General features: G+C 67.8%; 57 protein-coding genes, 1 tRNA gene and 1 riboswitch. Of the genes, 29 read left to right on the top strand and 29 right to left on the bottom strand.

Annotated elements, in window-relative coordinates; translation table 11 throughout:
• Positions 1 to 22: 22 nt before the first annotated feature.
• The 3 genes from DFP85_RS10205 to gloA all read left to right on the top strand — a co-directional run bounded on the left by DFP85_RS10205 (position 23) and on the right by gloA (position 2,839).
• Positions 23 to 592 (top strand): twin-arginine translocation signal domain-containing protein, encoded by a 570-nt coding sequence (locus tag DFP85_RS10205; protein WP_133636181.1) that lies wholly within the window; start codon positions 23 to 25, stop codon positions 590 to 592.
• Between the two features lie 54 nt (positions 593 to 646).
• Positions 647 to 2,230: a GMC family oxidoreductase gene (locus DFP85_RS10200; RefSeq protein ID WP_208108491.1), complete on the top strand. Its 1,584-nt coding sequence runs from the start codon at positions 647 to 649 to the stop codon at positions 2,228 to 2,230.
• Positions 2,231 to 2,305: 75 nt separating this feature from the next.
• On the top strand, positions 2,306 to 2,839 hold the full coding sequence (gene gloA, locus DFP85_RS10195) for a lactoylglutathione lyase (protein ID WP_133636180.1): 534 nt from the start codon (positions 2,306 to 2,308) through the stop codon (positions 2,837 to 2,839).
• 7 nt (positions 2,840 to 2,846) lie between these two features.
• Here gloA and DFP85_RS10190 read toward each other — a convergent pair whose 3' ends face one another.
• Positions 2,847 to 3,788, bottom strand: coding sequence for a 2-dehydropantoate 2-reductase (locus DFP85_RS10190; protein WP_133636179.1), 942 nt, complete (start codon positions 3,786 to 3,788; stop codon positions 2,847 to 2,849).
• A gap of 134 nt (positions 3,789 to 3,922) precedes the next feature.
• Here DFP85_RS10190 and DFP85_RS10185 point away from each other — a divergent pair, with 134 nt between their 5' ends.
• Entirely contained in the window at positions 3,923 to 4,264 is a 342-nt protein-coding gene (locus DFP85_RS10185; protein WP_133636178.1) for a zinc ribbon domain-containing protein YjdM, read from the top strand.
• A 3-nt stretch (positions 4,265 to 4,267) separates the two neighbouring features.
• Here the strand turns inward: DFP85_RS10185 and DFP85_RS10180 are convergent, their stop codons facing one another.
• The 10 genes from DFP85_RS10180 to DFP85_RS10145 form a co-directional block, all read right to left on the bottom strand.
• Complete coding sequence (locus DFP85_RS10180) at positions 4,268 to 5,170, bottom strand: complex I NDUFA9 subunit family protein (protein ID WP_133636177.1); 903 nt, start codon at positions 5,168 to 5,170, stop codon at positions 4,268 to 4,270.
• Between the two features lie 22 nt (positions 5,171 to 5,192).
• Positions 5,193 to 6,035 carry a nitrilase-related carbon-nitrogen hydrolase gene (locus DFP85_RS10175; protein WP_133636176.1) on the bottom strand — a complete coding sequence of 281 codons (843 nt, stop codon included), beginning with the start codon at positions 6,033 to 6,035 and terminating at the stop codon, positions 5,193 to 5,195.
• A gap of 26 nt (positions 6,036 to 6,061) precedes the next feature.
• Positions 6,062 to 6,190 carry a hypothetical protein gene (locus tag DFP85_RS19210; RefSeq protein WP_279512933.1) on the bottom strand — a complete coding sequence of 43 codons (129 nt, stop codon included), beginning with the start codon at positions 6,188 to 6,190 and terminating at the stop codon, positions 6,062 to 6,064.
• A gap of 76 nt (positions 6,191 to 6,266) precedes the next feature.
• A complete protein-coding gene (locus DFP85_RS19100; protein WP_243737266.1) occupies positions 6,267 to 6,896 on the bottom strand; it encodes an MmgE/PrpD family protein in 630 nt (209 codons plus the stop codon).
• A gap of 2 nt (positions 6,897 to 6,898) precedes the next feature.
• Entirely contained in the window at positions 6,899 to 7,579 is a 681-nt protein-coding gene (locus DFP85_RS19095) for an MmgE/PrpD family protein (protein ID WP_243737265.1), read from the bottom strand.
• 84 nt (positions 7,580 to 7,663) lie between these two features.
• Positions 7,664 to 8,524, bottom strand: a complete 861-nt coding sequence (locus DFP85_RS10165) for a glycine betaine ABC transporter substrate-binding protein (protein ID WP_243737264.1) — start codon at positions 8,522 to 8,524, stop codon at positions 7,664 to 7,666.
• Between the two features lie 94 nt (positions 8,525 to 8,618).
• Entirely contained in the window at positions 8,619 to 9,497 is an 879-nt protein-coding gene (locus tag DFP85_RS10160; protein WP_133636174.1) for a glycine betaine ABC transporter substrate-binding protein, read from the bottom strand.
• A gap of 49 nt (positions 9,498 to 9,546) precedes the next feature.
• Entirely contained in the window at positions 9,547 to 10,278 is a 732-nt protein-coding gene (locus tag DFP85_RS10155; RefSeq protein WP_133636173.1) for an ABC transporter permease, read from the bottom strand.
• A 4-nt stretch (positions 10,279 to 10,282) separates the two neighbouring features.
• Entirely contained in the window at positions 10,283 to 11,443 is a 1,161-nt protein-coding gene (locus DFP85_RS10150; RefSeq protein ID WP_133636172.1) for an ABC transporter ATP-binding protein, read from the bottom strand.
• Between the two features lie 39 nt (positions 11,444 to 11,482).
• Positions 11,483 to 12,148 (bottom strand): ABC transporter permease, encoded by a 666-nt coding sequence (locus DFP85_RS10145; RefSeq protein ID WP_133636171.1) that lies wholly within the window; start codon positions 12,146 to 12,148, stop codon positions 11,483 to 11,485.
• 392 nt (positions 12,149 to 12,540) lie between these two features.
• Between DFP85_RS10145 and DFP85_RS10140 the strand changes: the two genes are divergently transcribed.
• From DFP85_RS10140 to DFP85_RS10110, 7 genes are all read left to right on the top strand, one after another.
• Positions 12,541 to 13,002, top strand: coding sequence for an SUF system Fe-S cluster assembly regulator (locus DFP85_RS10140; protein ID WP_133636170.1), 462 nt, complete (start codon positions 12,541 to 12,543; stop codon positions 13,000 to 13,002).
• Positions 13,003 to 13,072: 70 nt separating this feature from the next.
• Positions 13,073 to 14,515, top strand: a complete 1,443-nt coding sequence (gene sufB / locus DFP85_RS10135) for a Fe-S cluster assembly protein SufB (RefSeq protein ID WP_133636169.1) — start codon at positions 13,073 to 13,075, stop codon at positions 14,513 to 14,515.
• Positions 14,516 to 14,709: 194 nt separating this feature from the next.
• Complete coding sequence (gene sufC / locus DFP85_RS10130) at positions 14,710 to 15,462, top strand: Fe-S cluster assembly ATPase SufC (RefSeq protein WP_133636168.1); 753 nt, start codon at positions 14,710 to 14,712, stop codon at positions 15,460 to 15,462.
• The gene (gene sufD / locus DFP85_RS10125; RefSeq protein WP_133636167.1) at positions 15,459 to 16,820 is read left to right on the top strand and encodes a Fe-S cluster assembly protein SufD; all 1,362 of its coding nucleotides are present in this window, start codon (positions 15,459 to 15,461) and stop codon (positions 16,818 to 16,820) included. The genes sufC and sufD overlap by 4 nt, the downstream gene beginning before the upstream one ends.
• A 3-nt stretch (positions 16,821 to 16,823) precedes the next feature.
• The gene (locus DFP85_RS10120) at positions 16,824 to 18,065 is read left to right on the top strand and encodes an aminotransferase class V-fold PLP-dependent enzyme (RefSeq protein WP_133636166.1); all 1,242 of its coding nucleotides are present in this window, start codon (positions 16,824 to 16,826) and stop codon (positions 18,063 to 18,065) included.
• 18 nt (positions 18,066 to 18,083) lie between these two features.
• Positions 18,084 to 18,656, top strand: a complete 573-nt coding sequence (gene sufT, locus DFP85_RS10115; protein ID WP_133636165.1) for a putative Fe-S cluster assembly protein SufT — start codon at positions 18,084 to 18,086, stop codon at positions 18,654 to 18,656.
• 20 nt (positions 18,657 to 18,676) lie between these two features.
• A complete protein-coding gene (locus DFP85_RS10110; protein ID WP_243737263.1) occupies positions 18,677 to 19,462 on the top strand; it encodes a SanA/YdcF family protein in 786 nt (261 codons plus the stop codon).
• Here the strand turns inward: DFP85_RS10110 and DFP85_RS10105 are convergent.
• The 4 genes from DFP85_RS10105 to DFP85_RS10090 form a co-directional block, all read right to left on the bottom strand.
• Positions 19,383 to 19,829 (bottom strand): hypothetical protein, encoded by a 447-nt coding sequence (locus DFP85_RS10105; RefSeq protein ID WP_133636164.1) that lies wholly within the window; start codon positions 19,827 to 19,829, stop codon positions 19,383 to 19,385. The genes DFP85_RS10110 and DFP85_RS10105 overlap by 80 nt on opposite strands.
• 108 nt (positions 19,830 to 19,937) lie before the next feature.
• Positions 19,938 to 20,846, bottom strand: coding sequence for a 30S ribosomal protein S6--L-glutamate ligase (gene rimK, locus DFP85_RS10100; protein WP_133636163.1), 909 nt, complete (start codon positions 20,844 to 20,846; stop codon positions 19,938 to 19,940).
• Between the two features lie 31 nt (positions 20,847 to 20,877).
• The gene (locus DFP85_RS10095; RefSeq protein WP_133636248.1) at positions 20,878 to 21,315 is read right to left on the bottom strand and encodes an ATP-dependent zinc protease family protein; all 438 of its coding nucleotides are present in this window, start codon (positions 21,313 to 21,315) and stop codon (positions 20,878 to 20,880) included.
• Positions 21,316 to 21,340: 25 nt separating this feature from the next.
• Positions 21,341 to 22,366, bottom strand: a complete 1,026-nt coding sequence (locus tag DFP85_RS10090) for a DUF3549 family protein (protein ID WP_133636162.1) — start codon at positions 22,364 to 22,366, stop codon at positions 21,341 to 21,343.
• A gap of 286 nt (positions 22,367 to 22,652) precedes the next feature.
• On the opposite strand from DFP85_RS10090, the gene DFP85_RS10085 reads away from it, so the two are divergent.
• A complete protein-coding gene (locus tag DFP85_RS10085) occupies positions 22,653 to 22,985 on the top strand; it encodes a YqcC family protein (RefSeq protein WP_133636161.1) in 333 nt (110 codons plus the stop codon).
• Between the two features lie 18 nt (positions 22,986 to 23,003).
• Positions 23,004 to 23,504 carry a gamma-glutamylcyclotransferase family protein gene (locus DFP85_RS10080; protein WP_133636160.1) on the top strand — a complete coding sequence of 167 codons (501 nt, stop codon included), beginning with the start codon at positions 23,004 to 23,006 and terminating at the stop codon, positions 23,502 to 23,504.
• 66 nt (positions 23,505 to 23,570) lie between these two features.
• Here the strand turns inward: DFP85_RS10080 and DFP85_RS10075 are convergent, their stop codons facing one another.
• The gene (locus DFP85_RS10075; protein WP_133636159.1) at positions 23,571 to 24,203 is read right to left on the bottom strand and encodes an OmpW/AlkL family protein; all 633 of its coding nucleotides are present in this window, start codon (positions 24,201 to 24,203) and stop codon (positions 23,571 to 23,573) included.
• A 184-nt stretch (positions 24,204 to 24,387) separates the two neighbouring features.
• Positions 24,388 to 24,999, bottom strand: a complete 612-nt coding sequence (locus tag DFP85_RS10070; protein WP_133636158.1) for an OmpW/AlkL family protein — start codon at positions 24,997 to 24,999, stop codon at positions 24,388 to 24,390.
• Positions 25,000 to 25,299: 300 nt separating this feature from the next.
• On the opposite strand from DFP85_RS10070, the gene DFP85_RS10065 reads away from it, so the two are divergent.
• Positions 25,300 to 25,593: a hypothetical protein gene (locus tag DFP85_RS10065; RefSeq protein ID WP_133636157.1), complete on the top strand. Its 294-nt coding sequence runs from the start codon at positions 25,300 to 25,302 to the stop codon at positions 25,591 to 25,593.
• Positions 25,594 to 25,777: 184 nt separating this feature from the next.
• Here DFP85_RS10065 and putP read toward each other — a convergent pair whose 3' ends face one another.
• From putP to DFP85_RS10035, 7 genes are all read right to left on the bottom strand, one after another.
• Positions 25,778 to 27,268 (bottom strand): sodium/proline symporter PutP, encoded by a 1,491-nt coding sequence (gene putP, locus DFP85_RS10060; protein ID WP_133636156.1) that lies wholly within the window; start codon positions 27,266 to 27,268, stop codon positions 25,778 to 25,780.
• 15 nt (positions 27,269 to 27,283) lie between these two features.
• Positions 27,284 to 27,406, bottom strand: a complete 123-nt coding sequence (locus tag DFP85_RS19205; RefSeq protein WP_279512932.1) for a hypothetical protein — start codon at positions 27,404 to 27,406, stop codon at positions 27,284 to 27,286.
• A 40-nt stretch (positions 27,407 to 27,446) separates the two neighbouring features.
• Positions 27,447 to 30,638, bottom strand: coding sequence for a bifunctional proline dehydrogenase/L-glutamate gamma-semialdehyde dehydrogenase PutA (gene putA, locus DFP85_RS10055; RefSeq protein ID WP_133636155.1), 3,192 nt, complete (start codon positions 30,636 to 30,638; stop codon positions 27,447 to 27,449).
• A gap of 187 nt (positions 30,639 to 30,825) precedes the next feature.
• Complete coding sequence (locus DFP85_RS10050) at positions 30,826 to 31,626, bottom strand: AraC family transcriptional regulator (protein WP_133636154.1); 801 nt, start codon at positions 31,624 to 31,626, stop codon at positions 30,826 to 30,828.
• A 70-nt stretch (positions 31,627 to 31,696) separates the two neighbouring features.
• Positions 31,697 to 32,062 (bottom strand): hypothetical protein, encoded by a 366-nt coding sequence (locus DFP85_RS10045; protein ID WP_133636153.1) that lies wholly within the window; start codon positions 32,060 to 32,062, stop codon positions 31,697 to 31,699.
• Between the two features lie 335 nt (positions 32,063 to 32,397).
• Positions 32,398 to 32,471, bottom strand: a tRNA-Gly gene (locus tag DFP85_RS10040).
• 356 nt (positions 32,472 to 32,827) lie between these two features.
• Complete coding sequence (locus DFP85_RS10035; RefSeq protein WP_133636152.1) at positions 32,828 to 33,235, bottom strand: CBS domain-containing protein; 408 nt, start codon at positions 33,233 to 33,235, stop codon at positions 32,828 to 32,830.
• Positions 33,236 to 33,506: 271 nt separating this feature from the next.
• Between DFP85_RS10035 and DFP85_RS10030 the strand changes: the two genes are divergently transcribed.
• The 8 genes from DFP85_RS10030 (at position 33,507) to DFP85_RS09995 (ending at position 40,157) form a co-directional block, all read left to right on the top strand.
• Complete coding sequence (locus DFP85_RS10030) at positions 33,507 to 34,034, top strand: YqaE/Pmp3 family membrane protein (protein WP_133636151.1); 528 nt, start codon at positions 33,507 to 33,509, stop codon at positions 34,032 to 34,034.
• Between the two features lie 84 nt (positions 34,035 to 34,118).
• Positions 34,119 to 34,988, top strand: coding sequence for an EamA family transporter (locus tag DFP85_RS10025; RefSeq protein WP_133636150.1), 870 nt, complete (start codon positions 34,119 to 34,121; stop codon positions 34,986 to 34,988).
• A gap of 63 nt (positions 34,989 to 35,051) precedes the next feature.
• Entirely contained in the window at positions 35,052 to 35,933 is an 882-nt protein-coding gene (locus tag DFP85_RS10020) for an NAD(+) kinase (protein ID WP_133636149.1), read from the top strand.
• Between the two features lie 19 nt (positions 35,934 to 35,952).
• Complete coding sequence (locus tag DFP85_RS10015) at positions 35,953 to 36,951, top strand: metallophosphoesterase (RefSeq protein WP_133636148.1); 999 nt, start codon at positions 35,953 to 35,955, stop codon at positions 36,949 to 36,951.
• A gap of 178 nt (positions 36,952 to 37,129) precedes the next feature.
• A complete protein-coding gene (locus DFP85_RS10010) occupies positions 37,130 to 37,981 on the top strand; it encodes a rhomboid family intramembrane serine protease (protein ID WP_133636147.1) in 852 nt (283 codons plus the stop codon).
• A gap of 11 nt (positions 37,982 to 37,992) precedes the next feature.
• The gene (locus DFP85_RS10005; protein ID WP_133636146.1) at positions 37,993 to 38,277 is read left to right on the top strand and encodes a YeaC family protein; all 285 of its coding nucleotides are present in this window, start codon (positions 37,993 to 37,995) and stop codon (positions 38,275 to 38,277) included.
• The gene (locus tag DFP85_RS10000; RefSeq protein ID WP_133636145.1) at positions 38,261 to 39,112 is read left to right on the top strand and encodes a DUF2797 domain-containing protein; all 852 of its coding nucleotides are present in this window, start codon (positions 38,261 to 38,263) and stop codon (positions 39,110 to 39,112) included. The genes DFP85_RS10005 and DFP85_RS10000 overlap by 17 nt, the downstream gene beginning before the upstream one ends.
• Positions 39,113 to 39,158: 46 nt before the next feature.
• The gene (locus DFP85_RS09995; RefSeq protein WP_243737262.1) at positions 39,159 to 40,157 is read left to right on the top strand and encodes a zinc-dependent alcohol dehydrogenase family protein; all 999 of its coding nucleotides are present in this window, start codon (positions 39,159 to 39,161) and stop codon (positions 40,155 to 40,157) included.
• A 228-nt stretch (positions 40,158 to 40,385) separates the two neighbouring features.
• Here DFP85_RS09995 and DFP85_RS09990 read toward each other — a convergent pair whose 3' ends face one another.
• The 4 genes from DFP85_RS09990 to DFP85_RS09975 all read right to left on the bottom strand — a co-directional run bounded on the left by DFP85_RS09990 (position 40,386) and on the right by DFP85_RS09975 (position 45,166).
• Entirely contained in the window at positions 40,386 to 41,996 is a 1,611-nt protein-coding gene (locus DFP85_RS09990) for an OpgD/OpgG family glucan biosynthesis protein (RefSeq protein WP_133636144.1), read from the bottom strand.
• Positions 41,997 to 42,202: 206 nt separating this feature from the next.
• The gene (locus DFP85_RS09985; RefSeq protein WP_208108489.1) at positions 42,203 to 42,583 is read right to left on the bottom strand and encodes a hypothetical protein; all 381 of its coding nucleotides are present in this window, start codon (positions 42,581 to 42,583) and stop codon (positions 42,203 to 42,205) included.
• A 9-nt stretch (positions 42,584 to 42,592) separates the two neighbouring features.
• Entirely contained in the window at positions 42,593 to 43,924 is a 1,332-nt protein-coding gene (locus DFP85_RS09980; RefSeq protein ID WP_208108488.1) for a sulfite oxidase, read from the bottom strand.
• Between the two features lie 153 nt (positions 43,925 to 44,077).
• Positions 44,078 to 45,166 carry a PA0069 family radical SAM protein gene (locus tag DFP85_RS09975; RefSeq protein ID WP_133636142.1) on the bottom strand — a complete coding sequence of 363 codons (1,089 nt, stop codon included), beginning with the start codon at positions 45,164 to 45,166 and terminating at the stop codon, positions 44,078 to 44,080.
• A 130-nt stretch (positions 45,167 to 45,296) separates the two neighbouring features.
• Positions 45,297 to 45,516: riboswitch (cobalamin riboswitch) on the top strand.
• Between the two features lie 131 nt (positions 45,517 to 45,647).
• Between DFP85_RS09975 and DFP85_RS09970 the strand changes: the two genes are divergently transcribed.
• The 5 genes from DFP85_RS09970 to DFP85_RS09950 all read left to right on the top strand — a co-directional run bounded on the left by DFP85_RS09970 (position 45,648) and on the right by DFP85_RS09950 (position 51,969).
• On the top strand, positions 45,648 to 47,519 hold the full coding sequence (locus tag DFP85_RS09970; protein WP_133636141.1) for a TonB-dependent receptor domain-containing protein: 1,872 nt from the start codon (positions 45,648 to 45,650) through the stop codon (positions 47,517 to 47,519).
• A gap of 10 nt (positions 47,520 to 47,529) precedes the next feature.
• Positions 47,530 to 48,429, top strand: coding sequence for a cobalamin-binding protein (locus DFP85_RS09965; RefSeq protein ID WP_243737261.1), 900 nt, complete (start codon positions 47,530 to 47,532; stop codon positions 48,427 to 48,429).
• A gap of 22 nt (positions 48,430 to 48,451) precedes the next feature.
• Complete coding sequence (locus DFP85_RS09960; RefSeq protein WP_424955089.1) at positions 48,452 to 49,426, top strand: FecCD family ABC transporter permease; 975 nt, start codon at positions 48,452 to 48,454, stop codon at positions 49,424 to 49,426.
• On the top strand, positions 49,426 to 50,193 hold the full coding sequence (locus DFP85_RS09955; RefSeq protein WP_133636139.1) for an ABC transporter ATP-binding protein: 768 nt from the start codon (positions 49,426 to 49,428) through the stop codon (positions 50,191 to 50,193). The genes DFP85_RS09960 and DFP85_RS09955 overlap by 1 nt, the downstream gene beginning before the upstream one ends.
• Positions 50,194 to 50,553: 360 nt before the next feature.
• The gene (locus DFP85_RS09950; RefSeq protein ID WP_133636138.1) at positions 50,554 to 51,969 is read left to right on the top strand and encodes a xanthine/uracil/vitamin C permease; all 1,416 of its coding nucleotides are present in this window, start codon (positions 50,554 to 50,556) and stop codon (positions 51,967 to 51,969) included.
• A 70-nt stretch (positions 51,970 to 52,039) separates the two neighbouring features.
• Here the strand turns inward: DFP85_RS09950 and DFP85_RS09945 are convergent, their stop codons facing one another.
• Positions 52,040 to 52,795 carry a glycerophosphodiester phosphodiesterase family protein gene (locus DFP85_RS09945; protein ID WP_133636137.1) on the bottom strand — a complete coding sequence of 252 codons (756 nt, stop codon included), beginning with the start codon at positions 52,793 to 52,795 and terminating at the stop codon, positions 52,040 to 52,042.
• A gap of 149 nt (positions 52,796 to 52,944) precedes the next feature.
• Here DFP85_RS09945 and DFP85_RS09940 point away from each other — a divergent pair, with 149 nt between their 5' ends.
• A complete protein-coding gene (locus tag DFP85_RS09940; protein ID WP_133636136.1) occupies positions 52,945 to 53,529 on the top strand; it encodes a hypothetical protein in 585 nt (194 codons plus the stop codon).
• Positions 53,530 to 53,610: 81 nt separating this feature from the next.
• A complete protein-coding gene (locus tag DFP85_RS09935) occupies positions 53,611 to 54,588 on the top strand; it encodes an NADPH:quinone reductase (RefSeq protein WP_133636135.1) in 978 nt (325 codons plus the stop codon).
• Positions 54,589 to 54,722: the final 134 nt, after the last annotated feature.

Here is a 54,722-nt window from a genome sequence, read left to right as displayed (position 1 = left end):
ATCCACCCCGGAGAGGTCAGCCATGAGTTCACCCACGATTTCCCGCCGCGTCTTTCTCAAGGCGAGTGGCGGCGTTCTGGCCGGCACCCTGGCCTTCGCCAGCGGCCCCATCGCGCTGCTGGCGCCCTCGCGTAGCTGGGCGATGCCGCTCGACAACCTGTCTTCCCGCCAGGGCGAGGCACTGCTTGCGGTCACCCGGCAGATCTTTCCCCATGCGGGCCTCGAGGATGCCGTCTACGCCCACGTGGTGAAGACCCTCGATCGCAAGGCCGTCGAGGGCGCGCTGCTCACCACCCTCGACGAAGGCATTGCCGAGCTCGACAGGTCCGCCGGCGGTGACTGGCTGGCGCTGGACGACGCCGCGCGGCTCGAGCACCTCGCTCCCATGGCCGGCACGCCCTTCTTCGAGGCCATCCGTGGCGATGCGGTGGTCTCGCTCTACGACAATCCCCTGGCCTATGCCCACTTCGGCTACGAGGGCGCGGAGGGCGACGGTGGCTACCTGAGCAAGGGCTTCAATGACCTCACCTGGCTGCCCGACCCGCCGCAGCCCGAGGGCGGCTACCTGCCCTTCGAGGAACCGACGGCCTGACGTGACCGCCGAGCGACCGTCGACCAGTACAACAACGCATGTGGAGACGCCAAGATGGCAATGACCGACAACCAGAAGACCTTTGCCCATGACGATGCCAGCGTCGTCGTGGTGATCGGGTCCGGCGCGGGGGGCGGTACCCTGGCCAACGAGCTGGCCCAGCAGGGCATCGATGTGGTGGTACTGGAGGCCGGCGCCCTGCACACCACCGCGGACTTCCTGGCCGACGAGTGGGCCTCCTTCGCCCAGCTCGCCTGGCTCGATACACGTACCACCTCGGGCAGCTTCCGCCTGGCCAGGGACTTTCCCAACCTCCCGGCATGGATCGTCAAGTCGGTGGGCGGCACCACCGTGCACTGGGCGGGGGCGAGCCTGCGCATCCAGCCCCACGAGTTCGCGGCGCTGACGAATTACGGGGAGATCGAGGGTGCCAACCTGCTCGACTGGCCGCTCACCTACGACGACCTGGCGCCCTACTACGACCGCGCCGAGCAGCGCATGGGAGTCACCCGCACCAACGACAACAAGGGGCTGCCCGGCAACAACAACTTCAAGGTGATGTACGCTGGCGCGAAGAATCTCGGCTATTCGTGCAATACCGGGCATATGGCCATCAACAGCGCGCCGCGCGACGGACGCGCCGCCTGCCAGCAGCGCGGCTTCTGCTTTCAGGGCTGCAAGACCGGCGCCAAGTGGTCGACCCTCTATACCGAGCTGCCCGAGGGCATTGCCACCGGCCACCTGGAGCTTCGCCCGGAGTCCCACGTGGCGCGCATCGAGCACGATGACAGCGGCAAGGTCACGGCGGTGGTCTACTTCGATGCGGAAGGCAACGAGCAGCGCCAGCAGGCGCGGCTGGTGGCGGTGGCCGGCAACTCCCTGGAGACGCCGCGCCTGCTGCTCAACTCGGCTAGCACGCTGTTCCCGGAGGGGCTCGCCAACGGTTCGGGCCAGGTGGGGCGCAACTACATGCGTCACATGACCGGCTCGGTCTACGCCACCTTCGACGAGCCCGTGCACATGTACCGCGGCACCACCATGGCCGGTATCGTCTCCGACGAGGCAGGCCATGACCCCACGCGGGGCTTCGTCGGCGGCTACGAGATGGAGACCCTGGCCCTGGGCCTGCCCTTCATGGCCGCCTTCCTCGACCCCGGTGCCTGGGGGCCTCGCTTCACCGGCGCGCTCGACCAGTACGAGAACATGGCCGGCATGTGGCTGGTGGGCGAGGACCTGCCCCAGGAGAGCAACCGCGTGACCCTCAACCCCGACGTCACCGACCGCTACGGGCTGCCGGTGGCCAACGTCCACTACGACGACCACCCCAACGACATCGCCATGCGCGAGCACGGCTACCGTCAGGGCGCCGAACTCTATCGCTCGGTGGGGGCCCGGGACATCTACGAGGTGCCGCCGTACCCATCGACCCATAACCTCGGCACCTGCCGGATGAGCGAGCGCCCCGAGGATGGCGTCTGCAACGCCTATGGCCAGGCCCACGAGATCCCCAACCTCTTCATCTCGGACGGCAGCCAGTTCACCACCTCTGCAGCAGAGAACCCCACCCTGACCATCGTGTCGCTGGCCATCCGCCAGGCCGAGCACATCGGTCAGCTGATGCGGCAGGGCGAGGTCTGACGCGCGTCCATGACGCGCCCGGCGTTGGCGGGCGCGTCACTGGTTCCTAGGTATCATCGATCAAGGAGTTGCGACATGAGCTTTGCAGGTGAGCAGTATCCCGGCGTCCAGGCGCCGCCCCCCGAGACCGAGTGCTTTCGCCTCAACCACACCATGCTCAGGGTCAAGGACCCCGAGGCATCCCTGGGCTTCTATACGCGGGTGTTCGGCATGCGGGTGCTGCGCCGGCTCGACTTCGAGGAGATGCAGTTCTCGCTCTACTTCCTGGCAAGGCCGGAAGCCGGCGAGACCGTCCCCGAGGTGACCGGCGAACGCACCGTCTGGACCTTCAGCCAGCGCGGCGTGCTGGAACTGACCCACAACTGGGGGACCGAGCGCCAGCAGGGGCGGATCTATCACGACGGCAATGCCGAGCCCCAGGGCTTCGGCCACATCTGCTTCTCGGTACCGGACCTGGAGGCGGCCGAGGCCTGGTTCGACGCCAACCAGGTGGAGTTCGTCAAGCGCTCGGACCAGGGCAAGATGAAGGACGTGGTCTTCGTCAAGGACGTCGACGGCTACTGGATCGAGGTCGTCCAGGCCGACCGGCTCTCCGCCCTGGGCGACTGAGCCCGCGCTACCTGGAGGCACCGTCTCCGCGTGCCGCCCGCTCCTGGGGCAGCAGGGCGGCATGGATCATGGCGTTGACCGGGGTGGGGACGCCGGCCTCGCGGCCCAACCGCACCACGGCACCGTTCTGGGCCTCCAGCTCGGAGGGGCGGCCCGCCATGATGTCGCGCTGCATGGAGGCGGTGCTTTCGGCCGGCAGCGCGTCGATGAACGTCATGGCCCGCGCCACCGCGTCCTCGGGCAGCGCCACCCCTCGGGCCCGGGCCACCGCCTCGATCTCGGCGAGCAGGCGCTCGGTCAGCGAGCGGGTCTCGGGGAGCGTGCGGGTTACTCCGATGGGCGCCCGGGTGACGGCCCCGATGCCGCTCATCGCGCAGATGAACAGGAACTTGCTCCATACCGCGGCCTGGATGTCGTCGGGCATCTCGGCGCTGACGCCCGGGGCGCAGTCCAGGGCGTCGCGCAGCTGCCGTGCCCGGTCATCCTGACCGGGGTGCCGGGTGCCCAGGCGCACGAAGGGCGAGACGCCCGCATGGCGGATGCGCCCCGGCCCCTCGCGCCAGGCGAGGATGCCGCACAGGCCGTCGAGCACCGGCGCCTCGCCGAGCACCTCGGCCAGGGTGTCGGCCGCCTCGACGCCGTTCTCCAGCGGCAGCACCAGGGTCCCGGGGCCGACCATCGGCCTGATCGCCTCGGCGGCCTCGCGGACCTGCCAGGCCTTCACCGCCACGATCACCGCGTCCACGATGCCTAACTCGGCCGGGTCGTCGGTGGCTCTGGCCGGGGCGAGGGTGACGTCGCCCTCGATGCTGGATACCGCGAGGCCGTGGTGGCGGATCGCCGCCAGGTGCTCGCCCCTGGCGATGAAGGTGACCTCCTCGCCGGCCTGTGCCAGGCGGGCGCCGAAGTAGCCCCCCACGCCGCCGCTGCCCATGATCGCGACCTTCATCCTCTCTCCTCGTTCTGTGGGTGATGGCTCCCTTGAGCATACCGCCATGGGCGCGTCGCGGCGATGGCGGAACTGGAGCGACGGGGCCGAGCGGTGTAGGCTTGCCGCCCTCTTTCACAGCACAGGACCCGATCATGAGCGACCTGCCCAACTGCCCCGAGTGCGGCTCCGCGTTCACCTACGACGATGGCATCCAGCTCGTCTGCCCGGAGTGCGGCCACGAGTGGTCGAGAGACGCCGGTGCCGAGCCGGCCGTGGAGGAGGCGATGGTCCGCGATGCCAACGGCAACCCCCTGGCCGACGGCGACACGGTCACGGTGATCAAGGACCTCAAGGTCAAGGGCAGCTCCTCGGTGGTGAAGGTCGGGACCCGGGTCAAGAACATCCGCCTGGTCGACGGCGACCATGACATCGACTGCCGGATCGAGGGCATCGGGGCCATGAAGCTCAAGTCCGAGTTCGTCAAGAAGGCCTGAGGGTCAGTTCCGTGGCAGGCAGGCGGGCAGGCTCTCGCGCAGCGAATGGGGCAGGATGCCCAGGTCCTGGAAGCCGCCGACGTCCTCGTTGGCGACGTTGTCCGCCTGCATCAGGATCACCTGGTCGCGGGTCAGCGGCGGGCCGGGCAGCCAGGTGGCCAGGGCCGCCAGCAGCCGCCAGGCGAGGAAGGGGAGCGGCACCAGCGGTCGCTCGCGCTGCAGGTGGGCGAGCAGCGTCTCGAGGACCTCGCGGTAGCTCAGCACCTCGGGGCCACCGAACTCGAAGAGGCGCCGCGCGGTGGCGGGGTGGCCGGTGAGCCGGGCGATGGCCCGCGCCACGTCCACCACGTGTACAGGCTGCAGCCGGGTCGTGCCGCGCCCGAACAGCGGGACCAGCGGAAGCCGGGTGAGGCCCTCCAGGCCGGTCAGGAAGGCGTCACCGGGGCCGAACAGCACGCTGGGCCGGACGATGATCGCCCGGGGCATCGCCTCCAGCACCGCATCCTCGCCCCGGGCACGGGCCCGCACGTAGGCCGAGGCGGAATCGTGGCGGGCGCCGATCCCCGAGACCAGTACCAGCCGCTCGATGCCTGCCGCGCGGGCCCGGCTGGCCAGCCGCCCGGCCCCCGTGACATGGATGGCCTCGAAGCTGGTATCGCGGGTCTCGACATAGAGGCTGACGGCGTTGACCACGGCGCTGGCGCCCGAGAGGGCCGCCTCGATGCTCGCCTCGTCGCGCAGGTCCGCGGTGGCGAGTTCCACCGGGTCGCCGTCCTCCCGCCAGGCGGGCAGCGCCGGGTGGCGAGCGGCGATACGCACTGCGCGGCCTGCCTCGACCAGCTCGCGGGCGATGGCGTCGCCGAGAAAGCCGGTGCCGCCGAAGACCGTGACCGGACCCTCGCGCATCATCGCCCTCCAGCCTGGCCGCTCACCGGAAGCCGGCCATCAGCTCGCGCACCAGCGGCGTGTCGGCATCGCGGTGGGTGGGCAGCTCGAAGCGGGCCCGGGCGATGGCGGTGCGTGACAGCTCGGCGGTGATCAGCGTCTCGCGCTCCTCGGCCTCGGCCAGCAGCTCGCCGCGCGGGCCGAGGATGCGCGACCCGCCCCAGAAGTGGCTCTGCCCCTCGGGGCCGAAGCGGTTGGCCATGATCACCGGCGTGCCGTAGGTCATGGCGTAGAAGCGCACGTTCAGGGCCCAGTTCTGCTCGTTGGAGAAGTCGTCGCTGACGATGCCCGAGGCCGAGTTGATCGGCGCGCAGAGCACCGTGGGGCGGCGCAGCAGGGCGGCGTGGACCAGTGCCGGGTTCCAGAGGTCGGCGCAGATCAGCTGGGTCGCCGACCAGCCGGGGCGCACCGGGGTATGGGTGAGCTCGCTGCCATGGGTGAACCACTTGCCCTCCTCGAGGCCGCCGTAGGTGGGTAGGTTCAGCTTGCGGTGCACCGCGGCGATCTCGCCGTCCTGGAGGATGGCCAGGGCGTTGTAGTACTCGCCCGGGCTCGCTTCCTCGACGAAGCCCACCACCGTCTGCATCTCGCGGCAGGCCAGGGCCAGCTCGCGCAGGCGGGGATCCTCCAGCGGCATGGCCACCTGCATCACCCGGCTGCCCAGCCCGTAGCCGGTCAGCGAGAGCTCGGGGAAGACCAGCAGCTCGACCCCTTGGTCGCAGGCCTCCTGGATGGTGTCGAGATGCTGGGTCAGGTTGGCATCCACCTCGCCGAGGGTGGCGTTGGCCTGGGCGGCGCCCACTCGCAGGCGGTCTTGATAGTGCATGATCGGAGCTCTTGGTGGAGGGGATATCAGTCCGTGGATCGGTCGTTGTCGGCGGAGCGAGCCATCGCCCGCTTGACCAGCCGGAACAGCAGCCAGTGCAGCACCGCCAGCACGGTCAGGGCTCCGCCCATCATCAGCAGGAAGGAAGTCGTCATCGCAGCGGTCTCCGGTGGTGTGGCGTCATGCTAGCGAGACGGTGGCCGGGCGTCGATGCCCCGCCACCGTCTCGGGTCATTCCCTGCCGGGCGGCCCGAGCAGGGTAAGCAGGTCACCGACCGGGCGATCCTCCAGGGACAGGATCACCTCCCGCAGGGGGCCGGCCCGCTCGCCGAGGACCGGGTCGGCCAGCGCATGAAACTTGGTGGTGAGCGCCTCGTCGGGCAGCGGGTTGTGCGGGTTGCCCAGGGCCTCGCACGGCGCGCTCTCCAGCACCCGGCCATCGCTCAGGTGGAGTCGCGCCAAGGCCCATCGCTCGGCGGGGAAGCGTGCATTGAAGGTCGCATCCTCGTGGATCTCGACCCTTGCGGCCAGTGTTCTGAGGTCCGGGGCGTCGAGAACGGTGACGGCCTCGGCGTCCAGGCTGCCGCGGGCGAGGGCGGCTGCTACCGACCAGGGCAGGCTGTACTGGGCCTGCTCGGTGGTGGCCGGGTGCACCACATGCAGGCGTTTGGCCTCGTGGAAGGTCGCGACCTCGATATGCGAGATGTCGGCCGGGTCCTGGATCTGCTCGCGCAGCGACAGCACTGCTTCCACCGCCGGCTGGGCCCAGCGGCAGACCGGATAGGCCTTGAAATACTGCTCATGCAGGTACCAGCGGCGCCCCAGGTCGGCCCAGGTCGCCTCGACCTCCGGGGTGGTCACGGTCAGCGCGGGGCGCCGGTGAAGCCGTCGCGCGCCAGCAGGGCGGCGGACAGTCCGGTCATGGCGCCCCAGCCGGAGCCGTCCTTGAGCATGGCGGGGTGGTCGATGCAGCGCATCATCTGGCATCGCGGCCCATAGAACTCGGCGATGCCCAGGGCATGATGCAGGCGGTTGGTGTCGAGACCCATCAGTCGCCCGGCCACGGCGGCCACGCCCAGGGCGTTCCAGGCCCCGGACGTGTGGTAGTCCGGGCTGGTGGCATGCAGGGCGATACCGGCCCGGGTGGCAACCTCGTAGCCGAGGGCCAGCAGGGCCAGGAAGTCGCGGCCCGACAGGGCCTCTACCTCGGGCAGGGCAAGCAGTCCCGGCAGCAGGGCGACCCCAGCATGTCCCTTGGTCAGCACCTGGCCGTCGTGGGCGTCCAGGGCATCGATCAACCAGGCGCCGTGCAGGGCCACTCCGGTGGGTGAGGACCGGCCGGCGGCGAGGAGCAGTGGCCGATCCCCGCCATGCTGGGTGACAACGAAGCGGCGCGCATGACCGGCAAGTTCGGTCCGGGTGGCCCCGGCGGCCACGCCGGCAAGGTCCAGCACGCAGCGCTTGGCCTGGGTGAGCAGGGCTCGGTCGAAGGCGGCAAGGTCGGTACCGTGGATCCAGTCCACGGGAGCATGGGTGGTGGGCATCGGAAGCTCAATGTCGCTCATGGGTCGGATACACGAAGGCCGCCCGGGGGCGGCCTCGATGCGTGTGCCGGCAGTGTCCGGGGGTTACAGCAGCTCGTTCTCTTCGAGGAAGGATTGGGCCACGTCCTCAACACTTTCTTTCTTGACATCGACTTTGGCATTAAGTCTTGCCATGGTCTCGTCGTCGAGTAGTGCCGATAGCGCATTCATCTGCTCTGCGAGGTCGGGATTTGCCTCCAGCGTCTCCTGGCGTACCACCGGGGTCAGGGCATAGTCAGGGAAGAACTCACGATCATCCTTCAGCACCGTCAAGTCCAGTGCCGGGATTCGGCCATTTGTTGCGGTGGTCATGGCTACGTCTACTTCTCCCTGGTCAAGTGCAGGAAGAGTGAGCCCTTGATCCATACGCTTGACATTGCGTCTGCCGAACTCGAATCCGTAGGTCTCCTGCATCGGGCGAAGTCCATCATCACGGGAATAGAATGTCGCATTCGAGGCTAGTACCAATTCATTTCCTGAATTGATGGTTTCGGCAAGGTCCGAAATAGAGGTGATGCTAAGCTCTTGCGCATGGTCCTCGCGCATGGCCAGCGCGTAGGTGTTGTTGGCCTCGGAAGGCTCCAGCCACACCAGGCCCTTTTCGGCATCGAGCTCCTTGACGCGCTGATATGCTTCTTCAGGTGTCAACTTCTCGGTCACCTTGTTGTAGCTGATCAGTGAGGTGCCGGTGTACTCCCAATAGAGGTCTACCTGTCCGCTTTCCTGCGCCTGGCGAAGCACAGAAGTCCCCATTCCCGAGCGCTCATCGACATCGTGGCCTTTGGCCTCAAGGTACTGGACCGTCATGTCGGCCAGGATCAGCTGTTCGGTGAAGTTCTTGCCGCCGACGGTAATTGTCTCGGCTTGCGCCATCACTGATGTAGCAGCCATCACGGTGCCGGTCATGACTGCTTTCAAGATGTGTTGCATAGAATTGCACTATCTCTTGTTGAAAAACGCCCGCCCCTCTGGAGCGGGCCTGTGGAGCGTATCGTCCTGATTACAGCAGCTCGTTCTCTTCGAGGAAGGACTGGGCCACGTCCTCGATGGTCTCGCGCTCGACGTCGACCCGGGCATTGAGCTCGGCCATGGTCTCGTCGTCGAGCAGGCTGGAGAGCGCGTTCATCTGCTCGGCCAGCTCGGGATTGGCCTCCAGGGTCTCCTGGCGCACCACCGGGGTCAGGGCATAGGCCGGGAAATAGCCCTTGTCGTCCTCGAGCACGCGGAAGTCGAAGGCCGGGATGCGGCCGTCGGTGGCGAAGACCAGCCCCACCTCGACGTCGCCGTCGCGCAGGGCCGGATAGACCAGGCCGGAATCCATGCGCTTGACGTCGTCGCGGCTGACGCGGAAGTCGTAGGCCTGCTGCAGCGGCCGCCAGCCATCCTCGCGGGCATAGAACTCCGCGTTCAGGGCGAAGGTCAGCTCCTCGCCGTCATTGACCGCCTGGGCCAGGTCGGAGAGGGAGGCGATGCCGCGCTCCTCGGCGTCCGCCTCGCGCATGGCCAGGGCGTAGGTGTTGTTGGCCGCGGAGGGCTCCAGCCACACCAGGCCCTTCTCGGCGTCGAGTTCCTTGACGCGCTCATAGGTCTCTTCGGGGCCGAGGCGTTCGGTGACGTCGTTGTAGTTGATCAGCGAAGTGCCGGTGTACTCCCAGTAGAGGTCGATCTGGCCGTTCTCCTGGGCCTGGCGCAGCACGGCGGAGCCCATGCCGGCGCGGTTCTCCACGTCGTAGCCGAGGCCCTCCAGGTACTGGCTGGTCATGTTGGAGAGGATCTGCTGCTCGGTGAAGTTCTTGCCGCCGACGGTGATCTCGGCAGCGGCGGTGGTCATGGCGCCGGCCAGGGCCAGGCCGGACAGGGCAGTCATCAGGCGTTTCATGAGTCTTTCTCCTCGTGTGGCTTCAGATGGTCTAGCACGGTTCGAACGATCAGGCGCGCGACGGGTTGACCCCGCGCGGCACCACCAGGAAGGCGACGGTGGCGATCAGGGCATCGACGACGATCGCCAGCAGGGCGGTGGGAATGGCGCCGGCCAGCATCATCACCGGATCGTACAGGTCGATGCCGGTGAAGATCAGCTCGCCCAGCCCCCCGGCGCCGATCAGGAAGGCCAGCGGCACGGTGCCCACGTTGATGGTCAGGGCGGTACGCATGCCCGCAAAGATCACGTAGAGGGCGTTGGGCAGCTCCACCCGCAGCAGGCGCTGGGTCGCCGACATGCCGATGCCGGCGGCGGCCTCCATCAGCGCCGGATCGACGCCCTTGAGCCCGGCATAGGTGTTGCGGGTGATCGGCAGCAGGGTGGCGACGAACAGGCCGAACACGGCCGGTACGGTGCCGATGCCCAGGAAGCTCATGGAGAGCGCCAGCACCGCGAGGGTCGGGATAGTGGTACCGACGTTGAGCACCTGCATCAGCGATTCCGCCCAGCGGGTCATGCTCGGGCGCGACAGCACGATGCCCAGCGGGATGGCCACCAGGATCGCCAGGCCGCCGGAGATCGCGGTCAGCCACAGGTGCTGGATGGCCAGGTACTGCACGTCGGGCAGGTACCACAGGAAGTCATCGATGACCCCGCTCGACTGGCTCCATACCCCGGCGAAGAAGATCGCCACCAGCAGGAGTGCACGCAGGGCCCCTTTCAGGCTCTGGATCGGCATCGGCTCACTCCTTGACGGCGCTGTCGGGATTCCGGCTGGCAGCCTCGCGGGCACGGAAGCGTGAACCGAGGTGGTGCGTCATGGCGCGCTGGGTGATCTGGCCACAGACGCGCCCCTCGTCATCCACGCAGGGCAGCCAGGTGGCGTCCTGGGCGAACATCAGCGAGGCGACCTTGCGCAGGTCGTCCTCCAGGGTCACCGTGGCCGGGACGTTCTCGAAGTGGTCGCGACAGTAGCCCTTGGTGGTGCGCGCCTTGGCCCGGGTGATCAGGCCCACCGGCTGGCGCTGGTCGTTCACCATCAGGATGGCGTTCTGATAGCCGTAGTCGTCGATGCGGGCCAGCGCCGTCTCCAGGGTGTCGCCGGGCTTCACCGTGGCGATCTCGTCGGAGACCACCTCGTCGACCTTGACCAGGTTGAGCCGCTTGAGCGCGCGGTCCTCGCCGAGGAAGGACTCGACGAAGGCGTTCTTCGGCGCGGCCAGCAGGTCGTCGGGCGAGGAGTACTGCACCAGCTTGCCCTCGCGGAACACTGCCACCCGGTCGCCCATCTTGATCGCCTCGTCGATGTCGTGGCTGACGAACATGATGGTCTTCTTGAGTTCCTGCTGCATCTTGAGGAACTCGTCCTGGATCACCGCCCGGTTGATGGGGTCGATGGCGCCAAAGGGCTCATCCATCAGCATCACCGGCGGGTCGGCGGCGAGCGCCCTGGCCACCCCGATGCGCTGCTGCTGGCCACCGGAGAGCTCGCTGGGGAAGCGCTTGAGGAAGGCATCGGGCTCCATGGCAATCATCGCCATCAGCTCCCGGGCACGCTCCTTGTAGCGGGCCTTGTTCCAGCCCAGCAGCTTGGGCACCACCGTGATGTTCTCCTCGATGGTCATGTTGGGGAAGAGCCCGATCTGCTGGATCACGTAGCCGATGTTGCGGCGCAGGTCCTGGGTGTTCAGGTCGGTGGTGTCCTCCCCGTTGATGAACACCTTGCCGGAGGTCGGCGTCACGATGCGGTTGATCATTTTCAGGGTGGTGGTCTTGCCACAGCCCGAGGGGCCGAGCAGGATGCAGATCTCGCCGCTGGGCACCTTCATGCTTATGTGGTCGGCGGCGACCACGGCGCCCTTGGGCGTGTCGAAGACCTTGGTCAGGTTATCGAGTTGGATCATTCGGGGGTCCTTGTCGTCTCGGTCGTCAGGGGCTCGCCGTCAGGCGGTGGAGGCGTCGAGCTCCATGCCGCGGGGCGTCAGGCGCTTCTGCACGTAGAGCAGGGTGTAGTCGACGATGATGGCCAGCAGGCTCACCGCCACGGCGCCGACGATCAGCTGTCGCGGGTCGGACTGGGAGATGCCGCGGCTGATGAAGGTGCCGAGGCCCCCGGCGCCGATGTAGGCGGCGATCGCCATCACGCCGATGTTGAGCACCACGGCCGTGCGCACACCGGCCATGATCACCGGCACCGCCAGGGGAATCTCCACCATGCGCAGGCGCTGGTTGGGGCTCATGCCGATCCCCCGGGCGGCCTCGCGCAGGGCCGGGTCGACGTTGTTGATCGCGGTATAGGTGTTGCGGATGATCGGCAGCTGCGAGTAGAGCAGCACCGCGATCACCGCGGGCAGGTAGCCGATGCCCTGGCCGATCAGCGAGAGCACCGGGATCATGATCCCGAACAGCGCGATCGAGGGGATGGTGACGATGATCGAGGCGGCATAGAGCACGGCCTGGGCCAGGCGCTCGTTCTTGGTGATGGCGATGCCGATCGGCACCCCGGTCAGGGTGGCGATGCCGACGGCGACCCCCACCAGCGAGATGTGCTCCAGGGTGCGCGTCGCCAAGAGGTCGATGTTGTCCAGTGCGTACTGAATCAGTTCCAAGTCGTTTCTCCTTGCGAGCCCTGTCCCCTGGCAAGCATAGCCACCGGGCGACGGCCCTGTGGTGCCGAGGCGTGACGATGTCGTGGGCAGGGGCGAGGGGGCGACGAAATGCCCCATGCGAGGCATCACAGCATAGCAGAGCACCCTATCTATTTGTTTTTCCGTGGATGAGGATGCGCAATGGCACGAATTGGCAGTGCTGATGCCTCCCGGGCAGATGGACTCCTTCCTATGGGTATTCAAATGCGATCGATTATCGTTATTGTCGGTAACGTCCTTGAACGTGCCGCGATCCACGCGATTGGACGCCCGGGGCTTCACATCAAAATGATACAGGACTAAAATGGTCCCCAATCGAACATGAGGGGGAGATGCCCCCGGGGAGTCAGGCCTTGCTCAAGCTTTCACGGCTGACCGACTACGCCGCCGTGGTGATGGCGCAGATTGCCCGTCACCCGGACCAGCCCCAGGCGGCCGCGGAGCTTGCCGAGGCGGTACAGCTGCCCCATCCCACGGTCAGCAAGACCCTGAAGATGCTGGTCAAGGCGGGGCTGCTCGAGTCGCGCCGCGGTGCCCTGGGAGGGTATTCCCTGGCACGCCCCGCCTCCCGCATCACCGCCAGCGACATCATCTCCGCGATCGAGGGGCCGGTGGCGATGACCGAGTGCAGCCAGGCCGGCGGCGACTGCGACCTGGCCGCCACCTGCGGCGTCGCGGACAACTGGCAGCGGGTCTCGCTGGCCATCCGCACCCTGCTCGACAGCGTGACCCTGGCCCACCTGGCCGACACCAGCCCGATCAAGCTGCCGGTGCAGCTGCCCATTCAGAGCGTGAGTCTGGCCGCCGAGGCCTGACGCAACCGAGCACTTCACTACCCGAGGCGAGCCGCGCTCGCCGACCCAACCGCCCGGGAGGGGATTCATCATGGCAAGTCAGGAAATGGAACAGCTTGTCCGTCGCGAGTACAAGGAAGGCTTCGTGACCGACATCGAGAGCGACACGGTACCGCCCGGCCTGGACGAGAGCACCATCGCCTTCATCTCGAACAAGAAGGGCGAGCCGGAGTGGATGCTGGAGTGGCGCCTCAAGGCCTACCACCAGTGGCTGAAGATGACGCCGCCCTCCTGGGCGCATCTGGACTATCCGCCCATCGACTACCAGGCGATCTCCTACTACAGCGCGCCCAAGCGTGACGAGGACAAGCCCCAGAGCCTCGACGAGGTGGACCCCAAGCTGCTCGAGACCTACGAGAAGCTGGGCATTCCCCTGCACGAGCGGGCGGCCCTGGCCGGCGTGGCGGTGGATGCCGTCTTCGACTCCGTGTCGGTGACCACCACCTTCAAGGAGAAGCTCCACGAGGCGGGCGTGATCTTCTGCTCCATCTCCGAGGCGATCCGCGACTACCCGGAACTGATCAAGCAGTACCTGGGCAGCGTGGTGCCCCAGGGCGACAACTACTTCGCGGCGCTGAACTCCGCGGTGTTCACTGACGGCTCCTTCGTCTTCGTCCCGGAGGGCGTGACCTGCCCCATGGAGCTCTCCACCTACTTCCGCATCAACGCCGAGAACACCGGGCAGTTCGAGCGCACCCTGATCATCTGCGAGAGCCGCGCCCAAGTGTCGTATCTGGAAGGTTGTACCGCGCCGATGCGCGACGAGAACCAGCTGCATGCGGCGGTGGTGGAGCTGGTGGCGCTCGAGGATGCCTACATCAAGTACTCCACCGTGCAGAACTGGTACCCCGGCGACGAGGACGGCAAGGGCGGCATCTACAACTTCGTCACCAAGCGTGGCGACTGCCGCGGCGACCGCTCGCGCATCAGCTGGACCCAGGTCGAGACCGGCTCGGCGATCACCTGGAAGTACCCCTCCTGCGTGCTGCGCGGCAAGGACAGCATCGGCGAGTTCTACTCCGTGGCGGTGACCAACGGCCGCCAGCAGGCCGATACCGGCACCAAGATGATCCACATCGGCGAGGGTACCCGCTCGAGCATCATCTCCAAGGGCATCTCCGCCGGCCGCAGCAACCAGTCCTACCGTGGCCTGGTGAAGGTGGGGCCGCGGGCCAAGGGCGCGCGCAACTTCACCCAGTGCGACTCACTGCTGATCGGCGACCAGTGTGGCGCCCATACCTTTCCCTATCAGGAGATCGGCAACAGCACGGCCACCGTCGAGCATGAGGCGACTACCTCCAAGATCGGCGAGGACCAGCTGTTCTACTGCCAGAGCCGCGGCATCTCCGAGGAGGATGCGGTGAGCATGATCGTCAACGGCTTTTGCAAGGACGTCTTCCAGGAGCTGCCCATGGAGTTCGCCGTGGAGGCCGAGGCGTTGCTGAACGTCACCCTCGAAGGCGCTGTTGGTTGAGAAAACGTCTGCGCGACGCCTGCACGGCGTTGGAAACAGGGTCGAGAATGCTCATTTACGTTCGTAAACTCCGCTTCTCTCACCTGCTTCCGCCTTGTTCAGGCGCCGCTCGCGCGTTTCTCCGGATTCGCGAGAAGGTCAAAACATTCAAGTAGTCGCGGTGGCGGCTCGCCAGAATCGAAAAGGTAGTCAACATGCTCGAAGTCAAGGATCTGCACGTCACGGTCGAGGGTTCCGAGATCCTCAAGGGCCTCACCCTGACCATCAACGCCGGTGAAGTTCACGCCATCATGGGCCCCAACGGGGCCGGCAAGTCGACCCTCTCGGCGGTGATCGCCGGCAAGGACGGCTACGAGGTGACGAAGGGCTCGATCACCTTCGAGGGCCAGGACGTGCTGGAGATGGAGATCGAGGAGCGGGCCCGCGCCGGCCTGCTGCTGGGCTTCCAGTACCCGGTGGAGATCCCGGGGGTGAAAAACATCTACCTGCTCAAGGCGGCGCTGAACGCCCAGCGTGAGGCGCAGGGCCTGGGCGAGATCCCGGCACCGGAGTTCATGAAGCTGATCAAGGAGAAGGTGGCCTCCATGAAGATGGACACCAGCTTCCTGCAGCGTGCCGTCAACGAGGGCTTCTCCGGTGGCGAGAAGAAGCGCAACGAGATCCTGCAGATGCTGGTGCTGCAGCCGAAGCTGGCGATGCTCGACGAGATCGACTCGGGCCTGGACATCGACGCCATGAAGGTGGTCGCCGACGGCGTCAACTCCCTGCGCGCCGAGGATCGGGCCATCCTGCTGGTGACCCACTACCAGCGCCTGCTCGACTACATCGTGCCGGATCGCGTGCACGTGCTGGTCGATGGCCGCATCGTCAAGAGCGGCGATGCCGAGCTGGCCCGTGAACTCGAGAGCCGCGGCTATGACTGGGTGCAGGAGGAGACCGCCGCATGAATGACGCAGTGCAGAGCGACGTGCAACGCTTCCTCGATCGGCTGAGCGAGCACCGCGCCGGTCGCGGCGCCGAGCCGACCTGGATCGCCGCGCGGCGCCAGGCCGGGGCCGCCCGCTTCGAGGCGCTGGGCTTTCCCCACCGTCGTGTCGAGGCGTGGAAGTACACCGATGTGCGGGCCATCGCCCGCGGCGACTTCGCCCTGGCCACGGAGGCCGAGTTCTCCCCGGCCACGGCGGCGCGACTGACCCTGCCGATGGAGGCCCACCGGCTGACCTTCGTCGATGGTGTCTTCGCCCCGGCCCTGTCGCGGCTCGATGACCTGCCCGCGGGCGCGCAGCTGGTGCCGCTCTCGGCGGCCCTGGCGGAAAACCACGAGGCGGTGGGCGGCCCGCTGGGCCGGCTCACCGGGGTCGAGTTCTCCTCCTTCGCGGCGCTCAATACCGCCTTCATGGAGGAGGGCGCAGTGCTGCGCCTGGCGCCGGGCACCGTGGTGGAGAAGCCGATCATCCTGCAGTTCCTCTCCCGGGCCGGTGAGCAGGCGGTGATGAGCCACCCGCGCATCCTGATCGAGGCGGGCGGCCGCAGCGAGGCCACCGTGATCGAGCATCACGTGGGCGAGGAGCAGGCCGCCAACTTCACAAACCTGGTGGAGGAGATCATCCTCGACCGTGGCGCGATCCTCACCCATTACAAGCTGCAGGAGGCGCCGCTGGCCGACCTGCACGTGGCCAGCATCCACATAGAGCAGGCCCGCGACAGCCGCTACACCTCCTTCAACCTGAACCTGGGCGGCGGCCTGGTGCGCAATGACCTGGTGGCCGAGCTCAACGGTCAGGGCGCCGAGGCCAACTTCAACGGCCTCTTCTATGGTCAGGGACGCCAGCACGTGGACAACCACACCCTGGTCAACCACAACGCGCCGCGGACCTTCTCCAACGAGAACTACAAGGGCATCCTCGACGACCGCGCCCACGGCGTGTTCAACGGCAAGGTGATCGTCAAGCGCGACAGCCAGCAGATCGAGGGCTTCCAGAGCAACGCCAACCTGCTGCTCTCCGACCGCGCCGAGATCGACACCAAGCCCGAGCTCGAGATCTACGCCGATGACGTCAAGTGCTCCCACGGCAGCACCACCGGTCAGCTCGACGAGGAGGCGGTGTTCGCCCTGCGCACCCGCGGCATCGACGAGCAGACGGCCCGCGGCCTGCTGACCCTGGCCTTCGCCGGCGAGGTGCTGGAGCAGGTCGACCTCGACGCCATCGCCGAGCGCGTCGAACTGGCCGTGGCGGGCAAGCTTCCCGAGCGCTTCAACCTCGCCGGCCTGGTGGAAACCGCCGCCGCCCTGAACGAGGAGTGAGCCATGGCTGACTTCAGCGACCTGACGCTGGACGTGGTGAAGGTGCGACGCGACTTCCCGATCCTCGACCGGGAAGTCCACGGCAAGCCGCTGGTCTACCTGGACAACGCCGCGACCAGCCAGACCCCGCGCCAGGTAATCGCGATGTTCGACGACTACTACGGTCGCTACAACGCCAACATCCATCGCGGGCTGCACACCCTGGCCGACGAGGCCACGGCGGCCTTCGAGGGCACCCGGGAGACGGTGCGTGCCTTCCTGAGCGCCGCCGAGACCCGTGAGATCGTCTTTACCCGCGGCACCACCGAGGCGATCAACCTGGTGGCCAACAGCTGGGGGCGCGCCAACCTCGGTCCCGGTGACGAGGTGCTGATCTCGCGCCTCGAGCACCACTCCAACATCGTGCCCTGGCAGCTGCTGGCCGGGGAGCTCGGGTTCACCATCAAGGTGATCCCGGTCGATGAGCGTGGCGTGCTGGACATGGCGGCCTACCGCGACCTGTTCACCGAACGCACCCGGCTGGTGGCGGTGAACCATATCTCCAACGCCTTCGGCACCGTGAACCCGGTGCGCGAGATGGCGCGGGTGGCCCACGAACACGGCGCGCGGATCCTGGTCGACGGCGCCCAGGCCGCGCCTCATCAGGCCATCGACGTGCGCGATATCGATGCCGACTTCTATGCCTTCTCCGGCCACAAGGTCTACGGCCCCACCGGGGTGGGCGTGCTCTACGGCAAGGCCGAGCTGCTCGAGGCGATGTCGCCCTGGCAGGGGGGCGGCGAGATGATCAAGACGGTCTCCTTCGAGGCGCCCACCACCTTCGCCGACATCCCCCACAAGTTCGAGGCCGGGACCCCGGCCATCGCCGAGGTGATCGCCCTGGGGCGCGCCCTGCAGTGGGTCCAGCAGATCGGCCTCGAGCTGATCGGCGCCTGGGAGGCCCGGCTGCTCGAGCATGCCACCGAGGGCGTTAGGGGCATCGAGGGGCTGCGCATCCTGGGGACCGCGCCGGACAAGGCGGGCGTGCTCTCGTTCGTGGTCGACGGCGCGCACTCCCAGGATATCGGGCTGCTGATCGACCAGCTCGGGGTGGCGATCCGCACCGGCCATCACTGCGCCCAGCCGCTGCTGGCACAGTTCGGGGTGGACGCCACCTGCCGGGCATCCTTCGCCGCCTACAACACGCCCGAGGAGATCGACGTCTTCGTCGAGGGGCTCGAGCGCGTCGTCGGCATGCTGCGCTGAAGGCTATCAAGGAGCGACATGAGCGATATCGAGCAGATTGCCACCCTCCACAAGGGCCAGGAGCTGCCCCTGCAGCGGGACGTGGAGGCGATCTCCATTCCCTTCGGCAAGACCGTGACCCTGCCGGAGGACAGCGTCGTCAGCGTGATGCAGGCCAAGGGCAGCACGGTCAGCGTGGGCTTCGAGGGGCGCCTCTACCTGGTCGAGGGGGCCAACCTGGATGCCCTGGGCCTCGAGGCGCTGCCGCGCCCGACCCTGCCCGAGGATGCCTCCGAGGACGAGATCGAGCAGTTCGTGTGGGACCAGCTGCGGACCTGCTTCGACCCCGAGATCCCGGTGAACATCGTCGATCTGGGGCTGGTCTATGGCTGTCGCATCGAGCGGCTGATCACCGGCGAGCGCATCGTCACCATCCGCATGACCCTGACCGCGCCGGGCTGCGGCATGGGCGACGTGATCGCCGCCGATGCCCGCAACAAGATCCTCGGTGCCCCGCAGATCAGCAAGGTGCATACCGAGATCGTCTTCGATCCCCCCTGGAGTCGTGAGATGATGAGCGACGAGGCCAAGCTGGAACTCGGGATGTTCTAGCGCCTGCTCCGGGGAGCGCGATGCACCGGCCATTCTGGAAGGTCTTCAAGGCGGTTCTGATGTCGCTGGGGGCGCTTGCTCTCCTGGCGGCATGTCTGTTCGCGCTGGCCAATTTCTTCGTGCTGGGGCGCACCCAGGGGAAGATCGAGGCCGAGCTCTCGCAGTGCGGCAGCGAGCCCGTGGGCATCGTCTTCGGCACCTCCCACTGGACGCGTAGCGGGGCACGCAATCCGCACTTCGAGGGGCGCATGGGCGCCGCGGCCCACCTGATCCATCTCGGGCGGGTCGACCACCTGCTGATCTCCGGCGACAACAGCACCCGCTACTACAACGAGCCGGTGACCATGTGGCGGGACCTGCGCGGCCGCGACGTTCGCGACGAGGACATGACGCTGGACTACGCCGGCTTCAGCACCTTCGACACCCTGGCCCGGGCACGGGACGTGTTCGGCGTGGAGCGGGCGCTGCTGATCACCCAGGACTGGCACCTGCCGCGGGCGCTGTTCATCGGCGAGGCGTTGGGGCTCGAGGTAAGCGGCTGTGCGGCGCCCGAGCGCGCCACGGACGGGCTCTGGCGGCTCAAGATGCGCGAGTGGGTGGCGCGGGTGGCCACCCTGGGGGATCTCTACCTGTGGGAGCGCGAGCCCCACTTCCTGGGGCCGCTCGAGCCCCTGCAGATCATGCCGCGGGAGCGTGACCGCCTGCTGCTGCTCCCGCCGGGTGTGCTCAACGCTTCGGACGCTGCTTCTGGAGGCGATACAGCTCGCGGATCAGCGCCCGACAGCCCTTCCAGCACTCCTCGATGACCGGTTCCATCGGCTCGGGCAGGGGGTGGGTGAACAGCGTCGAGAGGGCCTGCATCAGCACCCGTTCCTGCTCCAGCAGTTCGCCGATCACCACCTGGCTCTCGTTGCCGACGAAGCTCTTCAGCCGGCTCCATAGCCACATGTAGTCGTCGCGCTCGACATCGGCATCGCGCGGGAGGAGGTTGAGGTGCTTGCGCGACAGCTCCTGGAGCTCGTGCATCGACTTCGCCCGCGCCTCGTAGTGGGGCTTCAGGCTGTCGCGCAGCGAGGGACGCAGGCGCTCCAGGTTGTCCTGAAAGTAGTCGATGCTGTCGGCCATCGCCTCGAGGGCACTGTCCATCGCCACCTGGCGATTGTCGAGAAACATGAGCGGTCACCTCCTCCGGTGACGCAGATTGTGGGGCTGTCGCCGCCCATTTGCCACCCCCGGGGATCAATAATTTGCCGCTTCCCCGTTAGCCTTTGGGTGGAGGATTCAGCCCTTGGGGCGAGGCGGAACCTTGTGCCGCGGGGCGGCATTCTTCTCCAGGTGCTCGATGACCAGGCCGGCGATGTCCTTGCCGGTAGCCGTCTCGATGCCCTGCAGCCCCGGCGAGGAGTTGACCTCCATGATCACCGGGCCATGGTTGGAGCGCAGCAGGTCGACGCCCGCCACCCGCAGCCCCATGGCCTTGGCGGCACGGATCGCAGTGGAGCGCTCCTCCGGGGTGATGCGGATCACGCTGGCGCTGCCTCCGCGATGCAGGTTGGAACGGAACTCGCCCTCGGCGGCCTGGCGCTTCATCGAGGCCACCACCTTGTCGCCGATCACGAAGCAGCGGATGTCGGCGCCCTTCGCCTCCTTGATGTACTCCTGCACCATGATGTTGGCCTTCATGCCCATGAAGGCCTGGATCACGCTCTCGGCGGCCTGGTTGGTCTCGGCGAGCACCACGCCGATGCCCTGGGTGCCCTCCAGCAGCTTGATCACCAGCGGGGCGCCCCGGACCATGGTGATCAGGTCGGGAATGTCGTCGGGGGAGTGGGCGAAGCCGGTGATCGGCAGCCCCAGGCCCTTGCGTGACAGCAGCTGCAGCGAGCGCAGCTTGTCCCGGGAGCGGGTGATGGAGACGTTGTCGTTGAGCACGTAGGTGCCCATCATCTCGAACTGGCGCAGCACCGCACAGCCGTAGAAGGTGATCGAGGAGCCGATGCGCGGGATCACCGCGTCGAAGGGCTCGAGCTCCTCGCCCTTGTAGTGGATCGAGGGGTGGTGCGAGGCGATGCTCATGTAACAGCGCAGGGTGTCGACCACCCGCGCGGTATGGCCGCGCAGTTCGGCTGCCTCGATCAGGCGCCGCGTGGAGTAGAGGTTGCGGTTGCGGGACAGCAGCGCGATATGCATTCGGGGCTCCAGGGTCGATGGCCGGGGAGGGTCAGGGTTCGCCATGCAGGAAAGCCACGCCGGGCGCCACCAGCAGGCGGCGCAGGGCGCGGCGGCCCAGCAGCATGGGGTGGCGCATGTCGCGGCGGTCGGTCAGGCTCAGTTCCACCGGGAACTCCAGGCTGCCCAGCTGCATCGTCGTGCGGATCACATAGCGCCACTCGGCCTGGCCGTTGGAGCTGGTCACCCGCCGGCGGTCATGCAGGTGCATCCGGTGGACGTGGGCCGGCGTGCCGGGGCCGCCGCTGCGGGTCGTGAAGCTGACCCAGAGGTGGCCATCCTCTTCATAGGACTCGATGTCCTCGGCATGCAGGGCCGAGGTCCGCGCGCCGGTATCGGCCTTGGCGCAGAGCGTCAGGTGCAGTTCCGGCAGGGTGACCATCTCGCGGCGGCCGATCACCGCCTTGGGCGTGTAGGGCAGTTCTTTCATCATCTTCGCTCCCAGGTCTCTGCGCTCAGCGTGACAGGCCGGCCAGGCGGCGGCCGATGGCGGAGTCCGCCCCGGCTTCGCGCAGCGTCATCAGCAGCGGCAGGCGCAGTCGCGGGATCAGCGCCAGGTCGCGGGCCACGGCTGTGAAGTCGGCCCCGGGGGTCTCGGCCAGACGGGCGAGGAAGCGGGGCAGGCGCTCGGCATCCTCCAGGTGATGCCAGCCGCGCCCGGCGATGGCCGCCAGCAGGTCGGGACCGCAGGCGTCCGGGTCATCGAGCAGGGCGTCGAACCAGGCGCCGGCCAGCTCGGGCGAGGCGCCGCCCATGGCCCGCACGCAGGCGCAGAAGGTCTCGATGTCCCCGGCGCGGCCCGCGGCCTCCCCGCAAAGGCGCAGGGCACAGGCCAGCTCGTCGGCAATCGCCACATGCTCCAGACAGTAGCACAGCGAGGTCAGCACCTCGCCGGGCAGGGTGTCCAGGCGTGCGGCCAGCATCCGGCTCGATTCCGCATCCAGGCGCACCGCGAAGTCGGCCAGGCCCTGCAGGCCCAGGGCGCGCCAGTCGATCGCCTGCTGCCCGGTCAGGTAGGCCTCGACCGGCTCGAGGTGTTGGCTGGCGGGCAGGCCCGCATCCAGGCTGGCACGCGCATGCAGCACGGCCTGGAAGGGCAGCGCGGGGGTGAAGGCCAGGGGGTTGTCCTTCATCAGGTTGTCGATCCCGGCGCTCTCCGTGCGCCCCAGGCCCCGCACGCCGTGGCCCAGGGTCTCCAGCAGGCGTTGCACGAAGGCGTCCCGCGGCGCCGGGTCGAGGTGGCCCTGCTCGTCCAGCGGCAGGGCCAGGAACCAGATCAGCGGGTCCTCCAGGTCGCCCAGGCGGAACACCATCGCCAGGCGTGCCGTGCCCTGCCAGGGGGCCGGCCACGCCAGCTCGCCGGCCTCGAAGGCGGCCAGGGTGTCGAGCGAGCAGGGCTCGACCCGGCGTCCCAGGTGGTAGAGCCTCACCTCGGCACCGCTGCGCAGGAAGAAGTCGTGAAGGCTGTGGATCGGTTGCATGCTCTCTCCGGGTCAGGAACCGTGCACTCTACCGCGGTGTCGGGGTGCTGTCAGCCGCCGAGAGGGGCCTCGTCGCGATCCGCCGCTGGTCAGTTGTTGACCAGTCTGGCCCATGGCCCATGGGAAGCGGCCAGGGGAGACCTTTCCAGTGTTTATCCACAGGCCCGTTCAGGATATCTGTGCACTGTGCACAACAGGGCGGGTCAGGCCGTGGAAGGCCCCGCGGGGTGGCCAGCGGCGGGGCCGAACGGGGATAATGGACGCACATGCACCGAAGAGACTGCTCATGACCGTTCACGACGAACTCGGCAGCGCCCTGCGCGAGCTCGAGGCCACCATGAAGGCTGCCAGCCTGTGGCGCATGGAGCGACCCGGGCCGGACGCCTTTAGCAGCGACCAGCCGTTCTGCATCGACACCATGACGCTGCCCCAGTGGCTGCGCTTCGTGTTCATCGTGCGCCTGGAGGCCCTGGTCGAGTCGCGCTCGCCGATGCCTGAGACCTGCGACGTCGCCCCCGCGGTGGACGCCTGGCTGCAGCAGGAAGGGGCGCGGGCCAGCGACCGGCTGCTGATGGGCAAGGTGGTCGAGGAGATCGACCGCCTTGTCACCGAGAACTGATGCCGCCGGAATCCTGAGATGCCCTACTACTTTGCCTATGGCAGCAACATGAACCCCGCGCGGGTCGCGGCCCGCATCGGCGCCACCCGCCGGGTGCTCGCCGGCGTGCTGCATGACCATGCGCTGCGCTTCGACAAGGCCTCCCGGGTGGCGGGCATCGCCCACGCCAACGTGGTGCCCCGGCCGGGCGAGCGCGTGGAGGGGGCGCTGTTCGAGCTCGGGGATCCCGGGCAGATCCGGCGCATGGATCCCTTCGAGGGCTACCCGAACGAGTACGATCGTCACCGCCTGCCGGTGGCGACCCGCGAGGGGGCCATCGAGGCCTGGGTCTATATCGCCGCGCCGGGCACCACCGCCGAGGCACTACGCCCGGCGCGGGAGTATCTCGAGCACCTGCTGGCCGGGGAGCCCTTCCTCAGTGCGGCCTACCATGCGCGGCTCTCGGCGGTGGAGGCCGTCACCGGGCTCGACGAGGCGACCCTGGCGGCGCTGGGACTCTCACGCCACTCGCCCCGCTAGTCGCCTGTCGACGCAAAATGCGACGAGGCCCGCCGATTGGCGGGCCTCGTCGTGTCGGCGGGGCGATCAGAAGCGGAAGCTGAGGCCTGCCATCACCACCACCGGGTCGATCTCGACCGTGCCGATGTCGTCGCCGTTGAGGCTGGCATCGGTATCGATATCCAGGTACCAGGCGGCGGCGTTGAGCGCCCAGTTGTCATCGATCAGCAGGTCGACGCCCAGCTGGCCGGCCGCTCCCCAGGAGTCATCCAGCTCGAGGTCACCACCGCCCACGATCTCTTCATCGGAGAAGGTGGTGTAGTTTACGCCGATGCCGGCATAGGGCTGGACGCGGGCGTCGGTGCCGCCCAGCGGGTAGTACTGCAGGGTCAGGGTCGGCGGCAGATGGTCGGTGGAGCCAGTAAGAGCCCCGTCGGCGATGCTGAAGTCGTGGTCGAAGGGCTCGGCGGCCAGCAGCTCCACGCCCAGCTTGTCGGTGAAGCGATAGCCCAGGGTAAAGGCAAAGGCGCTATCGTCCTCGACGTCGATTTCCAGATTGTCAGCAGTGAGTTCACCGTTGTCGCTCTTGGGTTCGACCTTGGCCACGCCCACGCGGGTGAAGAAGTCGCCGGCGCCGTAGGCGAAGGCCTGGGTGCTGGCGGTGACGGCGGCCGCCGCGATGCCGGCGGCGAGCAGGGTGGGGAGGGCGGTCTTGCGCATGGGTCGACTCCTGGTCACGAGGGTGCGGCCTCTTGCCGCAATGGAACATGCAAGCATTCTACCGCGGGGGCGCCAGGGCATTATTGATCCAGCGCAAGGGTTGGGTGCCATTGCCATGAAGGGGCTGACAGCAGGACGCCGGGCACTGGGCCCGGCGTCCTGCTTGTGGCATCGGTCTCGTCGCTCAGAAGCGGTAGGTCACGCCGCCCCCGACGGTCACCGGGTCGACCTCGGCCTCGCCGATCTGCGCGCCCCTCGACTCGATGTCGGCGCTGACGTCGGCATAGTTGGCGAAGCCGTTCAGCATCAGGTTGCGGGTCACGGCGAGGTCGACGCCGAGCTGGCCGACGGCGCCATAGGTGCTCTCGACGTCGACGCCGCTGGGCTCACCGGAGAAGCGGGTGTAGTTGACGCCTACCCCGGCATAGGGCTGGACGGGGGAGTCGAGGCCGCCCAGCGGGTAGTAGTTGGCCATCAGGTTGACGGGCATGCGCTCGACGCTGAGGCCCGAGGACGCACCGTCCAGGGTCAGGCCATGCTCGAACGCCTCGCTGCCGTTGAGCTCGACGCCGAGCCTGTCGGTGAACAGGTAGCCGAACCCGTAGGTGAAGCCGCGCTCGCCCTCGATGGTCAGCTTGCTGCCGCCGAGGTTGCCGTTGTCGGAGCCCTCGGGCTCCGTCTTGGCGATGCCGCCGCGGACGACGATGTCGCCGGCGCCATAGGCGAGGGCGGCCTGGCTGGCGAAGCTGCAGCCGGCGGCGAGGGCGATGGCGGGGATCAGTCGTGTCGTGCGCATGGGATGAATCCTCCCTTTCCTGGTGTCCTGCGCCTGAAGTCCTGTAAGGAGCGCAGTGCCGGGTGGCCTGTTTCGAAGTTGATTATAGAAAACGGCTTTCATACAAGTCTTGTTAAAAATTGTCATGGTCTCGATAGCCGCTAAGATGAGACTTTTCCAGCATAATTCTGTCGCGTCTGGGCGACGCTGCCGTCTGCATCATGCAACACCTGTACAAGAAATTGTCGGCATGTCGTGCCTGGGGCTCGCGTCCTTGCCGTGAATCGTCTTGACTGGGGGCAGGCGACATGGAGAGCCGAGATGGAGACCAACACACGTCGACGCCTGCCCGGCGTGACCCTGGGGGCGATGCTGCTGGCGGCGGCGCTCGCGCTTTGGCTGCTGTGGCAGCCCGCCCTGATCAGCACGCTGCCGATGGGCGTGCGCCTGCCCCTGATCGGACTGGGCGTCTGGGCGCTGGGCGCGGCCTTCATGGCGGCCATGGGGCTGGAGGCGCGACGGCCCTGGCTGCGGCGGATGACCACGCCGCCCTGGAGCCTGGCGGCACTCGGCGCCTTCACCCTGGTGCTGCTGGTGCGGGCGGTCATCGCCTGACTCGTGCGGCCAGGTGCCGCCGGCAAGTTGGAGGACAGCCGGAAACGAGGAAAGCCGCCCTCGGGCGGCTTTCCTGCGTGTGCGCCAGCCAGTCGCGGACCGCGATGCCTGGTGCCTGACAGCAAGGGCTCCCGCGGGAGCCCTTTCACTGCCTTTCGGTAGGCGGGATTCGCCTTCGTCCCTGTCAGCGAGTGATGTGCTGGTACTCACCGGCGTCGGCGGTCACGCTGCTCACCACCAGGATGGCGATGAAGGAAGCGATGAAGCCAGGAATGATCTCGTACACGCCGGGCCCGCCCATGAACGAGCCGTTCCAGCCCAGCGTGATCCAGATCATGACGGTGGCGGCACCGATCACCATGCCCGCGATGGCGCCGGCTCCATTGGTGCGCGACCACATCAGCGACAGGATGATCAACGGACCGAATGCCGCACCGAAGCCGGCCCAGGCATTACTGACCAGCCCCAGAACCTGAGAGTTCGGGTCGGACGCAATGACGGCGGCGACCAGGCCAACCAGTACGACACAGATACGGCCGACAGCGACGGTTTCCTTGTCGGTAGCCTCCTTGCGCAGGAACAGGCGGTAGAAGTCCTCGGTCAGCGAGGAAGACGACACCAGAAGCTGGCTGGAAATGGTGCTCATGATCGCCGCCAGCAGGGCCGCGTAGAGGAAGCCGGTGATCAGCGGGTGGAACAGCAGGTTTGCCAGGATGATGAAGATCGTTTCCGGATCCTCGACATCCAGGCCGTTGCGGATCGCATAGGCCCGGCCAAAGATGCCAAGAGAGATCGCGCCGACCAGGGAGATGAGCATCCAGCTCATCCCGATGTTACGGGCTATGGGCACATCCTTCAGGGTACGGATGGCCATGAAGCGCACGATGATGTGCGGCTGCCCGAAATACCCCAGTCCCCAGGTGACCGCAGACAGCCAGCCGATGAAGGTCAGTCCCTCCGTCCAGGTCAGCAGTGTAGGATCGACCTCATTCAGGGTCTGTGAGGCCTGGGAGAAACCGCCGCCACCTTCACCAAAGAGCACCACTGCCGGCATGATCACCAGGGCCAGCATCATGATGCAGCCCTGCACGAAGTCCGTCAGGCTCACGGCCAGGAAGCCGCCGACGACGGTATAGGCAAGTACCACGCCCAGGGTGATGACGACGCCCGCCGCGTAGTCGCTCATGCCACCAATGTTGATGACGCCGGAAAACGCGCTTTCGAACAGCTTGCCGCCTGCCACCAGACCTGACGCGGTGTACACCGCGAAGAAGATCACGATGACGATGGCGGATACCGTTCTCAGCGACATGGCGCGGGTCGGGAAGCGGTTCGCCAGGAATTCAGGAATGGTGATCGCATTGCCATAGTGAACCGTCTGTTCGCGCAGGCGTGGTGCAACCAGCACCCAGTTGAAGAACGCCCCCACGAGCAGGCCGATGCCGATCCAGGCCTGACCCAAGCCAGACACAAATAGCGCACCGGGCAAGCCCAGCAGCAGCCAGCCGCTCATGTCCGACGCACCGGCCGACAGGGCCGCCACCTGCGGGCTGAGCTGTCGGCCACCCAGCATGTAGTCTTCAGACGAAGACGTTGCTCTTTGCATTGCATAAAAGCCGATGGCGATCATGAGCGCAAAGTAAGCGAAGAGGCTGATCCATACACCAATAGCCATAAAAGCATCTCCCGTTTATTGGGCCGGATGTAGCTCCGGCATCTTGTTGGTAGGCAGGCCGGCCAGAACCCTGGTGGCGAGCACCACGACCGGGTCGGGCACTAGCGTGAGGCCGTTGGTGGCATTGTTTTCCATCATGAGGGGGTTCCTTCAGTTTCTTGTTGATGATGAGTGAGGTTCACTCGTCTCCCAGCGCAAGCAGTGACGCATTGCCACCCAGGGCGGCGGTATTGATGGTCACTGTCTTCTCGGTGGCGAATCGCAGCAGGTAGTGCGGCCCGCCGGCCTTGGGTCCGGTGCCGGAGAGCCCCTGGCCGCCGAATGGCTGAACGCCGACCACGGCACCGATGATATTGCGGTTGACGTAGACATTGCCAACACGAACCTTCCGGGCGATCTCCTCGGCGAAGGATTCGTTGCGGCTGTGCACGCCGAAGGTCAGGCCATAGCCTCGCCCGTTGATGGCGTCGACCACCCGGTCGATCTCGCTGGCCTTGTAACGCACGATGTGCAGTACAGGGCCGAATTGCTCGCGCTCCAGCGCCTCGATGCCGTCGATCTCGAAGGCCACCGGCGCGACGAAGGTGCCGTCGGCGGTCCGTGCCGGATCGAGCCGTGTCTCGGCCACCAGGCGACCCTCGCCCTTGAGCTTTTCGATATGGGCGGTGAGTCCCTGGCGGGCGTCCTCGTCGATCACCGGGCCCACGTCCGTCCCCAGGTCGCGGGGATCGCCGACCTGCAACTCGTCCATGGCGCCCTTGAGGATCTCGATGACCCGATCGGCCACGTCCTCCTGGAGGTAGAGCACCCGCAGGGCCGAGCAGCGCTGGCCGGCACTCTGGAAGGCCGAACGGACTGCGTCCACCACTACCTGCTCGGGCAGGGCGGTGGAATCGACGATCATGGCGTTCATGCCACCGGTCTCGGCGACCAGCGTGGGCAGCGGGGCATTGTCGCGCGCGGCCAGGGCGCGGTTGATGATCTGGGCGGTGTCGGTACCACCGGTGAACACGACCCCGGTGATGCGCGGGTCGCTGGTCAGCACGCTGCCCACGGTGGGGCCGTCGCCGGGCAGCAACTGCACCACGTCGCGGGGCATGCCGGCCTCGTACAGCAGCTCGATCACCCGATGGGCGATCAGCGAGGTCTGTTCGGCGGGCTTGGCGAGCACGGTGTTGCCGGCCACGGCGGCGGCGACCACCTGGCCGCAGAAGATCGCCACCGGGAAGTTCCAGGGGCTGATGGCGGCGAACACGCCCTTGCCGCCCATCATCAGGTCGTTGGATTCGCCGGTTGGCCCGGGCAGGCGGGTCGGCTCGGCGAAGAGCTCCTCGGCCTTCATGGCGTAGTAGCGACAGAAGTCCACCGCCTCGCGCACCTCGTCGATGCCGTCGGTGAGCAGCTTGCCGCCTTCCCGGGAGCAGAGCGTCATCAGCTCGGCCATGTGCGTTTCCATCAGGTCGCCGAGGCGACGCACGATGGCGGCGCGCTCGGCCGCCGGCGTGGCCTCCCAGCGCGGGAAGGCGGCCCAGGCGGCGTCGAGTGCCTTGCCGGCCTGCTCCCGGGTGGTCCACTGGATGGTACCGACCTGGCGACGACGGTCGTAGGGGCAGGTGACCTCATGGGTATTGGTCGGGTCGGCCTTCACCTCGAAGGCCAGCAGGGGGCCGGCCTGCCAGGTCTTGTCCATGGTCTTCGCCATGGCATCCATCAGCGGCTGGTACTGGCTGCGGATGTTGAGGTCGAAGCCCCGGGAGTTGCGACGCCCGGGGCCATAGATGTTGGCCGGCAGGGGAATCTGCGGGTTCGCGTAGCTGCCGTACTGGCGCAGGGTGTCCACCGGATGCACGCAGAGCGACTCCACCGGCACCTTGGGATCCACCAGCTGGTGCACGAAGGAGGAGTTGGCGCCGTTCTCCAGCAGGCGGCGCACCAGGTAGGGCAGCAGGTCCTTGTGAGCCCCCACCGGCGCATAGATGCGGCAGTAGGTGCCCTCGGGGGCGCGCTTGAGGGCGGCATCATAGAGCGCCTCGCCCATGCCGTGCAGGCGCTGGAACTCGAACGCCCGGATGGCCTCGTTGGCCTGCTCGAGGATGGTGCTGATGGTATGGGCGTTGTGGGTGGCGAACTGCGGGAAGATGCGCCCGCGGGTCGCGTCGGAGAGCAGGAAGCGGGCGCAGACCAGGTAGGCGACGTCGGTGGAGGCCTTGCGGGTGAAGACCGGGTAGCCGTCGACGCCGAGCTGCTGGGATTCCTTGATCTCGGTGTCCCAGTAAGCGCCCTTGACCAGGCGCAGCGGGATTTCGTCGCCTTGGGACTCGGCCAGGCGGTTGAGGTAGTGCAGCACCGGCAGGGCTCGCTTGGAGTACGCCTGGACCACCAGGCCGAAGTGGCCCCAGCCCTTGCAGGTCTCGCTCTCGTAGACGGCGCGGAACACTTCCAGGGAGATCTCCAGGCGGTCGACCTCCTCGGCATCGATGGTCACCGCGACGTCACGCTCGCGGGCCATGGCGGCGAGCTCGCGCACGCTGCCGACCAGCTCGCGCAGCACCTGCTCGCGGCGGCCGAACTCGTAGCGCGGGTGCAGGGCCGAGAGCTTGATGGAGATCGAGGGCGAAGGCGTCTTCGACGACAGCGCCCTGCTGGTCTTGCCGACCTGCTCGATGGCGCGGGCATAGTCGTCGAAATATCGCCTGGCATCGGCCCGGGTGCGGGCGGCCTCGCCCAGCATGTCGTAGGAGTAGGTGTAGCCCTTGTCGAACAGCGGCTTCGAGCGCTTCAGCGCCTCGTCGATATCACGGCCGAGCACGAACTGCTTGCCCATGATCTTCATGGCCTCAACCATGGCGCGGCGGATGACCGGCTCGCCCATGCGGTTGACCATCCTGTTGATGAAGGTCGATGGCCTGCCCTCGCGGGGCTTGTCCAGGGTCACCACGCGGCCGGTCATCAGCAGCCCCCAGGTGGAGGCGTTGACCATCCAGGACTCGCTCTTGCCGACGTGGGCCTTCCAGTCGGCCGGGCCCAGCTTGTCCTCGATCAGGGCATCGGCGGTGGCCTTGTCGGGAATGCGCAACATGGCCTCGGCCAGGCACATCAGCATCAGCCCCTCATGGGTGTCCAGGCTGTACTGCTGAAGCAGCTCGTCGATGGTGTCGACGGCGGTATCCATCTCGCGGACCTCGCGCACCAGCTCCGCGGTCTTGCCGGCGATGCGCCGGAAGTCCTCGCTGTTGGCATCGAGGACCTTGACCAGTTCGCCGACGAAGGCATTCTCGTCGACCACGTAGTGGTCACTGATGCGTGCGAAGAGCGTGTCGAGTTCCTGGCGCCAGGTGCTGGCGTCGAGCATGGTGTGGGCGTTGAGCATCTAGGTCCCCCGGTTATCACCCGTCGTCAGAGGGCAGGGCCCGGCCGCTGCGGCGAAGGGTCGCAGGCGGTCGCGGGGCATTCCCTGAGGGTAGGGCCGCGCGCGGCGTCCTGCTTGTCGATTTCCCGGCCAGATTTCACGTTTCCACGGGTTTTGGCCGTTTGAGGGTTGAAATTTCGACCTTCGTCTAACGGCATGGGGCCTGCGAGGCGAGCCGTTGGCCCCGGGCGCGTCGCAGCTGGCTGGGGGGATGGCCGAAGGCCTGTCGGCAGGCCCGGGAGAGGGCGCTCTGGCTGGTGAACCCCGTCAGGGCGGCGATCTCGGAGAGCGGCAGCTGGCTCTGCTGCAGCATCTGGCGGGCGCACTCGAGCCGGCGGCGCATGACGTACTGCCAGGGGGAGAGCCCCGTGCGTTGACGGAAGCGCTCCCTGAAGTGTGCCTCGCTCAGGCAGGCCTCGGCCGCCAGGTCGGCCACGCGCAGTCGGCTGCCCAGGTGGCGGTCGATGAAGCGGTCGAGGGCGGCGAGGTCGAGGGGGCGGCCCGGTGCCGGCGGGTCGCTGGCCAGCCGGGCATGCAGGGAGCCCAGCAGGGTGCCGGCCAGGCGCTCGTGGTGGACGGGGTCGATGGGCGCCCGGCGCGAGAGCAGGCTGAGCTCATGGAGCAGGAAGTCCAGGTAGTGGCGCAGCGAGGTGTCGAGCGCGAAGAAGCGCGGGGCATCGAACAGGCGCACCAGTTCGTGGTGATGCCCGGTGACCGCAAAGGCATCGCAGGGCAGGTCGAGGATCAGCTGGCGGTTGTCGCCGGTGCCGGCGTAGTAGTGCATGTGGTTGGCCGGCACGATGCATCCCGAGAAGGCCGAGATGGAACCCCCCAGGCCCTCGATCTCGAACTCCGCCTCGCCGCGCAGGCCGATCACGATCTGGTGGAAATCGTGGGCATGATGGTGGATCGCCGTGTCGAGGGGGATCTGGCGGATGGCACTGGTCATGGACGGCCTCCGGCTGGGCATGTCAGGGACATGACACCACATTCTGTCGGATGGCTCTTCAACGCTGGGCTCAGTCCTGGCGGCGCTGCAGCGAGGTATGTGCCGCCAGATGGTCGCGCAGCGCCGCGAGCTCCTCCTGGCCGGTGGCGTCGAGCAGCGCCTTGCCGCGGGTCACGCGGCCATGGCGCCCGTGCTCGTCCATCAGGCGCTGGGCGCGGCGACGAATCCCGTCAAGATAGTCGTCATGGCGGATCGGATAGCCGATGATGGCGTTCCATTCGGTCTCGCCGACGCGACTCTCCAGGGCCTTGTCGAAGAGCTCCAGCAGGTGCTCGGGCTCGGTGCGATAGCGCGGGGTGCCGGACAGCATCAGCAGGGCGATCATGCCGCCGAAGATGGCCAGGCAGACGACGAGGACCAGCAGGAACAGGGCCATGGATCGCGACTCCGGATGGCCGGGCCCGATCGCCGCGAGGCCCGGTGGTGCAGGATATGTCAGAGCCCAGGGCTGATGGAGGGGTGGCGGCCATCGGCGCCAACAGACCTGAGATGCTCTCGGCTAATGGACGATAGCAAGACGACGGCGGCGCTCGATGGAGATTCGCTGCATCTCCGGGAGAAGGCCGAGTCGTGGTCGAAACATACAGGATGCCATACACGAATCCCAGCCATGCACGATGACGTGTCTTGACGCTGTGCGACAGGCTTTTGAAGTGAATCAGGTGCTTGCGGAGGAGGGCGGTCGTTCGTTGACGCTTGATGAGGCCGCGCTGGAGCGGGTGAAGGGAATCGAACCCTCGTCTTAAGCTTGGGAAGCTTCTGCTCTACCATTGAGCTACACCCGCGAGGCGAATTCGATAGTAAAACCAACCGGTTAGCCTTTGCAAGCCGTCCCGGGACTTTTTTGCTCCCCTCATGCTAAGTCCCTGTTTTTCTCTGCCTTGCCGAAAGGTGTAAGACGCTGTCGTGCCCACAGTGCCTCCCGGCAGCGATATTTTTTTACCACCCGACGAACTTTTCTGCGTGGCGCTGTCTGAATGGGCGTAGGCAGCAACGCGATAGCAGTCGCTAACACTGTTGCCTCGGCTTGCACTTTCGATCTTGCCGCCCCATGCCTCATGGGGCGGCTTTTCTTTTTCGTCTCCCGGAAACAACGTCACCCGGCGCCGGGCCGGGTGTCCAGGAAGCGGGGGTGGGCGGTTCAGGCGTGGCGCATGCGCAGTAGCGCGCTGAGCACGTCGCGGCGCGTGACGATGCCCACCAGCCGGCCCTGCTCGACCACCGGATAGACCTTGGGCTTGGCGCCGAGCATCTCCTGGGCCAGGTCGGTGATGCTCTTGTTGGGCGGCACCGAGAGCACCTCGTTGCGCATCAGTTCCCGTACCAGCGGGGGTTCATCGTTGAGGTAGGAGCTTTCCAGCACCTTGCCCATCACGTCCTGCTCGGAGATGAAGCCGATCAGGTGGTCTCGCTCGTCGACCACGGGCACCCCGGGCAGCCGATGCAGCGCCAGGCCCTCGGCCAGGGTGGAGACCGAGGTCTTGCCGGTGACCCGGTAGCAGTCGCGGGACATGATCTCGCGCACGGTGGTGGGGGCCTTGTTGGGCATGGCGTGTCTCCTTGTGCCGGACAGTAATGGCCTGGGCTGCAGCCAGCGTCAACGATGCCAGGCACGGGCCGCAGCCGTGTCTCGTCTCCAGCATAGCCGACTCGCGGGACTCGCCGGTACGCGTGCCGCCAACGTTTCTCCACGCTGGACGCTGGCCAGGAGTCTCGGCCCGCGCTCAGGAACCCGACCCCGGTTCCCGGCTCCAATATGGCACACTCTGGAACACCGGCTGGCCGCGGCGCCAGCGTGCCACCATCAAGGGAGTTGCCTCATGGATGCTCGAGAGTACATGGCCAAGAAGGGGCTGGACGGTGAGCGAGACCAGGAGCGTCCCAATACCCTGGAGGAGAAGGCCTGGTCGCGGGCACGGGAAGCCGGAGAACACCGTCCCCGCGCAGGAACGCCCTTCGACTGGGAGGAGTGGGAGCGCTACCACGAGACCCTGGCCGAAGGGGCCGAGTCGCTCGACCAGAAGATCGACCACGAGGCCCACCGCCGGGCGCTGGAGCACGACTCCAATGAGGCCGTTCAGCACTTCACCCCGGCGGCGGGTGACCGGGCCCGGGTCGACCGGACACCGGCATCGTCCGAGCAGGACGCAGGCCAGGGGCAGAGCCTGGCGATGCCTGCCGAGCCACGGCTTGCCCTGCATGCCCTGGCGGTGCTGCTGCCGCCGCTGGCGGTCGGCCTCTCGCGGGGCGGCGGGGGCCGGGTAGCGGCCAACCTGGCGCTGACCCTGCTGGGCTGGCTGCCCGGGGCCGTCCATGCGCTCTGGTGGCTGCGCCACGCCTCGCGCTGAGGGTTGCACCACGCCGGCGGGCTTTGCTCGGCGCGCACGAGGGGTATAATCGGCGTCAACCCTCTCTGCCATCAGGAGTTGACCTTGGGCCTTCTCGTCGGTGTCACCGTCCTCTGGGCGTTCTCGTTCTCGCTGATCGGCGTCTACCTGGCCGGTCAGGTGGACAGCTACTTCGCGGTCCTGATGCGGATCGGACTGGCGGTGCTGGTCTTCCTGCCCTTCCTGCGCCCCTCACTGCTGCGCGGTCGGCAGCGACTCGCGCTGATGGGGCTGGGGGCGGTCCAGCTGGGGGTGATGTACATCTTCTTCTACCAGTCCTTCCTGCTGCTCTCGGTGCCGGAGGTACTGCTGTTCACCATCTTCACGCCGATCTACATCGCCCTGCTCGACGATGCCCTCTTCGGGCGCTTCACGCCCTTCTATCTGGTGACCGCGTCGCTGGCGGTGCTGGGCGCGGCCGTGATCCGCTACCAGGGCCTCGACAGCGGTTTCTGGACGGGTTTCCTGGTGGTCCAGGGGGCCAACCTCTGCTTTGCCCTGGGGCAGGTGGGCTATCGGCGCCTGTCGGCTGGCCTGCCCGCCTCGCTGCCCCGTCACAGCGTGTTCGGCTGGTTCTACCTCGGCGCCCTGGCGGTGGCCGTGCCTGCCTTCGGGCTGCTGGGCAATGCCGCCGGCCTGCCCACTACCGGGGTCCAGTGGGGCGTGCTGCTGTGGCTGGGGCTGGTGGCCTCGGGGCTGGGATACTTCCTGTGGAACCTGGGGGCCACACGGGTCGATGCCGGTGCCCTGGCGATCATGAACAATGCCCTGATCCCGGCGGGCCTGCTGGTCAACCTGGTGATCTGGAACCGCGATGCCGACCTCGTGCGCCTCGGGCTGGGCGGTGCCATCATCGTCGGCTCGCTGCTGCTCAACGAGTGGTGGCTGAAGCGCCGCCGCCTCGCGGCGGCCTGACCGCGTTTGCCCGCCTCGTGGCCAGTCGCCATAATGACCGGCCGCGAAGCGAGAGGCCTGCGCATGCCAACCTTCAAGAACATCGGTCTGATCGGTCGCCTGGGCAGCGCCAAGGTGGTCGACACCCTCAAGCGCCTGATCCGCTTCCTCGACGATGGTGGCTACCATGTCATCATCGAGGACAGGACCGCCACCGTGCTGCTCGACCATGGCCATCCCGAGGCCAGTCGACGCCTGCTCGGCGAACTCTGCGACCTGGTGATCGTGGTGGGCGGCGATGGCAGCCTGCTCGGCGCCGCCCGTACCCTCTGCCACAGCGGCACACTGGTGCTGGGCGTCAATCGCGGGCGCCTGGGCTTTCTCACCGACATCTCTCCCGACGAGATCGAGGCGCGGGTCGGCGAGGTGCTCGAGGGCCGCTTTGAGCTCGAGGAGCGCTTCCTGCTGGATGCCGAGCTCTACCGGGGCGACGTCCAGGTCGGCAACGGCGATGCCCTGAACGAGGTCGTGCTGCATCCCGGCAAGGCGGTGCGCATGATCGAGTTCGAGCTCTTCATCGACGGCCAGTTCGTCTACAGCCAGCGCAGCGACGGCCTGATCATCGCCACGCCTACCGGCTCCACCGCCTATGCGCTCTCCGGCGGCGGGCCGATCATGCATCCCAAGCTCGACGTGATCACCCTGGTACCGATGTTCCCGCACACCCTGTCGAGCCGCCCCATCGCCATCGATGCCGCCAGCGAGATCCGCATCCATATCGGCGAGACCAACCAGACCTATCCGCATATCAGCTGCGACGGCCAGACCCGTGCGGTGGCCAAGCCCGACGATGTGCTGGTGATCCGCCGCAAGCCCCGGCGGGTGCAGCTGGTCCATCCGCTGGGCCACAACTTCTACGAGGTCCTGCGCAGCAAGCTGGGCTGGAGCAATCGCCTGGGGGACTGAAGTGAGGAGCAACCTGAGCATGCAAGGCGGCCTCGAGGGCTACGACCTGATCGGCGATGTCCACGGCTGCGGGGCGACCCTGGGCTCACTGCTCGAGCGTCTCGGCTACCACCGGCGTGGCGGCGTCTATCGCCATCCGCGCCGCAAGGTGATCTTCCTCGGCGACCTGATCGACCGGGGGCCGCGCATCCGCCTGGCGGTCAGCATCGCCCGGCGGATGGTGGAGGAGGGCGAGGCCCACATCGTCATGGGCAACCACGAGTACAATGCCCTGGCCTACTGCCATCGCGCCCCCGGCGGCCTGGGTCGCGAGTGGCTGCGCGAGCACACGCCGCGCCACAATCGCATCATCAAGGAGACCCTGGAGCAGTACCGCGACTATCCCCAGGAGTGGGAGGAGGCGCTGGCCTGGTTCCTGGAGATCCCGCTCTGCCTGGAGCTCGATGGCCTGCGGGTGGTGCATGCCTGCTGGGACCAGCCGCTCGTGGAGGCGCTGCGCCGCGAGCATCCCGACGGCCGCATCGATGAAGCCTTCCTGGCCGCCTCTGTCGTGCCGGGAACCCTGGAATTCCGCATCCTCGACCGCCTGACGCGGGGCACCCACCTGCCCCTGCCGGAGGGCGTGGAGATCCAGTCGGGTGACGGCTTCACGCGGCGCAGCTTCCGTGCCCACTTCTGGGCCCGGCAGCCGCAGACCTGGGGCGACGTCATCTTCCAGCCGGACAACCTGCCCGATGACCTGGAGCGTCGCGAGCTCTCCGCCGAGGAGCGCGCCCGATTGAGCTACTATGGGCCCGAGCAGCCCCCGCTGTTCATCGGCCATTACTGGTGCGAGGGGATCCCGGCGTTGCCCGCCGCCAACGTCGCCTGCCTGGACTACAGCGCGGTCAAGTTCGGCCGCCTGGTGGCCTACCGCTGGAGCGGAGAGCCGAGACTCGATGCCAACCACTTCGTGTGGATCCGCGTGCCTCGCGAGGAAGAGGCCCGACCGCAGCCCTGGGAGATCGATTTCGATTGATACAATTCGTTACAAGAAAGTCGTGTCATCGCGCTGAACTCTCGCCCACGCACGCCATCAGAGTAGGTGTTCCCTTGAATGATCCCTTGCTCTTGTCCGGCGGCCCCCTCCGCCGGACTTTTTCTTTGCGTGGCCTGCACGCGCCGTCATGCCGGGCTCGTCACCTGCTGGAGAGGCCATGTACCGGGTAATCCTGCTGCCCCACGATGTCGATACCCGCGAGCTGCGGCGCGCCCTGTGGGCCCATCGCATCGGCCACCGCGTCACCGAGGAGAGCGAGGGGCAGGTGCTGTGGCTGGTCGACCCCGAGCAGCATGACGCCATGCTCGGGCTGCTCGAGCGCTGGCGGCAGGGGGAGCCGCTGATGCCCGAGCGGGCGCCGGCCGCGAGGCGCTCGACCGGCGAGCTGCTCGGCCCCTTTCGTCAGGTGCCGGTGACCTCCCTCGCGTTGGCGCTGTGCCTGGGGGTCTTCGCCGCCATGGGGGTGCTCGGCGACCGGGTGGTCGCGGCGCTGACCATCGTGCCGGTGGTCGTGGCCAATGGCGGCCTGGCCTTCGGCAACCTCGGCGAGGCGCTCGCCTCGGGCCAGGTGTGGCGGCTGCTGTCGCCGGCCTTCCTGCACTTCGGCTGGATGCACCTGATCTTCAACATGCTGTGGCTCTGGTACTTCGGCCGCCAGGTGGAGGCGCTGCAGGGCAGCACCCGGATGCTGACGCTGCTGCTCGTCGCCGCCATCGGCGCCAATCTGGCCCAGTACGCCGCCGGCACCGTGCTGTTCGGCGGCATGTCCGGCGTCGACTTCGCGCTGCTGGCCTATGTCTGGCTGATGTCCCGGCGTGCACCGCACAGCGGCTTCTTCGTGCCCCAGATGCTGGTGGTCTTCATGCTCGGCTGGCTGGTCTTCGCGATGACCGACATGGCCGCCATGGTGGGGTTCGGCAACGTGGCCAACGAGGCGCACCTGGGCGGGCTGGTCGTGGGCCTGGCGCTGGGCTGGTATCATTCCGGCCGTGCCCGCCGTCAATCCTGAGAGAACCCGTCATGAGCGAGATGTCCTTCGATCGCATGATCCAGCAGATGACCCCATCCATCTACGAGAGCCTCAAGCGCGCCGTGTCACTGCGCAAGTGGCCGGATGGCCGGATGCTGACGGCCGAGCAGACCGAGCTGTGCCTCGAGGCGGTGATGCGCTACGAGGTGGAGAACCAGGTGCCCGAGGAGCAGCGGGTCGGTTACCTGCAGCGACGCACCTGCGGCAGCGCCAGCAGCGGCACCGATGTGCCCCCCGAGCGGGCCGGCCTGGCCCGGGATGCCAGCCGTGACTGAGTCGATCGAGGCCGCCACGGCGATGCAGGGTTGCCTGAGCAAGATGGCCGTCGAGCCGGGCTCGCCGGCCCGCTACGTGCTGCGGGCCGGCGAGGCCCGTCTCGACCTCAACGCCCGCCTGGGCAAGCCCTTCCGGCTGGAGTGGACCGGCGCCATCGCCTGCACCCACTGTGGCCGGGCCACCCGGAAGAGCTTCGCCCAGGGCCACTGCTACCCGTGCTTCAAGCGGCTCGCCCAGTGCGATACCTGCATCATGAAGCCTGAGCTCTGCCACTTCTTCGAAGGGACCTGCCGCGAGCCCGACTGGGCCGAACGCCACTGCTTCCAGCCCCACGTGGTCTACCTGGCCAATGCTTCCGGCCTCAAGGTGGGCATCACCCGCTCAAGCCAGATGCCGACCCGCTGGCTCGATCAGGGCGCCGTGCAGGCCCTGCCGATCCTGGAGGTGGATACCCGCCAGCAGTCGGGCTTCGTGGAGGTGCTGTTCAAGGAGGAGGTCTCCGACCGCACCAACTGGCGCGCCATGCTCAAGGGCGGCACCCCGGCCCTTGACCTGATGGCCGAGCGGGACCGCCTGCTGGCGCGCCTGGAGGGTGGCCTGGCCAACCTGCGCGAGCGCTTCGGGGCCGACGCCATCCGCCTCCTCGACGAGGCGCCGCTGAGCTTCGACTATCCGGTGCTGGAGTTTCCCGCCAAGGTGGTCTCCCACAACCTCGACAAGCATCCTCTGGTGGCCGGCACCCTGCTCGGCATCAAGGGCCAGTACCTGATCCTCGACAGCGGCGTGATCAACCTGCGCAAGTTCACCGGCTACGAGGTCAAGGTCGCCGCCTGAGCTATCCTGCTGGCAGTGAATACGTGCACCCGCAGGAGGGAAGCCGATGAGCGAGTCGATGCGCGCCATGCGCCTGCATGCCCCGGGCAGGCCACTCGAACTGGAGCGAATCCCGCGCCCCACGCCCGGGCCCGGTGAGGTCCAGGTGCGCGTGCTGGCCTGCGGGGTCTGCCGGACCGACCTTCACGTGCTCGATGGCGAGCTCACCGACCCCCACCTGCCGCTGATCCCGGGGCACGAGATCGTCGGCGAGGTGACGGCGCTGGGGGCGGGTGTCCAGGCGCCGGCCCCGGGCACGCGGGTCGGGGTGCCCTGGCTGGGCTGGACCTGCGGCGAGTGCGAGCCCTGCCGGGCCGGCCGCGAGAACTTCTGCGAAAGGGCCGAGTTCACCGGCTACACCCGCGACGGCGGCTACGCGGAGTACTGCGTGGCCGATGCCCGCTATTGCTTTCCGCTGGATGTCGAGGATGCCCAGGCCGCCGCCCCGCTGCTGTGTGCCGGCCTGATCGGCTATCGCACCTGGCGGCTGGCCGGTGGCGAGACGAACCGGCGGCTCGGCATCTATGGCTTCGGTGCCGCGGCGCATATCCTGGTCCAGTTGGCGGTGGCTCGCGGCCAGCGGGTCTTTGCCTTTACCCGCCCCGGCGACGACGAGGCCCAGGCGTTCGCCCGTCGCCTCGGCGCCGTCTGGGCCGGCGGCAGCGACGAGGCCCCGCCCGAGCGCCTGGACGCCGCGCTGCTCTTCGCCCCGGTGGGCGAGCTCATCCCCACCGCGCTTGCCGCGGTGCGCCCCGGCGGGGCGGTGGTCTCCGGGGGCATCCACATGTCCGACATCCCCTCCTTTCCCTATCGCCTGTTGTGGGAGGAGCGAAGCCTGAGCTCGGTGGCCAACCTCACCCGCCGCGACGGCGAGGAGTTCCTGGCCCTCGCGCCCGGGGTGCCGATCCGCACCGAGACCCGGGCCTATCCGCTGGAGCAGGCCAACCAGGCGCTGGAGGACCTGCGTGAGGGGCGTCTCTCCGGGGCCGCGGTGCTGGTTCCCTGACGGCGCCTGCCTGGTCGAAGAGATCGGCCCGACGACGCGACGGCTGGCAGGCTGTGGTATCCAGCGCGGTATCGCCGGGGGAGTCGAGCCGCCGTTAGACCTGGCGACAGGGCTGTTCGAGCCGCTTGGCGCCCCCCGCCTTGGCCGCGCCTGCAGTGGCCCACGCGTCCCTCATGGGCCTGACCGCCGCGGCACCGGCGGATCAGGCCCATGACCCTGGCCGCTCGCTCAGAGATGGCTGGGGTTGTGAAGCTCCCGCTCCTCGGCAGGCGGCGGCGTCCACTGGTAGATCCAGGTCTCGGTCAGCGGCTGGCCGTCACCCTCCAGATAGAGGCGCAGGTTGATCGGTTCCGTGCCGTCGTCCTGGGGGACGACATCGAACATCGCCCGATAGCCCTGGATCGCCTCCAGGGGACGGGCAGAGGTGAGCTCGATGCGGCCCGCAGATGTCTCGATGACCGGCTTGACCTCGAGGTCTGCCTGATCATCGAGGGGGAAGGGGCCGCCCTGGAAGTCGACCGCGAAGCGCCAGCTGAAGTACTCCCGAGGCTGGCCGACGACCCCGCCCAGACCGGTACGGGTGGCGACGCAGCGTGCCCTGGGCGGCTGGTTTGGCGGGTACGCGTGCCAGTACAGGCGGTAGCCGAACAGCATTTCCTGGCCGAGTTCGACGGCGGCGTCGGGATGCCAGAAGGCGACGATGTTGTCGAAGGTCTCGTCGAGGGCCGGGATCTCGGTCAGCTGCACCGCGCCGGCGCCCCAGTCGCCCTTGGGTTCGACCCACACGCTGGGCCGGCGGTCGTAGAAGACGCCGTCGTCCTGGTAGTGGTCGAAGTCGTGATCACGCTGGACCAGGCCGAAGCCGCGGGGGTTGGTATCGGCGTAGCTGTTGAAGCGCAATCGGGGGGGATTGGCGAGCGGGCGCCACAGCCATTCGCCATCGCCGGTATGCATCGCGAGGCCATCGGAGTCATGGATCTCGGGGCGCCAGTCCCAGCCGGCGTCCCGGTCGTTCTCGCCGACCAGGTACATGCTGGTCAACGGGGCGACACCCAGGCGCTCGATGCCTTGGCGCGGGTAGAGGGCGGCGTCCACGTCCATGACCACGCCGGCGTCCGGGTTGCTGATCCGGAATCGATAGGCGCCGGTGATGCTGGTCGACTCGAGCAAGGCATAGACATGTACGGCCTCAACGTCGTCGTTCGGCTGCTCCAGCCAGAAGCGGGTAAAGTCGGGAAATTCCTCAGGGTGGTTCATGGCGGTGTCGATGGCCAGGCCGCGCGCCGACATGCCGTATTGCAGGGAGTCGCTGACTGCGCGGAAGTAACTGGCACCGAGGAAGGCGGCGATATCCCGTTGCCAGTCGTCCCTGTGGTGAAGCCGGAAGCCGGCGAATCCCAGATGCTCGGAGAGTGCATCGCCTTCGACGCCGGAGGTGCCGAAATCGAACATCGCCGGATCGTAGGCGATCTCCTGGGCCTGGCCGTCGTGCAGGGTGTAGATTCTCACCGGCCGCGTGAAGTTACGGCCCAGGTGGAAGAGCTGGGCCCGAAAGGGGACCTCCTCGTGCTGGGCCCAGAGGGCATGATCGGGACGAAAGCCGATGGCCTGATACTGGTCCCAGCTCAGGTCCTTTAGCGTTGCCGGCAACTCGGGCTGGGCCTCGCGTGGGGGCTGCTCGGCGAGGTTGCGGGCCAGGCCCTTTAGCCAGGCGTAATCGAAAGGCTCGCGGGGACCCGTGGTCGGGATTCGCTGTGCAGTGGCGGCGAGCAGGGGAGAAAGGGGCAGGAAGGTGCCACCGAGGACGGTGGTCGCCTTCAGGAAGTCGCGTCGGTTCATCGTTGTCGTCCCTGGAGTCGTGATTCCATGGCGGCCAACCGACGACGTTCCGGCACTGCTCTCGATGAGAATGCACTCGAGAGCGATGCACGCCGGCTGACCGGGTCAGTGACAGTCTAGGAGCGGGAGAGGTTCCGGAGTGGTCGTACAAGAGCGCCACCGGCCGGGCGGCCGGTGGCGAGGGGATCGTGACGGGAGGCGGGGGGTCAGTCGGAGTCGGCCACCGTCGGATAGGGGTTATCCGGCATCAGCGTGCGCGGCAGCGCCGGGCGTCGGGTATCCTCCTTGGGTCCGTAGTACTCGGCCAGATAGTCGAGGATGGTCGCCTCTGTCTCGGCCTGGAACTCCCAGAGCCCCTGGGTATCCTGCATCCAGCGGATCAGGTACTGCCAGTGGTTGCGGGAGCCGCTGTTCTGGGTGACCAGCTTGGCCGAATGGCAGGCGGTGCAGTTGTTGCGCACTGTCTCCCAGCCCTCGGCCTTGATCAGGCCGGTGTCCGGGTCCGTCTCCTGGGCCCCCGCCGCCAGGGGAAGGCACAGCAGGGCCACTCCCAGTGTCGGCATGGCGAATGCGTGTAAAGGCTTCATGGTGACCTCCTAGGCCACCTGGACCGCGATGCGGTGGCAGGCGTTGTTGAGGTAACCCTTGGGGTTCCAGCCCGGCACGACCATGGGTTGAGCGCGGCCCTCCTCGTCGGTGGCCTTGGCCCACACCTCGTAGTAGCCGGGCTCGGGGAACTCCACCGTGGTGGTCCAGCGCTGCCAGGCCAGGCGGTTGGGCGGGTCCTTCAGCTCGGCCTTCTGCCAGGTGGCACCGAAGTCGATGGAGACGTGCATCTCCTTCACGGCCAGGTCGCCGGCCCAGGCGTGGCCGCGAACCTCCATGGCCTCGCCGAGGGCATGGTCGATGCCGGACTTCGGGAAGGTGACCAGCGACTTCACCGGCATCGACTCGATGGTCTCGAAGTCCTCGTTGGGCACGTTGCTGCCCGGTGCCACCGGGTGCTTGGGCACGCTGTAGGAGGGGGCGCCCATCTTGGCGCCGTCATGCTTTTCGTTGCGGATCACGATGCGCTTGAGCCACTTGCCGGACACCGACCCCGGCCATCCCCCACACACCACGCGCAGGGGGTAGCCGTTGAGATAGGGGATGTCCTCGCCGTTCATCGCCCAGGCGATCAGCGACTCGTCCTCCAGCGCCTTCTCCATGGGCACGCCACGCGAGATGGCCTCCTTGTTGGGGTCGCCGCTGGCATGGGCATCGGCCCCGTAATAGCCGATGTAGACGGCGTCGTCCTTGATCCCGCAGGCCTCCAGCACGTCGCGCAGTCGCACACCGGTGAAGGTCGGGCAGGCCACCGCGCCGGTGGTCCATTGGTTGCCACTGGCCGAGGGCACGTACTCGCTGCGGCCGTTGCCGCCGCACTCCACCTGCAGTTGCAGGGTGTGGTGCTCGAACTTTTCCTTGAGGTCGGCGATCGAGAAGCTCTGCGGGTTCTCGCAGGATTCGCCGCTGATCTCCAGTTCCCAGGTATCGGCGTCGATGCTTTCCACCTCGGGGGGAATGCCGTTGTTGCGCACGAACATGTGCTTCGCCGGGGTGATGTCGTCGTCCAGCAGGTGGGCCGGGGTCTCGGCATTGATGGGCCTGTCGTTGAGGACGGTCAGGCCCTCCTTGCCCTCCAAGGTGAAGGGCTCGTCGCTCTGGGCCAGGGCGGCTGGGATCAGCCCGCCCGGCATGCGGTCGGCGAAGGGAATGGAGCCCCCCACGGCGGCGGCCATGGCAAGCAGACTGGAGCGTTTCAGGAAGCCGCGTCGGGTGACGGGGTCGACCTCACGGTCCCAGAGCTTGCGATCCGCGGCCTCGGGATCTTCGGCATAGAGTTCATGGATGCCGCGTGCCCTGGTATCGGGGGGTAGTCGTGTCATGGCGGGACTCCTGGCGGGCTCTGGCATGCGGGGTGCGGGGCGTCCTGTGCGCATGCCGGGCCGTTGTTGTGGTTGTCGTGCCGGTGTGTTCCATCACTTCAGGCCTTACGATATTCCAGCATAGCAGGGAATCGCGGCGTGCAAGCTCGGCCCTCACTCAAAGAGGTCCCCCTGGGCGCGGGGCGGCCGGAAGGCCGAGGTGTCCAGCGCCTGGCCTGCCTTGGCTGCCGGATCGTTCAACCCCAGGCGGCGGCAGGCCTTGTGGAAGCGCTGCTCCAGCAGCTCCGCGAAGACCCCCTCGCCCCGCATGCGCTTGCCGAAACGCGGGTCGTAGTCCGCACCGCCCCGACACTGGCGGATGAGGCTCATCACCTTGCCGGCCCGTTGGGGGTAGTGCTCCGATAGCCAGGCCTCGAACAGCGGGGCGACCTCCCGGGGCAGGCGCAGCAGCATCCAGCCGGCGGTGGTGGCCCCGGCGTTGGCGGCGGCCTCGAGCAGGCGCTCGAGCTCATGGTCGGTGAGCCCGGGGATCACCGGCGAGACCAGGGTGCCCACCGGAATGCCGGCCTCGGCCAGGGTGCGGATCACCCTCAGCCTCGCCGAGGGGGAGGCGGCCCGCGGCTCCAGGGTTCGCTTCAGCTCGCTATCGAGGCTGGTGAGGCTGACCATCACCCGCACCAGGCGCTGCCTGGCCAGGGCCCGCAGCAGGTCGAGGTCGCGCAGGATCAACCCGCCCTTGGTCACTAGGGTCACCGGATGGCGGCACTCGAGCAGCAGCGCCAGGATGGCGCGGGTCGTGGCGTAGCGGGCCTCCAGGGGCTGGTAGGCATCGGTGTTGCCGGCGAGATTGATGGGTCGGCATTGGTAGCCGGGCCGGCACAGCTCGTCCCGCAGGCGCTCCACCAGTCCGGTCCGGGCGATCAGCTTCGTCTCGAAGTCGAGCCCCGGGGAGAGATCCCAGTAGGCGTGGCTGGGGCGCGCGTAGCAGTAGATACAGCCATGCTCGCAGCCACGATAGGGATTGATCGAGCGGTCGAAGGGCAGGTCGGGGGAACTGTTCCAGGCCAGGGCGCTGCGGGTGCGCTCCTCGCGCACCTCGGTGGCCAGGCCCGTCGGCGCCTCCTCCTGCCACCAGCCGTCGTCGACCGGCTCGCTGGTGGTCGGGTCGAAGCGGTTGTGGGGGGAGTAGGTGGCGCCGCGGCCCTTGCGCGCCACGCCATCGTGGTTCGGTTGATGGGCCATCGGAATACCTGCTTACTGTATAAAATAACAGTATAGGTGCGCGGCGGAGCTCTGTCAGCCCGTCGGCCAGTCGGCTGCGCCAGGTCAATCTGCGCGAGGATGCGCGTTGACGCTTCATCGGGGGGTTGCTAGCTTACGCGCACTCTCAGGTGCTGGTGGATGCATCCGCCAGTGAAACGGGAAGTCGGTGATTCCATTCCGACGCTGCCCCCGCAACGGTGATCGAGAAGAGAACGGCCATCACGCCACTGTGCTGCGGCACGGGAAGGCGGTCGTTCCGGACGTCAGGCCTGCTTCATGTCCGACACCCACTCGTCAGCCCGGAGACCGGCCCGAGAGTTCATGCCGAGTTGCGGTGGGCGAGCTCGAGGCAGGGCCGGCGCCGCTTTTCCGTTCGTCCTTCTTCCTCGACCCCTTGCCGCCTCGGCGTTCAATACGCCATCACGCCGTGCGGGTGAGCACGGTGAGCAAGGGACACCCCATGAAAACCATAAACTACGCCGCCCAGGGCCTGGCCGTCTTTGGCCTTGCCGCGCTTCCGCTGGCCGTCCACGCCCAGGCAAGCAGCGACGACCAGGCGTCTCCAACCGTCGAGCTCAATCCGATGGTCGTGACCGCCGCCCTGGCGCCCCGCACCGCCGACCAGAGCCTCTCCTCCGTCACCGTGATCGACGAGGCCGCCCTGCGTCGCCAGGATCCCGCCAGCATCACCGATGTGCTGCGTGGCCAGCCCGGGGTGGATGTCACCACCCAGGGCAATTTCGGCAAGCAGAGCAGCGTCTTCATCCGCGGGACGGGCAGCAATGCCAATGTGCTGCTGATCGACGGGATCCGGCTGCGCTCGGCAACCACGGGGGCGGCCTCCTGGGAGTTCCTGGATCCACGCATGTTCGACCGTGCCGAGATCGTGCGCGGCCCCCGCGGCAGTCTCTACGGCGCCGACGCGGTGGGTGGCGTGGTCCAGTTGTTCACGCCGGAAGGGGAAGAGGGTAGTCCCCAGCCGCGCATCTCGGTTGGTGGTGGCTCCTTCGAGACTCAACGCTACTCCGCCAGTCTCTCCGGTGCCGAGGACGGTACCCGCTACCATTTTGCCGCCAGCCGTTTCGATACCGAGGGCGCACCGGTGCGCCGCGATGGGGACGACAAAGGCCATGACAACACCACCGGCCTGGTACGACTTTCCCACACCTTCGACAGCGGGGCCGAGATCGGCATGCTGGCGCTGCGATCGAAGGGGAGCACGGAATTCGACGCGTCCGGGCCGGCTGAGGATGATTTCGTGCAGCAGGTGGCAGGCATCTATACCGAGTTGCCACTCACCGAGAGATGGACGAGCCGGCTCACCCTCAGCGAGGCGCGTGACGAGCGTGATACGCTAGCACCGACCTACAGTTCCCTCTTCGAGACCCGGACCCGTACCGCCCAGTGGAAGAACACTCTGGCCCTCGGCCAGCATGAAGTGGTGGTCGGTGCCGAGTACAGCGAAGATGATCTCGGCGACAGTCAGACGTCCGGGCTCGCCTTCAACGAGGAGAGCCGCGACAACCGGGCGGTGTTCGCCCAGGGACTGCTGGACTTCCAGCCGCTTACCACCCAGCTCAGCCTTCGCCATGACGACAACCAGGCGTTCGGTGAGGAACTGACCGGCAGTCTGGCACTGGGCTATGAGCTGGATGCCCGTCACAGCCTGCGTGCCAGCTTCGGAACGGCCTTTCGTGCCCCGACCTTCAACGAGCTTTACTTCCCCTTCGTCGGCTCGAGCAACCCGGACCTGGAAGCCGAAACCTCCGAGACGGTCGAACTGGGCATTCGCGGGCAGTACGACGCCTGGTTCTGGGATCTCGCCGCCTACCGGACCGAAGTGGAGGACCTGATTGCCCTGGATGCCAGCTTCCGCCCTGTCAACGTCAATGAGGCCAGAATCCGCGGCGCCGAGCTCTCCGCCGGTGCCGAGTTCGACGGCTGGACGCTGGCGACGGCGCTGACCTATACCGACCCCGAGGACCGCGATACCGGCAACCGGCTGGCGCGCCGTGCCACCCAGGGCCTGCGTCTCGATATCGATCGCGAACTGGGGGAGTGGTCGCTGGGCGCGTCCTGGATCGCTCAGAACCATCGCTACAACGACGGCGCCAACGAGCAGCGGTTGCCCGGCTATGGCATCGTCAACCTGCGGGCCGGCTGGCAGCTTGCGCCGATGTGGTCGCTGCGCGCCACCGTGGAGAATCTGACGGACAAGGAGTATGCCACCGCCCAGGGCGCTGACTTCGACCTTGCCACCTTCGAGAGCATCCCCTTCGACTACATCAACGCCGGCCGAGCTGGCTTTGTCAGTGTCCACTTTGGCCCCTAGGGAGTCGCCAGTGACCCGCCGCCGACTGCCAGGTTTGCTCCTGCTATTGCTCGCGCTGCTGGCCGGCCTCATCGGGCCGGCCGCTGCCGATCAGATCTGCGCCATCGACGATACCGACCGCGAGGTCTGCCTGGCGGACCCGGCCGAGCGGATCATCGCGCTCTCTCCCGGGGCCACCGAGCTGCTCTTCGCCGCCGGGGCAGGGGAGCGGCTGGTGGCGGCGGTGGAGCACAGCGACTATCCACCCGAGGCCAAGGCGCTGCCCTCGGTGGGCAGCCATGACCGCCTGGACCTGGAGCGGCTGGTGGCCCTGCAGCCGGACCTGGTGATCGGCTGGGTCACCGGCAATCCTGCCGAGCAGGTGGAGCGCCTCGAGCGGCTGGGGGTGCCGGTGTTCCGGATCGAGCCACGGGCGTTCGAGGGCATCGCCACGGCCCTCGAGCGGCTGGCGCGGCTGGCCGGCAGCGAGGCCCAGGGGCGCCTGGCCGCCGAGCGCTTTCGCCAGGGGCTTGCCGAGATGGCGGCGCGCCATGCCGGCGCGCCCCCGGTGACGGTGTTCTACCAGGTGTGGGACTCGCCGCTGATGACCGTCAACGACGAGCACCTGATCGGCAAGGCGGTGACGCTCTGCGGGGGCGTGAATGTCTTCGGCGGTCTCGCGCGGCTGGTGCCGCGCATCGACGAGGAAGCCCTGCTGGCGGCCGATCCCGAGGTGATCCTCGCCGGTGGGCGAGGGGAGCAGAACCGCAGTTGGCTCGAAGACTGGCGGCGCTTTCCCAAGCTGACCGCGGTGGCCCGCGACAACCTCTTCCTCGTGCCCCCGTCGCTGCTCCAGCGCCCCACGCCGCGCCTGCTCGAGGGCAGCCGGCTCCTCTGCGAGCGGCTGGAGGTGGCCCGTGGGCCGCGTTAGCCCGCGCGCTGCCCACGGGCACCTGACCCTGGGCCACCTGGCGTTGACCCTGGGGGGGCTGGCCGCGTTGGCCCTGGCGGCCCTGGTATTCGCCGTCGCCCTGGGCAGCGCCACCGTGCCCCTGTCGGACGGCCTCGCCGTCCTGGTGGGCGGGGGAGACGCCCTGTCGCGCACCCTGATCCTGGAGCTTCGCCTGCCGCGAGCCCTGGCCGCCTTCGCCACCGGCGGCCTGCTGGCGGTGGCCGGTGCGCTGATGCAGGTGCTGTTGCGCAACCCGCTGGCGGATCCCTATGTGCTGGGGCTTTCCGGCGGTGCGGCGGTGGGTGCCTTGCTGGCGATGCTGGCGGGGCTGGGCAGCGCCCTGGTCTCGGGATCGGCCTTTGCCGGCGCCCTGACGGCGACCCTGCTGGTGTTCGGCCTGGCCCATGGGACCGGCAGCTGGACCCCCTCGCGGCTGCTGCTCACCGGAGTGGTCGTCGCCTCCGGCTGGGGGGCGGTGATCACCCTGATCCTGTCGCTCACCCCGTCCCGGCAGCTGCCGGGCATGCTCTACTGGCTGATGGGCGACCTGGCCCATGCGCGGGGCCCCGGCGTCGCGCTGGGCCTGCTGGGCCTGGTCTGCCTGCTGGTGGTGCCGCTCGGGCGAAGCCTCAACGTGCTGGCACGGGGCGGGCTGCAGGCGGCGGCCCTGGGCGTGGCGGTCAGTCGGCTGGAGTGGCTGGTCTATCTGCTGGCGAGCCTGGTGACCGCCGTCGCCGTGACCACGGCCGGAAGCATCGGTTTCGTGGGGCTGGTGGTGCCGCACCTGCTGCGCCTGGCGCTGGGCAACGACCAGCGGCTGATCCTTCCCGCCTGTGCCCTGGCCGGCGGTACCCTGCTGGTGCTGGCCGACACCCTGGCGCGGACGATCATCGCGCCCGAGCAGCTGCCGGTGGGGGTGATCACCGCCCTGCTCGGCGTGCCGGTCTTCCTCTACCTGCTGCATCGGAGCCGCTGATGAGTCGCCTGGAGACCCGCGGGCTGGTCATCGACGTGCCGGGCCGCAAGGGCGGGGACCCCCTGGACCTCGACGTGCTGCCGGGCCAGGTGTGGGGCGTGCTGGGACCCAATGGCGCGGGCAAGACCACCCTGCTGCATACCCTGGCCGGCCTGCGCTCGCCGCGCGCCGGCTGGATCGAGGTGGATGGCGTGCCCTTGACGCGCCTGCGACGCCGCCGTCTGGCCCAGTGCCTGGGGCTGGTCTTCCAGGAACATCACGACGGCTTTCCCGCCACGGTGGAGGAGACCGCCCTGATCGGCCGCCATCCCTGGCTTTCGCCGTGGCAGATGGAAACCGCCGAGGACCTGGCATTGGCCCATCGCGCCCTGGCGCGACTCGACCTGGCCGAGCTGGGTGGGCGTCAGGTGGCTACCCTCTCCGGTGGCGAGCGCCAGCGGCTGGCGATCGCCACCCTGCTGGCCCAGGATCCGGGCGTCTGGCTCGCCGACGAGCCCACCAATCATCTGGACCTGCACCATCAGGTGGCGGTGATGCGCCTGCTGGCCGGGCAGGCGGCCGACGGCCGCGCCGTGATGCTGTGCCTGCATGACCTGAACCTGGCCGCTCGCTGGTGCGATCACCTGCTGCTGCTCTACCCGGACGGCGAAGCCTGCTGGGGCCCGGCGGAGAGCATGCTGGTCCCCGCAGCCCTCGAGCGCCTCTATGGCCAGCGCCTGGCCAGTGCCGAGGTGGAAGGCGCGAGGGTGTTCGTCGCCGTGCCCTGAGCCTTGCACTTTGGTCGTGCCCGCCGCACGGCGCTGGCATCAACCCTGCCGGTTTTCCTGCCGCTCGGGCACGGGTTGCCTTCTCGCCATTCATGGATGACGTTGACGTAAACGTCGCCAATCTCCCCGGGAAGCTGTCGACAACATTCCGGAACTCGACCGGCTCCATGCCGTCATCTTGCTTGGTGGGCGGCGGGTGAGGTGATGATTGTCGACATCAAGTGACGCTCACGCCGCCCCACCGTTCGATAGAAGGTCGAATGTCCTCTCTTGCTGCACCTGCGTAAAACGACCATGCCCAACAACAACAATGCTCGACAAGGACCGCTCATGCCCAATCCGACACGATGAGGAACCGACGTGCTGCTCAAACGCGAATACGGTGAAGAACACCCCTACTGGCCCCTCGGCCCCTTCAAGCTGCGCCTGCCGTTCATCCACTTCCGCTGGGAGGTCCCCGAGACCGTCCAGGCGCTGGTGATGTTCGTCATCGCCATGGGCATGATCCCGCTGCTCGAGCAGTACCTGGGGGTGCCCTACGAGGTGGCGCTGGCCTTCGTGGTGGTCTGCGGCATCGGCTTCATCCTGCCACCGCTGCTCGGTGTGCCCTTCATTGCCGGCTGGATCACCCCCGCGATCCCGGTGGTGCTGCTGTTCCTGAGCGACTTCACGCCCGGCCCCGAGGCGATCCGCGCCATGGTGGCCCTGCAGCTGATGGTGACGGCCATCTTCCTGTTCATGGCGGTGACCCGGCTGGGCTCGAAGCTGGTCAACAACATTCCCGACTCGATCAAGGCCGGCATCCTTCTGGGGGCGGGCATCGCCGCGATCAGCGGCGAGATCAGCGCCGGCGGACGCCTCTACAACACGCCGATCTCGCTGGGCATCGGCGGCCTGGTGACCCTCTATGTGCTCTTCTCGCTGTCGTTTCGCGACCTCGCCGAGAAGCATCGCTGGGCGCGCAACATCGCCGCCTACGGCATGGTGCCGGGCATGCTGGTGACCATGGCCATCGGCTGGGGCGTGGGCGAGTACCCGCTGCCCGAGATCGAGTGGGGCATGGCGATTCCCGACTTCGCCGGTATCTGGGGCTACCTGCCCTTCGCGGTCGGGCTGCCGGGACTGGAACTGCTGCTGGCCGCGATCCCCACGGCGGTCATCGCCTATATCATCGCCTTCGGTGACATCATCGTCGGCCAGAGCCTGATCAAGCGGGTCGACCACCTGCGGCCCGACGAGAAGATCGAGGTCAATGTCGATCGCGTTCACCTGATCACCGGCCTGCGCAACCTGATGCACGCCTTCCTCGCCCCCTATCCGGGGCTGGCCGGCCCGCTGTTCACCGGTGCCATGGCGACCATCGCCGAGCGCTACCGCTACGGGCGCAAGGCCATGGACACCATCTACTCCGGCGCCTCGGTGTTCTGGATCGTCGGCTTCCTGGCGCTGTTCATGCTGCCGCTGATCACCCTGTTCCGGCCGGTGCTGCCCATCGCCCTGTCGATCACCCTGCTGATCACCGGCTACCTCTGCATCGCCGTGGCGGTGGAGCAGATCCGCAATGCGACCGCCATGGGCGTGGCCGGCATCATGGGGGTGGTGCTGGCGACCCACGGTGCCGCCTGGGGGCTGGGTGTCGGCCTGGTGCTCTATTTCATGGTCGAGCACCGGTCGCGCCGGGCGCGCGTCGCCGAACCCGAGGAGCCGATCGCCGTGGAAGACGACATGGCGGTGGAAACGGACGATGGCCTCGAGCCGGAGCCCGTCACGCGCTGATCGTGCACACGCGTCTTGCCATGTTGCGGGCCGCCTTTCAAGGCGGCCCGCCTGCTGTGGGGAAGGGGGGTCAGGCGTCGGGCAGATGGCCGAGGAAGCGCGCCGGATCGTCGCTGATCACCGCCTCGACCCCCCATTGCCAGCGCGGGGCGAAGGCGGCGGGATCGTTGGCCGTATAGCAGAGCAGTCGATAGCCGGCCTCGACGACCTCGCGAACGCGCGACGGCTTGAGGCGCCTCCAGTCGGCATGCACGCTGTAGGCCTGCACCGGCTCGCAATGCCGGCGCCAGTCGCGGCCGACCGCCTCGAAGAGCACGCCGAGCGCCAGCGCCTCGGGCCCGGCAAGGGCGCGCGCCTGGGCTAGCGCCGTGTCGTTGAAGGAGGAGACCAGGCAGCGTGCCGGCGGCAGCGCCTCCATCACCGGGGGCAGGGCGGCCTCCACCAGGGCCCGGGGGTCCCGGCCGCGATTCACCTTGAGCTCCAGGTTCACCCCCATCTGCAGCTCGTCGAGCAGGGCCAGCATCTCCCCGAGGGTGGCCATGCGTTCACCCAGGAAGGCGTCGCCGAACCAGCTGCCCGCGTCGAGCCGGCGGGCCGCGGCCAGGTCCAGGTCGGCGAGGCGTCCACGGCCATCGGAGCAGCGCCGGATGTTGGCGTCATGCCAGATCACCGGGGTTCCGTCGCCGAGCAGCTGCACGTCCAGTTCCACCCAGGTGACGCCCGCGGCGTGGGCGGCGCGCACCGCGGAGAGGGTGTTCTCCGGGGCATGGGCGGAGAGGCCGCGGTGGGCAATCAGGCGGGGCAGGGGGATGTCGGGGTGGGGCATGCTCGGTCGTCCTGGTCTGCGAGGCGCCGTCCACTGGCGGCGAGGAAGCGGCCTACAGCGTATCGCCATCCGCCATGGCCTGGATATGGTAGGCTGCGCGATTTCGACCCTGGTGATGGTGCCGGACCCGACGATGCGAGGAGCGTGAGATGAGAGTCGTGCATATCAAGAACCCCCGGCAGCGCGAGGCCTGCCTGGCCCGGCTGTGTGCCGAGGCCTATGGCCAGGAGGCGGGCCTCAGGCCGCTGGCCACCTTCGCCGGCACCCTGGGCGTGCTGGTCAAGCAGGAGGCGGCCAGGGTGCTGGCGCTGGTGGATGACCAGTCGCGCCCGGTGGCGCTGGCCCTGCTCGTGCTCGATGAGCTCGGCAGCAGCATGACCGTGATGCTGCTGGCCGAGCTTGACCAGGACCCGCAACAGGAGGGCGTGGCGCGGCCGGCCGAGCGCCTGGTCGCCGAGCTGGCGCTCAAGGCCCCGCTGCGGGTCGATGCCCGGGATGCCGAGCAGGAGGCGCGCTTTCGCGACGCCGGCATCACCCGTTGGCTGGACGGCAAGGCCGGGATGCGGATCGGCCTGGGTCCCAAGCATCCCGCCACCTCCCTCGAGGACCTGCCCCGGGCACTGACCTTCGACGAGGCGGCGGTGATCCAGTCCTTCAAGCGTGACCGCAAGCAGTTCGATGACTACAAGGCGCGCTTCATCCGCGGCCTGGAAACCTTTCCCGCCACGCTCTGAGCGCGGCGCGACTTGACCCGGGGGGACCACGGCGCTTGACTGGTGGGCCCATCCCGAAGGCAGCACAAGGAAAGCACTCCCATGGCCAAGCGCATCCAGTTCGCCCGCACCGGTGGCCCCGAGGTCCTCGAGCTCGTCGACGTCGCCCCGGCCGAGCCGGCGCCCGGCGAGGTCCGCGTGAGGAACCAGGCCGTCGGCCTCAACTTCATCGACATCTACTTTCGCACCGGCCTCTATCCGGCCCCGTCGCTGCCCTCCGGTCTGGGCACCGAGGGGGCCGGCGTGGTGGATGCAGTGGGCGAGGGCGTCACCCACCTCAAGCCGGGGGACCGGGTCGCCTATGCCCAGGGGCCGCTGGGCGCCTATGCCGAGCAGCATGTGCTGCCGGCGGAGAAGGTAGTGGCGTTGCCTGCCGGCATCGACGTCGAGACCGCCGCCGCCAGCATGCTCAAGGGCCTGACCGTGCAGTACCTGCTGCGCCAGACCCGCGAGCTCAAGGGCGGCGAGACGATCCTCTGGCACGCCGCCGCCGGTGGCGTGGGTTCCATCGCCTGCCAGTGGGCCAGGGCGCTGGGCGTGAAGCTGATCGGTACCGTCAGTTCGCCTCAGAAGGCGGCGTTGGCCGAGAAGAACGGCGCCTGGGCGACCATCGACTATACCCGGGAGGACGTCGTCGCGCGGGTACGCGAGCTGACCGATGGCGCGATGTGCGACGTGGTCTACGACTCGGTGGGCAAGGACACCTGGGAGACCTCGCTGGACTGCCTCAAGCCCCGCTCGCTGATGGTCAGCTTCGGCAACGCCTCGGGCGCCGTGGAGGGGGTCAACATCGGCATCCTCAACCAGAAGGGGTCGCTGTTCGTCACCCGGCCGAGCCTCAACGGCTATGCCGACACCCGCGAGCGGCTGGAGGCGATGGCCGGCGAGCTCTTCGAGATGCTCCAGAGCGGCAAGGTGAAGGTCGATATCGCGCAGCGTTATCCGCTGGCGGAGGCCGGCAAGGCCCAGGAGGCCCTCCAGGGGCGCCAGACCACCGGCTCCACCATTCTCCTTCCCTGAAGAAGCCCCAAGGCACAAGGCACAAGGCTCAAGCCGCAATGATGCGGCCCTGAAAAAGTAGACACCTTCTCAGGCAGCGGCTTCATAGGTCCGGGGGGAGACTCCGCCCAGGGCCCCATGGAGCCGCACGTTAT

Origin of the sequence: Halomonas ventosae (assembly GCF_004363555.1) — a bacterium.
GTDB classification, from domain to species: domain Bacteria; phylum Pseudomonadota; class Gammaproteobacteria; order Pseudomonadales; family Halomonadaceae; genus Halomonas; species Halomonas ventosae.
Note: the sequence above shows the minus strand (reverse complement) of the source record. Positions and strands in the feature narration are given on the sequence as shown.

Coding starts and splice junctions, on each gene's coding strand:
- DFP85_RS10205 (WP_133636181.1), top strand. CDS start 23: ATGAGTTCACCCACGATTTCCCGCCGCGTCTTTCTCAAGGCGAGTGGC.
- DFP85_RS10200 (WP_208108491.1), top strand. CDS start 647: ATGGCAATGACCGACAACCAGAAGACCTTTGCCCATGACGATGCCAGC.
- gloA (WP_133636180.1), top strand. CDS start 2,306: ATGAGCTTTGCAGGTGAGCAGTATCCCGGCGTCCAGGCGCCGCCCCCC.
- DFP85_RS10190 (WP_133636179.1), bottom strand. CDS start 3,788: ATGAAGGTCGCGATCATGGGCAGCGGCGGCGTGGGGGGCTACTTCGGC.
- DFP85_RS10185 (WP_133636178.1), top strand. CDS start 3,923: ATGAGCGACCTGCCCAACTGCCCCGAGTGCGGCTCCGCGTTCACCTAC.
- DFP85_RS10180 (WP_133636177.1), bottom strand. CDS start 5,170: ATGCGCGAGGGTCCGGTCACGGTCTTCGGCGGCACCGGCTTTCTCGGC.
- DFP85_RS10175 (WP_133636176.1), bottom strand. CDS start 6,035: ATGCACTATCAAGACCGCCTGCGAGTGGGCGCCGCCCAGGCCAACGCC.
- DFP85_RS19210 (WP_279512933.1), bottom strand. CDS start 6,190: ATGACGACTTCCTTCCTGCTGATGATGGGCGGAGCCCTGACCGTGCTG.
- DFP85_RS19095 (WP_243737265.1), bottom strand. CDS start 7,579: ATGCCCACCACCCATGCTCCCGTGGACTGGATCCACGGTACCGACCTT.
- DFP85_RS10165 (WP_243737264.1), bottom strand. CDS start 8,524: ATGACCGGCACCGTGATGGCTGCTACATCAGTGATGGCGCAAGCCGAG.
- DFP85_RS10160 (WP_133636174.1), bottom strand. CDS start 9,497: ATGAAACGCCTGATGACTGCCCTGTCCGGCCTGGCCCTGGCCGGCGCC.
- DFP85_RS10155 (WP_133636173.1), bottom strand. CDS start 10,278: ATGCCGATCCAGAGCCTGAAAGGGGCCCTGCGTGCACTCCTGCTGGTG.
- DFP85_RS10150 (WP_133636172.1), bottom strand. CDS start 11,443: ATGATCCAACTCGATAACCTGACCAAGGTCTTCGACACGCCCAAGGGC.
- sufB (WP_133636169.1), top strand. CDS start 13,073: ATGGCAAGTCAGGAAATGGAACAGCTTGTCCGTCGCGAGTACAAGGAA.
- sufC (WP_133636168.1), top strand. CDS start 14,710: ATGCTCGAAGTCAAGGATCTGCACGTCACGGTCGAGGGTTCCGAGATC.
- sufD (WP_133636167.1), top strand. CDS start 15,459: ATGAATGACGCAGTGCAGAGCGACGTGCAACGCTTCCTCGATCGGCTG.
- DFP85_RS10120 (WP_133636166.1), top strand. CDS start 16,824: ATGGCTGACTTCAGCGACCTGACGCTGGACGTGGTGAAGGTGCGACGC.
- sufT (WP_133636165.1), top strand. CDS start 18,084: ATGAGCGATATCGAGCAGATTGCCACCCTCCACAAGGGCCAGGAGCTG.
- DFP85_RS10110 (WP_243737263.1), top strand. CDS start 18,677: ATGCACCGGCCATTCTGGAAGGTCTTCAAGGCGGTTCTGATGTCGCTG.
- DFP85_RS10105 (WP_133636164.1), bottom strand. CDS start 19,829: ATGTTTCTCGACAATCGCCAGGTGGCGATGGACAGTGCCCTCGAGGCG.
- rimK (WP_133636163.1), bottom strand. CDS start 20,846: ATGCATATCGCGCTGCTGTCCCGCAACCGCAACCTCTACTCCACGCGG.
- DFP85_RS10095 (WP_133636248.1), bottom strand. CDS start 21,315: ATGAAAGAACTGCCCTACACGCCCAAGGCGGTGATCGGCCGCCGCGAG.
- DFP85_RS10090 (WP_133636162.1), bottom strand. CDS start 22,366: ATGCAACCGATCCACAGCCTTCACGACTTCTTCCTGCGCAGCGGTGCC.
- DFP85_RS10085 (WP_133636161.1), top strand. CDS start 22,653: ATGACCGTTCACGACGAACTCGGCAGCGCCCTGCGCGAGCTCGAGGCC.
- DFP85_RS10080 (WP_133636160.1), top strand. CDS start 23,004: ATGCCCTACTACTTTGCCTATGGCAGCAACATGAACCCCGCGCGGGTC.
- DFP85_RS10075 (WP_133636159.1), bottom strand. CDS start 24,203: ATGCGCAAGACCGCCCTCCCCACCCTGCTCGCCGCCGGCATCGCGGCG.
- DFP85_RS10070 (WP_133636158.1), bottom strand. CDS start 24,999: ATGCGCACGACACGACTGATCCCCGCCATCGCCCTCGCCGCCGGCTGC.
- DFP85_RS10065 (WP_133636157.1), top strand. CDS start 25,300: ATGGAGACCAACACACGTCGACGCCTGCCCGGCGTGACCCTGGGGGCG.
- putP (WP_133636156.1), bottom strand. CDS start 27,268: ATGGCTATTGGTGTATGGATCAGCCTCTTCGCTTACTTTGCGCTCATG.
- DFP85_RS19205 (WP_279512932.1), bottom strand. CDS start 27,406: ATGATGGAAAACAATGCCACCAACGGCCTCACGCTAGTGCCCGACCCG.
- putA (WP_133636155.1), bottom strand. CDS start 30,638: ATGCTCAACGCCCACACCATGCTCGACGCCAGCACCTGGCGCCAGGAA.
- DFP85_RS10050 (WP_133636154.1), bottom strand. CDS start 31,626: ATGACCAGTGCCATCCGCCAGATCCCCCTCGACACGGCGATCCACCAT.
- DFP85_RS10045 (WP_133636153.1), bottom strand. CDS start 32,062: ATGGCCCTGTTCCTGCTGGTCCTCGTCGTCTGCCTGGCCATCTTCGGC.
- DFP85_RS10035 (WP_133636152.1), bottom strand. CDS start 33,235: ATGCCCAACAAGGCCCCCACCACCGTGCGCGAGATCATGTCCCGCGAC.
- DFP85_RS10030 (WP_133636151.1), top strand. CDS start 33,507: ATGGATGCTCGAGAGTACATGGCCAAGAAGGGGCTGGACGGTGAGCGA.
- DFP85_RS10020 (WP_133636149.1), top strand. CDS start 35,052: ATGCCAACCTTCAAGAACATCGGTCTGATCGGTCGCCTGGGCAGCGCC.
- DFP85_RS10015 (WP_133636148.1), top strand. CDS start 35,953: ATGCAAGGCGGCCTCGAGGGCTACGACCTGATCGGCGATGTCCACGGC.
- DFP85_RS10010 (WP_133636147.1), top strand. CDS start 37,130: ATGTACCGGGTAATCCTGCTGCCCCACGATGTCGATACCCGCGAGCTG.
- DFP85_RS10005 (WP_133636146.1), top strand. CDS start 37,993: ATGAGCGAGATGTCCTTCGATCGCATGATCCAGCAGATGACCCCATCC.
- DFP85_RS10000 (WP_133636145.1), top strand. CDS start 38,261: ATGCCAGCCGTGACTGAGTCGATCGAGGCCGCCACGGCGATGCAGGGT.
- DFP85_RS09995 (WP_243737262.1), top strand. CDS start 39,159: ATGAGCGAGTCGATGCGCGCCATGCGCCTGCATGCCCCGGGCAGGCCA.
- DFP85_RS09990 (WP_133636144.1), bottom strand. CDS start 41,996: ATGAACCGACGCGACTTCCTGAAGGCGACCACCGTCCTCGGTGGCACC.
- DFP85_RS09985 (WP_208108489.1), bottom strand. CDS start 42,583: ATGAAGCCTTTACACGCATTCGCCATGCCGACACTGGGAGTGGCCCTG.
- DFP85_RS09980 (WP_208108488.1), bottom strand. CDS start 43,924: ATGACACGACTACCCCCCGATACCAGGGCACGCGGCATCCATGAACTC.
- DFP85_RS09975 (WP_133636142.1), bottom strand. CDS start 45,166: ATGGCCCATCAACCGAACCACGATGGCGTGGCGCGCAAGGGCCGCGGC.
- DFP85_RS09970 (WP_133636141.1), top strand. CDS start 45,648: ATGAAAACCATAAACTACGCCGCCCAGGGCCTGGCCGTCTTTGGCCTT.
- DFP85_RS09955 (WP_133636139.1), top strand. CDS start 49,426: ATGAGTCGCCTGGAGACCCGCGGGCTGGTCATCGACGTGCCGGGCCGC.
- DFP85_RS09945 (WP_133636137.1), bottom strand. CDS start 52,795: ATGCCCCACCCCGACATCCCCCTGCCCCGCCTGATTGCCCACCGCGGC.
- DFP85_RS09940 (WP_133636136.1), top strand. CDS start 52,945: ATGAGAGTCGTGCATATCAAGAACCCCCGGCAGCGCGAGGCCTGCCTG.
- DFP85_RS09935 (WP_133636135.1), top strand. CDS start 53,611: ATGGCCAAGCGCATCCAGTTCGCCCGCACCGGTGGCCCCGAGGTCCTC.